Source organism: Kitasatospora sp. NPDC040550 (assembly GCF_055594965.1).
Map to the genome: position 1 here is coordinate 111696 of NZ_JBVIWC010000021.1, position 56959 is coordinate 168654.

The 56959-nt window shown below is 73.0% G+C and carries 48 protein-coding genes (1 of these 48 running past the window's edge); 29 read left to right on the top strand and 19 right to left on the bottom strand.

The genetic code is table 11. The features are described from left to right. Together ACZ58X_RS28035 and ACZ58X_RS28040 are read left to right on the top strand one after the other, a co-directional pair. A partial coding sequence (locus ACZ58X_RS28035; RefSeq protein ID WP_470336363.1) for an HD domain-containing protein occupies positions 1-3710 on the top strand: 3710 nt, incomplete at its 5' end. Positions 3711-4258: 548 nt separating this feature from the next. Next, a complete protein-coding gene (locus ACZ58X_RS28040; protein ID WP_470336364.1) occupies positions 4259-6247 on the top strand; it encodes an Ig domain-containing protein in 1989 nt (662 codons plus the stop codon). A gap of 95 nt (positions 6248-6342) precedes the next feature. On the opposite strand, the gene ACZ58X_RS28045 is transcribed toward ACZ58X_RS28040, so the two are convergent. Continuing rightward, a complete protein-coding gene (locus tag ACZ58X_RS28045; RefSeq protein WP_470336365.1) occupies positions 6343-6816 on the bottom strand; it encodes a hypothetical protein in 474 nt (157 codons plus the stop codon). Positions 6817-7387: 571 nt separating this feature from the next. Here ACZ58X_RS28045 and ACZ58X_RS28050 point away from each other — a divergent pair. After that, a complete protein-coding gene (locus tag ACZ58X_RS28050) occupies positions 7388-8209 on the top strand; it encodes an FAD binding domain-containing protein (RefSeq protein WP_470336366.1) in 822 nt (273 codons plus the stop codon). 122 nt (positions 8210-8331) lie between these two features. Further along, on the top strand, positions 8332-11130 hold the full coding sequence (locus ACZ58X_RS28055; RefSeq protein ID WP_470336367.1) for a molybdopterin-dependent oxidoreductase: 2799 nt from the start codon (positions 8332-8334) through the stop codon (positions 11128-11130). Between the two features lie 131 nt (positions 11131-11261). Here ACZ58X_RS28055 and ACZ58X_RS28060 read toward each other — a convergent pair whose 3' ends face one another. Beyond that, positions 11262-11795: a universal stress protein gene (locus ACZ58X_RS28060; protein WP_470336368.1), complete on the bottom strand. Its 534-nt coding sequence runs from the start codon at positions 11793-11795 to the stop codon at positions 11262-11264. Between the two features lie 172 nt (positions 11796-11967). Beyond that, positions 11968-14184: a potassium-transporting ATPase subunit KdpB gene (gene kdpB, locus ACZ58X_RS28065; RefSeq protein WP_470336369.1), complete on the bottom strand. Its 2217-nt coding sequence runs from the start codon at positions 14182-14184 to the stop codon at positions 11968-11970. A gap of 352 nt (positions 14185-14536) precedes the next feature. Here kdpB and ACZ58X_RS28070 point away from each other — a divergent pair, with 352 nt between their 5' ends. The 3 genes from ACZ58X_RS28070 (at position 14537) to ACZ58X_RS28080 (ending at position 16729) form a co-directional block, all read left to right on the top strand. Then, on the top strand, positions 14537-14713 hold the full coding sequence (locus ACZ58X_RS28070; protein ID WP_470336370.1) for a hypothetical protein: 177 nt from the start codon (positions 14537-14539) through the stop codon (positions 14711-14713). Positions 14714-14752: 39 nt separating this feature from the next. Further along, the gene (gene lysA, locus ACZ58X_RS28075) at positions 14753-16099 is read left to right on the top strand and encodes a diaminopimelate decarboxylase (protein WP_470336371.1); all 1347 of its coding nucleotides are present in this window, start codon (positions 14753-14755) and stop codon (positions 16097-16099) included. Positions 16100-16222: 123 nt separating this feature from the next. Further along, positions 16223-16729 (top strand): hypothetical protein, encoded by a 507-nt coding sequence (locus ACZ58X_RS28080; RefSeq protein ID WP_470336372.1) that lies wholly within the window; start codon positions 16223-16225, stop codon positions 16727-16729. Between the two features lie 50 nt (positions 16730-16779). On the opposite strand, the gene ACZ58X_RS28085 is transcribed toward ACZ58X_RS28080, so the two are convergent. Further along, the gene (locus ACZ58X_RS28085; RefSeq protein WP_470336373.1) at positions 16780-17733 is read right to left on the bottom strand and encodes an ArsR/SmtB family transcription factor; all 954 of its coding nucleotides are present in this window, start codon (positions 17731-17733) and stop codon (positions 16780-16782) included. Between the two features lie 139 nt (positions 17734-17872). On the opposite strand from ACZ58X_RS28085, the gene ACZ58X_RS28090 reads away from it, so the two are divergent. The 3 genes from ACZ58X_RS28090 to ACZ58X_RS28100 all read left to right on the top strand — a co-directional run bounded on the left by ACZ58X_RS28090 (position 17873) and on the right by ACZ58X_RS28100 (position 19543). Next, a complete protein-coding gene (locus ACZ58X_RS28090; RefSeq protein ID WP_470336374.1) occupies positions 17873-18340 on the top strand; it encodes a hypothetical protein in 468 nt (155 codons plus the stop codon). A 136-nt stretch (positions 18341-18476) separates the two neighbouring features. Then, complete coding sequence (locus ACZ58X_RS28095; protein WP_360238548.1) at positions 18477-18809, top strand: metalloregulator ArsR/SmtB family transcription factor; 333 nt, start codon at positions 18477-18479, stop codon at positions 18807-18809. Further along, positions 18806-19543 (top strand): DUF2071 domain-containing protein, encoded by a 738-nt coding sequence (locus ACZ58X_RS28100; RefSeq protein WP_470336375.1) that lies wholly within the window; start codon positions 18806-18808, stop codon positions 19541-19543. The genes ACZ58X_RS28095 and ACZ58X_RS28100 overlap by 4 nt, the downstream gene beginning before the upstream one ends. A 5-nt stretch (positions 19544-19548) precedes the next feature. Here ACZ58X_RS28100 and ACZ58X_RS28105 read toward each other — a convergent pair whose 3' ends face one another. Next, positions 19549-19920 (bottom strand): winged helix-turn-helix transcriptional regulator, encoded by a 372-nt coding sequence (locus tag ACZ58X_RS28105; RefSeq protein ID WP_470336376.1) that lies wholly within the window; start codon positions 19918-19920, stop codon positions 19549-19551. 84 nt (positions 19921-20004) lie between these two features. Between ACZ58X_RS28105 and ACZ58X_RS28110 the strand changes: the two genes are divergently transcribed. Further along, positions 20005-20913 carry an NAD(P)-dependent oxidoreductase gene (locus ACZ58X_RS28110; RefSeq protein ID WP_470336377.1) on the top strand — a complete coding sequence of 303 codons (909 nt, stop codon included), beginning with the start codon at positions 20005-20007 and terminating at the stop codon, positions 20911-20913. A gap of 80 nt (positions 20914-20993) precedes the next feature. On the opposite strand, the gene ACZ58X_RS28115 is transcribed toward ACZ58X_RS28110, so the two are convergent. After that, positions 20994-21347 (bottom strand): VOC family protein, encoded by a 354-nt coding sequence (locus ACZ58X_RS28115; protein ID WP_470336378.1) that lies wholly within the window; start codon positions 21345-21347, stop codon positions 20994-20996. Positions 21348-21447: 100 nt separating this feature from the next. Further along, positions 21448-22974 carry a S53 family peptidase gene (locus ACZ58X_RS28120; RefSeq protein ID WP_470336379.1) on the bottom strand — a complete coding sequence of 509 codons (1527 nt, stop codon included), beginning with the start codon at positions 22972-22974 and terminating at the stop codon, positions 21448-21450. A gap of 348 nt (positions 22975-23322) precedes the next feature. Between ACZ58X_RS28120 and ACZ58X_RS28125 the strand changes: the two genes are divergently transcribed. The 6 genes from ACZ58X_RS28125 (at position 23323) to ACZ58X_RS28150 (ending at position 30136) form a co-directional block, all read left to right on the top strand. Beyond that, a complete protein-coding gene (locus ACZ58X_RS28125) occupies positions 23323-23916 on the top strand; it encodes an isochorismatase family protein (RefSeq protein WP_470336380.1) in 594 nt (197 codons plus the stop codon). Between the two features lie 214 nt (positions 23917-24130). Further along, the gene (locus ACZ58X_RS28130; protein ID WP_470336381.1) at positions 24131-25474 is read left to right on the top strand and encodes an ABC transporter substrate-binding protein; all 1344 of its coding nucleotides are present in this window, start codon (positions 24131-24133) and stop codon (positions 25472-25474) included. Next, positions 25471-26448 (top strand): carbohydrate ABC transporter permease, encoded by a 978-nt coding sequence (locus ACZ58X_RS28135; protein ID WP_470336382.1) that lies wholly within the window; start codon positions 25471-25473, stop codon positions 26446-26448. Before ACZ58X_RS28130 ends, ACZ58X_RS28135 begins: the two co-directional genes overlap by 4 nt. Continuing rightward, positions 26445-27272 (top strand): carbohydrate ABC transporter permease, encoded by an 828-nt coding sequence (locus tag ACZ58X_RS28140; protein ID WP_470336383.1) that lies wholly within the window; start codon positions 26445-26447, stop codon positions 27270-27272. The genes ACZ58X_RS28135 and ACZ58X_RS28140 overlap by 4 nt, the downstream gene beginning before the upstream one ends. A gap of 5 nt (positions 27273-27277) precedes the next feature. Next, positions 27278-29062 (top strand): glycoside hydrolase family 36 protein, encoded by a 1785-nt coding sequence (locus ACZ58X_RS28145; protein WP_470336384.1) that lies wholly within the window; start codon positions 27278-27280, stop codon positions 29060-29062. Between the two features lie 21 nt (positions 29063-29083). Then, positions 29084-30136, top strand: coding sequence for a LacI family DNA-binding transcriptional regulator (locus tag ACZ58X_RS28150; protein WP_470336385.1), 1053 nt, complete (start codon positions 29084-29086; stop codon positions 30134-30136). 22 nt (positions 30137-30158) lie between these two features. Here the strand turns inward: ACZ58X_RS28150 and ACZ58X_RS28155 are convergent, their stop codons facing one another. Further along, positions 30159-30821, bottom strand: a complete 663-nt coding sequence (locus ACZ58X_RS28155; protein ID WP_470336386.1) for an NADPH-dependent F420 reductase — start codon at positions 30819-30821, stop codon at positions 30159-30161. 153 nt (positions 30822-30974) lie between these two features. Between ACZ58X_RS28155 and ACZ58X_RS28160 the strand changes: the two genes are divergently transcribed. The 4 genes from ACZ58X_RS28160 to ACZ58X_RS28175 all read left to right on the top strand — a co-directional run bounded on the left by ACZ58X_RS28160 (position 30975) and on the right by ACZ58X_RS28175 (position 33638). Further along, positions 30975-31733 carry an SDR family NAD(P)-dependent oxidoreductase gene (locus ACZ58X_RS28160; protein ID WP_470336387.1) on the top strand — a complete coding sequence of 253 codons (759 nt, stop codon included), beginning with the start codon at positions 30975-30977 and terminating at the stop codon, positions 31731-31733. A 65-nt stretch (positions 31734-31798) separates the two neighbouring features. Beyond that, positions 31799-32686 carry a helix-turn-helix domain-containing protein gene (locus ACZ58X_RS28165; RefSeq protein WP_470336388.1) on the top strand — a complete coding sequence of 296 codons (888 nt, stop codon included), beginning with the start codon at positions 31799-31801 and terminating at the stop codon, positions 32684-32686. Beyond that, positions 32683-33384, top strand: coding sequence for a hypothetical protein (locus ACZ58X_RS28170; protein WP_470336389.1), 702 nt, complete (start codon positions 32683-32685; stop codon positions 33382-33384). Before ACZ58X_RS28165 ends, ACZ58X_RS28170 begins: the two co-directional genes overlap by 4 nt. Next, positions 33381-33638: a hypothetical protein gene (locus tag ACZ58X_RS28175; RefSeq protein WP_470336390.1), complete on the top strand. Its 258-nt coding sequence runs from the start codon at positions 33381-33383 to the stop codon at positions 33636-33638. Before ACZ58X_RS28170 ends, ACZ58X_RS28175 begins: the two co-directional genes overlap by 4 nt. Positions 33639-33702: 64 nt before the next feature. Here ACZ58X_RS28175 and ACZ58X_RS28180 read toward each other — a convergent pair whose 3' ends face one another. Beyond that, positions 33703-34323, bottom strand: a complete 621-nt coding sequence (locus tag ACZ58X_RS28180) for an L-threonylcarbamoyladenylate synthase (protein WP_470336391.1) — start codon at positions 34321-34323, stop codon at positions 33703-33705. Between the two features lie 129 nt (positions 34324-34452). Between ACZ58X_RS28180 and ACZ58X_RS28185 the strand changes: the two genes are divergently transcribed. Then, entirely contained in the window at positions 34453-35763 is a 1311-nt protein-coding gene (locus ACZ58X_RS28185) for a cytochrome P450 (RefSeq protein WP_470336392.1), read from the top strand. Positions 35764-35790: 27 nt separating this feature from the next. On the opposite strand, the gene ACZ58X_RS28190 is transcribed toward ACZ58X_RS28185, so the two are convergent. Continuing rightward, positions 35791-36204 (bottom strand): Fur family transcriptional regulator, encoded by a 414-nt coding sequence (locus ACZ58X_RS28190; protein ID WP_360238584.1) that lies wholly within the window; start codon positions 36202-36204, stop codon positions 35791-35793. A gap of 229 nt (positions 36205-36433) precedes the next feature. On the opposite strand from ACZ58X_RS28190, the gene katG reads away from it, so the two are divergent. After that, positions 36434-38650, top strand: coding sequence for a catalase/peroxidase HPI (gene katG / locus ACZ58X_RS28195; protein WP_470336393.1), 2217 nt, complete (start codon positions 36434-36436; stop codon positions 38648-38650). A gap of 133 nt (positions 38651-38783) precedes the next feature. Here the strand turns inward: katG and ACZ58X_RS28200 are convergent, their stop codons facing one another. Then, positions 38784-39482, bottom strand: a complete 699-nt coding sequence (locus tag ACZ58X_RS28200; RefSeq protein WP_470336394.1) for a response regulator transcription factor — start codon at positions 39480-39482, stop codon at positions 38784-38786. A gap of 3 nt (positions 39483-39485) precedes the next feature. Beyond that, positions 39486-40736, bottom strand: a complete 1251-nt coding sequence (locus ACZ58X_RS28205) for a sensor histidine kinase (protein WP_470336395.1) — start codon at positions 40734-40736, stop codon at positions 39486-39488. A 206-nt stretch (positions 40737-40942) separates the two neighbouring features. Between ACZ58X_RS28205 and ACZ58X_RS28210 the strand changes: the two genes are divergently transcribed. Then, positions 40943-41701 (top strand): ABC transporter ATP-binding protein, encoded by a 759-nt coding sequence (locus tag ACZ58X_RS28210; RefSeq protein WP_470336396.1) that lies wholly within the window; start codon positions 40943-40945, stop codon positions 41699-41701. Then, positions 41698-44001 carry an ABC transporter permease gene (locus tag ACZ58X_RS28215; protein ID WP_470336397.1) on the top strand — a complete coding sequence of 768 codons (2304 nt, stop codon included), beginning with the start codon at positions 41698-41700 and terminating at the stop codon, positions 43999-44001. Before ACZ58X_RS28210 ends, ACZ58X_RS28215 begins: the two co-directional genes overlap by 4 nt. 48 nt (positions 44002-44049) lie before the next feature. Here the strand turns inward: ACZ58X_RS28215 and ACZ58X_RS28220 are convergent, their stop codons facing one another. Then, positions 44050-44559 (bottom strand): histidine kinase, encoded by a 510-nt coding sequence (locus ACZ58X_RS28220; protein WP_470336398.1) that lies wholly within the window; start codon positions 44557-44559, stop codon positions 44050-44052. 1850 nt (positions 44560-46409) lie between these two features. Here ACZ58X_RS28220 and ACZ58X_RS28225 point away from each other — a divergent pair. Beyond that, positions 46410-47156 carry a hypothetical protein gene (locus ACZ58X_RS28225; RefSeq protein WP_470336399.1) on the top strand — a complete coding sequence of 249 codons (747 nt, stop codon included), beginning with the start codon at positions 46410-46412 and terminating at the stop codon, positions 47154-47156. Positions 47157-47292: 136 nt separating this feature from the next. Here ACZ58X_RS28225 and ACZ58X_RS28230 read toward each other — a convergent pair whose 3' ends face one another. The 4 genes from ACZ58X_RS28230 to tsaD form a co-directional block, all read right to left on the bottom strand. After that, positions 47293-48282 (bottom strand): JmjC domain-containing protein, encoded by a 990-nt coding sequence (locus ACZ58X_RS28230; RefSeq protein ID WP_470336400.1) that lies wholly within the window; start codon positions 48280-48282, stop codon positions 47293-47295. 94 nt (positions 48283-48376) lie between these two features. Beyond that, on the bottom strand, positions 48377-49462 hold the full coding sequence (locus ACZ58X_RS28235) for a cytochrome P450 (RefSeq protein WP_470336401.1): 1086 nt from the start codon (positions 49460-49462) through the stop codon (positions 48377-48379). Between the two features lie 550 nt (positions 49463-50012). Continuing rightward, on the bottom strand, positions 50013-52280 hold the full coding sequence (locus tag ACZ58X_RS28240) for a M9 family metallopeptidase (protein ID WP_470336402.1): 2268 nt from the start codon (positions 52278-52280) through the stop codon (positions 50013-50015). A 278-nt stretch (positions 52281-52558) separates the two neighbouring features. Continuing rightward, positions 52559-53632 carry a tRNA (adenosine(37)-N6)-threonylcarbamoyltransferase complex transferase subunit TsaD gene (tsaD, locus tag ACZ58X_RS28245; protein WP_470336403.1) on the bottom strand — a complete coding sequence of 358 codons (1074 nt, stop codon included), beginning with the start codon at positions 53630-53632 and terminating at the stop codon, positions 52559-52561. Between the two features lie 157 nt (positions 53633-53789). Between tsaD and ACZ58X_RS28250 the strand changes: the two genes are divergently transcribed. Beyond that, entirely contained in the window at positions 53790-54392 is a 603-nt protein-coding gene (locus tag ACZ58X_RS28250; RefSeq protein ID WP_470336404.1) for a superoxide dismutase, read from the top strand. Positions 54393-54640: 248 nt separating this feature from the next. Continuing rightward, on the top strand, positions 54641-55684 hold the full coding sequence (locus ACZ58X_RS28255) for a glycosyltransferase family 2 protein (protein WP_470336405.1): 1044 nt from the start codon (positions 54641-54643) through the stop codon (positions 55682-55684). 90 nt (positions 55685-55774) lie between these two features. On the opposite strand, the gene ACZ58X_RS28260 is transcribed toward ACZ58X_RS28255, so the two are convergent. After that, positions 55775-56383 carry a TetR/AcrR family transcriptional regulator gene (locus tag ACZ58X_RS28260; RefSeq protein WP_470336406.1) on the bottom strand — a complete coding sequence of 203 codons (609 nt, stop codon included), beginning with the start codon at positions 56381-56383 and terminating at the stop codon, positions 55775-55777. Positions 56384-56505: 122 nt separating this feature from the next. Here ACZ58X_RS28260 and ACZ58X_RS28265 point away from each other — a divergent pair, with 122 nt between their 5' ends. Next, positions 56506-56778 carry a hypothetical protein gene (locus ACZ58X_RS28265; protein ID WP_470336407.1) on the top strand — a complete coding sequence of 91 codons (273 nt, stop codon included), beginning with the start codon at positions 56506-56508 and terminating at the stop codon, positions 56776-56778. Between the two features lie 66 nt (positions 56779-56844). Here ACZ58X_RS28265 and ACZ58X_RS28270 read toward each other — a convergent pair whose 3' ends face one another. After that, positions 56845-56959, bottom strand: the 3' end of a protein-coding gene (locus ACZ58X_RS28270) for a 5-oxoprolinase subunit C family protein (protein ID WP_470336408.1). 749 nt of this gene lie beyond the right edge of the window; the window shows 115 of its 864 coding nt (coding positions 750-864); the start codon falls outside the window, past its right edge; it ends in the stop codon at positions 56845-56847.

Consider the following 56959-nt stretch of genomic DNA (forward strand, 5'->3'; position numbering starts at 1 on the left):
GCCCTCCCCCCCCCCCCCCCCCCCCCCCCCCCCCCCCCCCCCCCCCCCCCCCCCCTCCCCCCCCCCCCCCCCCCCACTCCCGGGCCTGGCACCACGTCAGGACCGACCGGGAGGCGGAACCGTACCGGCGCGTCGCCCTGGACGCGGTACGGGAGCTGGCCCGACTGCGCGACGGGACGGTGCCCGCCGAGGACCCCTGGCAGGATCCGGGCATCGCCCTCCGCTTCGCCGACCGGGTCGGCTGGCTGCTCGGCGACGAGCCGCTGGAGCTGTACCCGGCGGAGGCCGCGCTGCTGGCGGTGCTGCCGTTCCTCTACCGGGTCCGCTCCCTGCAGCTCGCCGCCGCGCGGGCCGCCGTCCGCCCGACGGACCTCCAGCCGTGCGCCGAACCCGACGCGGACCGGGCGGCCTACGAGCAGTTCATCGAATCCCACGAGCTGCTCGTCCACCGCGCCCGCCGCGGCTCCGCGTCCGCTCTCAGCTGGTGGCTCTTCCACCGCTGGCTCGACCAACACGAGGACCTCGCCGACCCGGACGGCGTCCGTACGCTCCTCGACGAGCTGCCGATGTTCGCCGAGCAGCTCGGTGAGACCTTCTCCTTGAAGCGCGTCTGCGCCCTCCTGCACGGCCTCCGCCGAGGCCCCGACGTCGGCAACCGCGACTACCTCGCCGGCCTGCGCGAGGACGACCACCTGCGGGCTCCGGGCGAACAGCACGTCCGTGAGCCCCGGTTGGCGCTGTTGCTGGCCCTGGCGTACGGCACCGCCATCGAGATGACGGCGCTGCCCGAGATCGTCGCCGAACACCTGGGCATCCCGCACGAGGTCGACCTCGGGGAAGTGCGCCGCACTCTCGACCAGGCCGTCTGGGGCGGCTCCTACGACCTGCCCGTCCTACGGGCCGAGTGCCACCACGAGGCCGTGGTCGAGGGGCTGCGCGAATACACCGCCCGGGCCGACGAGTTGCTCCACACCGTCCGCCGGGTGCTGACCGACCACCCACTCCCCACCCGCCTCACCTCCGACGAAGCCGCCCCGGCGAGCGGCGCCTTCACCGGCTGGGCGAGGTTCCGGCTCGACGAACGCCGCGTCCGCAGCCTGCTGATGGGCGTCGAGCTCTACCGCGACCGGGACTTGGCGGTCAGGGAGCTCTACCAGAACGCCCTCGACGCCTGCCGCTACCGGCGGGCGCGGACGCAGTACCTGGACCGCACCAACTCCCTGGCGACCTACACCTACGAGGGCCGCATCGAGTTCCGCCAGGGCGTCGACGAGAACGGCCGGGCGTACCTGGAATGCCAGGACAACGGGGTGGGAATGGGGGAGGCGGAGCTGCGGGGCGTCTTCTCCAATGCCGGAGCGAGGTTCGCCGAACAACTCGACTTCAAACTCGAACGGGCGGAGTGGCGGAAGGCCGACCCACCCGTCGAGCTGTACCCCAACAGCCGGTTCGGCATCGGCGTGTTGAGCTACTTCATGCTCGCCGACGAAATCCAGGTCACCACCTGCCGCATGGACGCCACCGGCCGACTCGGACCGTTGCTGGACGTCTCCATCTACGGTCCCACCCACCTCTTCCGCATCGCCGAACGGTCGGTGCAGGGACGCACACCCGGCACCACCGTCCGCATGTACTTGAGGGACGACATCGAACTAGCCGAGTCGTGGTCCGTCCTGGATGTCCTGGAACGCCTCCTGGGCATCGCGGAGTTCCCCACGACCGTCGCCCACGGAGAGCGGGAGGCCGCTTGGGAAGCGGGCGTGCTCGGGCCCCGGGTGCGTCCGGAGCGGGAGGCTTTCGGGCTTGATGCGGCCGGACCCCTGGTTCCGTGGCAGGATGCCCCGGACGGTGCGCAGGTGGTCTGGTGCGGGCGGGGCGGGGCCGTGCTGGTGGACGGGCTGGTCGTCGAGCCGGAGGTGTCCTGCGGGGTTCTGACGGCCAAGGGCCGCGGTCTCTTCGGCGCGGTGGTGAACCTGTCCGGCCGCTTCGCGCCGAGGAAGCTCTCGGTGGATCGACGCCGAGTCATCGACGACGTGTCCGGGACGGCTGCCGAACTGCTGGCCGGAGCCGCAGGGGTTCTCGTGTGCTCCGATTCGGGGCTGTTCGAGATTGACTGGATCGGCCGGGTCACGGACGAGTGCGCCCAGGTGGCCGATCTGGTGGTCATGGAGGCCGTACGGCAGGGATGTGTCCTGCGGTGGAACGAGTTGACGTTCGATCTCAGGCGGACCGGATGCTTTCCGGCTGACCTTGACTTCCTCATGCAGGTGGGTGTGGGCGGTCGCTTGAGCGAGCGGAGGGACATCCCGGACTACGTGCTGCTCTGGAGGCTACTGGCCCACGGCTGGCCGGAGCTGCGGACACACTTCGGAGATCTCTGCGAGGAGTTTCCGGCCGCCGTTGACGTGCGGGTGGCGATGCCCAGCGATCTGGTCGTCCTTGCCCCGTTCGAGTCCCACGGTGCGCGGGTCAACTGGAGTTCCCACCTGACCGACGCGTTGCTGTCGCGGGCGGCGGCCAAGCTCGGTACGACGGTCGAGGAAGCAGAGCTACGAGCCCGCCGGCTCGGATTGGCAGGTCGGGACGAGTGTCAGCACGCGCCCGGTAGCGTCACGTGGGAGAGCGCCGCTGCCGCCGACCGGTTCCGGACGGCAGCCTCGGCATCGAAAGTGATTCCTGAGGAGTTGCAGGCCGATCCGGTGTTCCGCGCCGGGATCAGCTTGCCCTGGCCGAGTTATACCCCGTTCGAGGACGTGGACTTTCCGGAATGGGTCAGGCTGTCCCGGTTGAGCGACGTGGCGTTCGAGCCCGACGGGTCGATTCCACCTGGCCACTTGGCGCGGGCGAGCCGAGCGCTGGGGATGCCCGTCCCTGAGGTTTGCGCAGCTTTCGCACGACACAGGATCGGTACCGATCCGACGGGGCTCCCGGACTTTCCCTCAGAGGAGGATGTCAGGTTCCTCAGCTGCCGCCTGGACGGTTCCGGCGACTGGCTCAAGCGCTCGGACGCGGTGCCGGTCGGGTGGGTCCTGCGAGCGGCGGGGCAGGGAGCGTGCACGGTCGGAGCGGTGGTGTCGCGGCTGACGGACCTGGGTTTCACCGTCGATGAGTTGCCCGGGGACGCCCGGGCCGAGGACGCGGCCCTGTTCGAACGATGCAGTTCCGACCGGATTCAGCCCGAGGACGGTGTGCCGTATCGGCACATCTTCGACCTGGTGGAACACGATGCGTTCACCTTTCGGGAGGTGGTCGATCGGTACCGGGTGTACGGCTTCGAGTGCACCCTGTCGGTGCCGGACGTGCTCGCGCCGATGGACCTCCGGCTGTTCACGAACTACGGAGCGATCGATTGGGCGGAGATCACCACAGCGCAGGTGGTGCCGTTCACCAGCCTGATTCGAGCGGCACCCGTGCTCGGTCGGGATCCCTCGGAACTCGCTCGCCATCTCAGGTCCCGCGGCATTCCGGTGTCCTGTGAGGCCCTTCCGGCGGGGCTCGCCCCGACTTATGCGGAGGAACTGGTCCGTGTTTTCGCGAGGACGGGCGATTCCGACACGTCGCTGGATGCGCTGATCCGAGCGGCGCAGCAGCTGCGAACGCCCGCCTGGCAGATCCATGCCTGGCTGCGCGAGTGGGGCGTCGACATCCCCGATCTCGCCGAGACCGTCCGTGCTGCTCTGGCCCGGGTGCCGATGGCGGAGTCCTCGTAGCGGCCGAATCCACCGCTGAGCAGGGCTGCTCCTCCGCACCTCCATGTTCTACAGTTCTGTAGAACTACGAGGAACGGGGGCGCGGCATGGAGAGGCCGCTTCGGTTGCCGCAGCAGGATCGGGCCGACTTCGAGACGGAGTTGGGCAGGGCGCTGGCCGCGCCTCAGGTGCGGGCGGCGTTGCAGGGGGTGGGGGGTGAGGTGGACCGGTTGCGGCGGGTGGCGCGGGAGAACGCGGGGCATCGGGTCTGAGGAATGCCAAGGCCCTGGCGGGGCCTGGTAAGGGGGAGTTAAAATCCCGGTCCGCCGCGGGAGTTGTCGGCGGGGCCGGCGCGGGGTGATCGGCCCTGGTGGGCGGCGGTGCGGGCCTGTTCCGGGCCGGGGTGTGACGCTGCGGGCCGTCGCGTGTGGGCCTTGTGTGCGAGAGTCAGTGAAATATCATATGGCGCATTGCACAGTGGTCAGCCCGGGGTGAGCCCGGTTCCCCGTCCACCCGGACCGCGTGTGCGTCCCGCCCTCCCCCACGTCACGAGAGACGGAACCCGACCCGTGTTCAGATTCCGATCCCGCACGCCCCGAGGCGCCCAACGCGCCCCGCGGACCGCCCTGGTGGCCCTCGCCGCCGCCATGGCCGGTGCCGCGCTCAGCAGTCCGCTGTCCGCGATGGCCGACTCCCACGCGCCGCAGACCGCCACCGTCATGGCCCGGCCCGGCACCCCGAAGGCGGACCAGGCCGCCGCCCCGAAGAAGTCCGGCCCGCGCCGGGTCGGGGCCGCGAAGGCCGGCCCGGTGGGCACCACGACCAAGGCGCCGCAGCTGGTGGACGGTGCCGACCCGGGCACCGGCGGCAAGGACGGCGACGGCAACGTCGCCAACGAGTACGACCTCCAGGTCACCTACAAGGGCGGCCAGGAGTCGACCGGTGTGGTGATCGGCGCGCCCAAGGTGTACCTGGTGCTGTGGGGTTCCCAGTGGGGCACCCCGTCGACGAACGCGACCGGCGACACCGTGGCGACCGGCGACCCGGACCAGGCCGCGCCCTACCAGCAGGACTTCTTCAAGGGCCTGGGCAGCCAGGGCGACGGCTGGAGCGCCGTACTGACCCAGTACTGCGAGGGGATCGCCGCCGGCTCCGTGCAGTGCCCGGCCGGGTCCGCGCACATCCCGTACCCGCAGCAGGGCAGCGTGCTGGCGGGCGTCTGGGTGGACAACGCCGCGCCGGCGCCGCAGGCGGCGACCGAGCCGCAGCTCGGGGCGGAGGCGCTGGCCGCGGCCAAGCACTTCGGCAACCTGACCGAGGCCCAGAACCGCAACGTCCAGTACGTCATCGACTCGCCGCAGGGCACCGACCCGGACAAGTGGAAGGAGCTGGGCTACTGCGCCTGGCACGACTTCCAGCGCTCGCCGTACGGCCAGCTCGCCTACACCAACATGCCGTACCTGACGGACGTGGCCGGCTGCGGCACCAACTGGTTCGGCGAGAACACCCCGCGGGGCCGGCTGGACGGCTACGGGATCATCGGCGGCCACGAGTACGCGGAGACGGTGAGCGACCCGAACACCCCGGGCGGCTGGACCGACGCGACCGGTCAGGAGATCGGTGACAAGTGCGCCTGGATCCCGAAGGGCGCCAACGGCGGGCTGTTCTTCGAGGACCTGGCGACGGGCAGCTTCCCGTTGCAGACGCTGTGGTCCAACACCGACCACCTGTGTGCGGCCTCGGACCCGATCGTGGCCTCCCCGCCGGTCTCGGTGAGCACCATGTGCGACCGTACGGACAAGGCCGGTCAGCCGCTGTCCATCCCGGCGGTGGGCGTCTCCGGCACCGGCTCGGCCCTCACCTACAGTGCCACCGGGCTGCCGCAGGGGCTGGCCATCGACCCGCGCAGCGGGGTGATCTCCGGCACCGCCGCCGCGACCAACGGCTACCAGCGGATCAACGTGACGGCGACGGACACGGCGGGCAAGGCGGCTTCCACCGGCTTCTGGGAGAACGTCAGCGCCGCCGGCGGCCCGGGCTGCGGCTCGATCGAGCAGCTCACCGACGCCGGGTTCGAGAACGGCTCGGCGGACGTCAACCACACCGTGATGACGGACGCGTGGAGCCCGTCGGGGTACAACATCATCACCCCGTCCAGCCTGCACGCGCCGCACTCCGGCTCCTGGTACGCCTGGCTGGGCCAGAACACCGGGACGGACGACTCGATCACCACCTACCTGAACACCTACCCGGGCTACCGGCAGGCGAGCTTCTCCTTCTGGCTGGACGTGGAGTCGAGCAACGCCTCCGCCGCCGCGCCCGACACCCTGTCGCTGGTGGCGGTCGACCAGTACACCGGCCAGCCGCTCGGCACGGTGAAGACCTGGAGCAGCCAGAACCCGACCAACGGCTACCAGTACCAGTCGGTGGACCTCTCCTCGGTGATCGGCCAGGTCGGCTGGGGGACCACCATCGGTCTCAAGCTGGTCTCGCACGAGTCCGGGACGAATCCGACCACGGCGTTCCTGATCGACGACGCCTCGGGCCGGGAGAGCTGATCCGGCACCGGAGCTGAGCCCGCACCCCGAACGTCCGCCCCGGTACCGCGTGTTGCGGTGCCGGGGCTTCGCCGGTGCCACGCCGCCGTTGCCGTTCACGCCCCCGGCAGCGGCGGCGGTCCGCTGGGGGTGCGGGCGGCGTCGACCAGCAACTGGACGGCCTCGACCGGCAGGCCCAGTCGGCGGGCGATCCAGGGGGCGGTGCGGCCGGCCCGGGCGAGTATCCAGGCGGAGTACAACTGGCCGAGCTGCGGGGCGTGTTCGGCGAGCAGCAGAGGGCGCACGGCCTCCATCGGGAAGCCTTCGAGCGCCCAGGCGCTGTACTCGCGCCCGTTGGGGCCGGGCGGGGGGAGCGGGAGCGGGCGGCGGGCTTCGAGCCAGCGGCTGAACAGGACCGCGCCGACGACCAGCAGGCCGGAACAGGAGGCGCCGATCAGGATGCCGCCGATGACGGGGCGGTCCTCCTCCTCGGCGAGCCCGAGGGCGATCTCCTCCAGGACGAGCAGTCCGAGGACGGCGGCCAGGACGGCCGCCTCGCGGGGGTGCGGGAGGAGCCTGGGCGTCGTCATGGGGTACCTCTTCCTCGGCGGGGGGTGCGGAGGGCGGGGGCGGGCGCGGCGGATCACCTTCCGTACAACGGTGGTGAGCGGTCCGGGGCACGCCCGGACGGCCAGGTGGTGAAGGACGGCGCACGGAGTTGACGATGCGTCAGTCGTTCATCCCCGGAAGGGAGTTCTGCCGGAGACGGACCCTCGGGTGCTGGGCCGGGGGTGGGCCCGGAGGTGGGCCCGGGCGCGGGTTTCGCGCGGGCGGGGGCCCATCGGGGTGCGGTCCGTGTGTCTCGCCTCCTTCCGGTCGGGCGCGCCAGGGCGGTGCGGACATCGACGGGTACAGGAGTCCACCTTCGGACCTGCCGACAGCATAGCCCGGCCATGCCAACTTCGACAGGCTTGTCGAAGTTGGCATGCGGAGCGGCCGACTCCCCTCCGGGTCCGGGCCGGACGGGCCGCGCCCGGCCTGGAGGATCGACCAGCGGCGGACCGGTCCGAATGGTGCCCGGGACCACTCGTGACGCCCGCCCGCCGACCGCTTCAATCGCCCTACCGAACGAACGGAACCGGCCGAGGACGGAGGGGCGACATGGACCTGAACACGGTGGCCGAACTGCGGGACGCCCGCCTCGGCGGCCCCTGGCGGACCGGCGACGCCTGGCTCGGCGGCGGGACGTACCTGTTCTCCGAGCCGCAGCCGCACATCCGCCGCCTGATCGACCTCGGCCGGATGGGCTGGGAGCCGCTCACCCGCACCCCGGACGGCGGCCTGGAGATCGCCGCGACCTGCACCGTCGCCGAGCTCTCCCGGTACGGCCGCCAGGAGGCGGACTGGACGGCCGCGCCACTGGTCGAGCAGTGCTGCCGGGCCTTCCTGGCCTCGTGGAAGATCTGGAACACGGCCACCGTCGGCGGCAACCTCTGCAACGGCCTGCCCGCCGGCCCGATGATCTCGCTCACCGCCGCGCTGGACGGCGTCTGCCTGCTGCGCGCCCCCTCCGGCGAGTACCGGAAGGTCCCGGTGGCTGAGTTCGTCACCGGCGCGGGCCGCAAGGACCTGCGGACCGGCGAGCTGCTGCGCTCGATCACCCTGCCGGCCCGCGCGCTGGCCGGCCGCACGGCCTTCCGCCAGGCCTCGCTGTACGGGCTGGGCCGCTCCGCCGCGCTGCTGGTCGGCACCCTGGACCCGGTGGACGCCTCGCTGACCCTCACCGTCACCGCTTCCACCGTCCGCCCGTTCCGGTTCTGGTTCCCGCCCGCCCCCAACGCGGCGGCCGTCGAGGAGGCGATCCGGGACGGCATCCGGCCGGAGGACTACTTCGACGACATCCACGGGTTGCCCGCCTGGCGTCGGCACCTGACCTTCCGCTTCGCCGAGCAGATCCGGCGCGAGCTGGGCTCCCCGAGCTGAGCCCCCCGGCCCCCGCACCAGGCCCGGCCCCCGCCCCCGCCCCGGCCCCCGCCCCCGTCCCGGGCTTCCGTGTGCCGGGCTTCCGTACCGAGCTTCCAGACCCCCACCCAGGAGGCAGCGCGATGAGCTTCGCGATGCACGTCAACGGCCGCCCCACCGGGGCCGAGCCGCGCCCCGGCCAGTGCCTGCGCACCTACCTGCGCGAGCGCGGCTGGTTCGGCGTGAAGAAGGGCTGCGACGCGGGCGACTGCGGCGCCTGCACCGTGCAGGTCGACGGCGACCCCGTGCACAGCTGCCTCTACCCGGCGGCCCGGGCCGAGGGCCGGTCCGTCACCACGGTGGAGGGCCTGGCCGGACCGGACGGCGAACTGCACCCGATGCAGCAGCGCTTCCTGGACGCCCAGGGCTTCCAGTGCGGCTTCTGCACGGCCGGTTTCCTGATGACCACCAGCGCCCTGGACGAGGAACAACTCACCGACCTGCCGCGCTCGTTGAAGGGCAACCTGTGTCGCTGCACGGGCTACCGGGCGATCGAGGACGCGATCAACGGCGTCCGCCACACCGAGGAGCCCGACCCCGGCCACGCCGTCGGCCGCAACCTCGGCGCCCCGGCCGGCCCGCAGGTGGTCACCGGCACCGCCCGCTACACCTTCGACGTCGACGTGCCCGGCCTGCTGCACATGAAGCTGCTGCGCTCCCCGCACCCGCACGCCCGGATCCTCTCCATCGACACCGCGGCCGCCCTGCGTGTCCCCGGCGTGCACCTCGTGCTCACCCACCACGACGCGCCCGAGCGGCTCTACTCCTCGGCCCGGCACGAGCACCCGACCGAGGACCCGGACGACACCCGGCTGCTGGACGACGTGGTGCGCTTCGTCGGCCAGCGGGTCGCCGCCGTGGTCGCGGACAGCGAGGCGGCCGCCGAGGAGGGCTGCCGCCGGATCGTCGTCGAGTACCAGCGACTCCCGTACGTGCTCGACCCGGAGGAGGCGATGGCGCCCGGCGCGCCGGTGCTGCACCCCAAAGGGGCGGAGTCCAGGATCGCCCGCCCGGAGAACAACGTCTGCGGCGAGGCCCACGGTGAACTCGGCAGTGTGGAACAGGGGTTCGCCGAGGCGGACGTGGTGTACGAGGAGACCTTCCGGACCCAGCGGGTCCAGCACGCCAGCCTGGAGACCCACGGCTGCGTCGTGACCTTCGAGCCGGCCGGGGAATCCGGGCAGGCAGGACGGGCCGGGGAAACGGGCGGGGCCGGGGGTGCGGTGGAGGAGCGGATCGTGGTCCGTTCCTCCACCCAGGTGCCCTTCCTCACCCGGCGCGCCCTGTGCGCCCTGTTCGACCTGCCGATGGAGAAGGTCCGGGTGGTGGCCGGCCGGGTCGGCGGGGGCTTCGGGGGCAAGCAGGAGATGCTCACCGAGGACATCGCGGTGCTCGCGGCGCTGCGGCTGCACCGGCCGGTGAAGCTGGAGTTCACCCGCGCCGAGCAGTTCCACGGCGCCACCACCCGGCACCCGTTCCTGGTCACCGTCAAGCTCGGCGCCAAGCGGGACGGCACCCTGACGGCGATCCGGTTCCGGGTGGTGTCCAACACCGGCGCGTACGGCAACCACGGTCCGGCGGTGATGTTCCACAGCGTCGGTGAGTCGATGGGCGTCTACCGGGCGCCGAACAAGAAGGTGGAGGCGTACTCCGTCTACACCAACGGCGTGCCGGCCGGGGCCTTCCGGGGGTACGGCCTCGGGCAGGTCACCTTCGCCGTGGAGTCCGCGATGGACGAGCTCGCCCGGCGCCTCGACCTCGACCCGCTCGTCCTGCGGGAGAGGAACATCATCGGCCCCGGCGAGCACATGGAGGGCCCGCTCGGTGAGGAGGAGGACCTCCACATCGCCAGCTACGGCCTCGACCAGTGCCTCGGCGTCGTCCGGGAGGCCCTCGCGAACGACACCAGCGCCGAACTCGCCCCCGAGGGCTGGCTGGTGGGCCAGGGCTTCGCGATGGCGGCCATCGCCTGCGGCCCGCCCGGCGGGCACATCGCCGACGCCACGGTGCGGCTGCTGGAGGACGGCGGGTACGACATCGCCGTGGGCACCGCCGAGTTCGGCAACGGCACCACCACCGTCCACCGGCAGATCGCCGCCGGGGCCCTGGGCACCACCGTGGACCGGATCACCGTCCGGCAGTCCGACACCGACGTGGTCCGGCACGACACCGGCGCCTTCGGCTCGGCCGGCACGGTGGTCGCGGGCAAGGCGGTGATGAAGGCGGCCAACGCGCTCGCCGAACTCCTCCTCACCTTCACCGCCGAGTACGCCCGCACCCCGCGCGGCCTGCTGCGGCTCGGTGCCGACGCGGTCGAGTGCGACGGGCGGACGGTCACCCTCAAGGAGGTCTTCGAGGCCGCCCGCGGCAAGGGCGTCGAGCTCGCCGCCGACGGCCACTTCGGCGGCTCGCCGCGCTCCATCGCCTTCAACTCGCAGTGGTTCCGGATCGCCGTCGACCCGGACACCGGGGAGATCCGGATCCTGCGCAGTGTGCACGGCGCCGATGCCGGGCGGGTGATGAACCCGATGCAGTGCCGTGGGCAGGTTGAGGGCGGGGTCGCCCAGGCACTCGGCGCGACCCTGTTCGAACGGGTGCTGCTGGACGAGCACGGTGAGGTCACCACCGCGGCCTTCCGCCGCTACCGGCTCCCGGCGTACGCCGACGTGCCGCGCACCGAGGTGCATTTCAGCACCACTTCGGACGCGATCGGTCCGCTCGGCGCCAAGTCGATGAGCGAGAGCCCGTTCAACCCGGTCGCCCCGGCCTTCGCCAACGCGCTGCGCGACGCCACCGGCATCCGCTTCACCGACCCACCGTTCCTGCGCGACCAGGTCTGGCAGGCGCTGGCCGAGCGGCGGGGGAGCCACTACGCCGAGTGATGGGGCCGAGCGACGGGGGCGGGGAGGACGCCTGGCACCCGCCGTCCCGGCGGGGTGCGCCGGGGCGGCGGGGCGTTCTTGAAGGCCCCCTCAGGGGCACGGGCAGGGGCAGGGGTAGGGGCAGGGGCCCGCTACCGCGCCAGCAGCGGCAGCGGCGCCCCGGTGCGGGCGGTCAGCTCCAGCCGGGTCAGCAGCGCCGACGGGGAGACCTCGATCACCCGGCAGCCCGCCCGGTGCCGGCAGTACCGGGCGACGGAGGTGCCGCGCAGCAGGTCGAAGCGGCGCCGGGTGGCGGCACCGAGGACGAGCAGGTCGTCCGGTCCGGTGACGGCGGCGGCCAGGGCGGGCCCCGGCTCGGCGTTCACCACCATCGGGTGGATCACCAGGCCGGACGGGTAGCCGCCGTAGGCCTGCTCGAAGGCGACGTCCAGCCGCCGGCGGGCGGCGTGCTCCAGTTCGGACAGCGGGCGCAGCCCGTCCCGGTCGCCGGCCGTCCAGGTGGCGACGGGCACCAGTACGGCCTGGTGCCGGGCCGCCTCGCCGACGGCGTGGTAGAGGGCGGCCAGACTGCTCAGCGACCCGCTCAGGCCGACGATCACTCGGGTGGTGCCGGTCGTGCTGCCGGTCGTGGTGCCGGTCGTGGTGTCGGTCGTGGTCCCGGTCATGGCGGTTCGCCTCCGTCTCTCCGGTAGCGCACTCCGGTCGGGTTGTGCCGGTGAGGTGCTCCTTGTTTCGGATGTCTCCAGTGAATCCCGGAACCGGGCCGTCCGTACCGGCGCTGACACCGTCATGACGCCGGTCGTACGCATCTTGACGGCCTCCTGACAGCCGTGGGGTTCAGCCCAGGCCCGGGACGAACTCGATCAGCAGGTCGATCGCCTTGATGCCGACGAACGGCAGTACGAGCCCGCCCAGTCCGTACACCCGCAGGTTGCGCCGGAGCAGGTCGGTCGCGGAGGCGGGCTGGTAGCGCACGCCGCGCAGGGCGAGCGGGATCAGGGCGACGATGATCAGCGCGTTGAAGATGATCGCGGAGGCGATCGCGGACTGCGGGCTGTGCAGGCCCATGATGTTGAGGTGGTGCAGTCCGGGGTAGGCGTGGGCGAACATCGCGGGGATGATCGCGAAGAACTTGGCCACGTCGTTGGTGATCGAGAAGGTGGTCAACGCGCCCCGGGTGATGAGGAGTTGCTTGCCGACCCGGACGATGTCGATGAGCTTCGCCGGGTTGGAGTCGAGGTCGACCATGTTGCCGGCCTCCTTGGCGGCCGGGGTGCCGGAGTTCATCGCGACGCCGACGTCGGCCTGGGCGAGGGCGGGGGCGTCGTTGGTGCCGTCGCCGGTCATCGCGACCATGTTCCCGGCGGCCTGTTCGCGCCTGAGGTGGGCGAGCTTGTCCTCGGGGGTGGCCTCGGCGAGGAAGTCGTCCACCCCGGCCTCCTCGGCGATCGCCCGGGCGGTCAGCGGGTTGTCGCCGGTGACCATGACGGTGCGGATGCCCATCCGGCGCAGTTCGGCGAAGCGCTCGGCGATGCCCTCCTTGATCACGTCCTTGAGCTCGACCACGCCGAGCGCCCGGGCGCCGTGCCGGTCGTGCACGGCGACCAGCAGCGGGGTGCCGCCGGCCGCGGCGATCCGGTCGACCAGTGGCTTGGCCTCCATCGGCATCCGCCCGCCGGAGTCCACCACCCAGCGGGCGACGGCCGCGGCCGCGCCCTTGCGGATCAGGCAGCCGGTGCCGTCCGGCCAGCTGAGGTCGACGCCGCTCATCCGGCTGTGCGCGGTGAACGGGACGGGCCGCTGCTCGCCCAGTTCGCCGGGCGTGCGCGGCGGCACCCAGTACTGACGGTTCGTCAGTTCGACCAGGGATCGGCCCTCCGGGGTCTCGTCCGCGACGGACGCCAACTGGGCGGCCTCGGCGAGCTGTTCGGTGGTCGCTCCGGGCAGCGGGTGCAGGGCGACGGCCCGGCGGTTGCCGTGGGTGATGGTGCCGGTCTTGTCGAGCAGCAGCACGTCCACGTCGCCCGCGGCCTCGACGGCGCGGCCGGACAGGGCGATCACGTTGCGCTGGACGAGCCGGTCCATCCCGGCGATGCCGATCGCGGACAGCAGGGCGCCGATGGTGGTCGGGATCAGCGCGACCATCAGTGCCACCAGCACGACGGTGGTCTGCGGGGCGTGGGCGTAGATGGCCATCGGCTGGAGCGAGACCACGGACAGCACGAAGACGATGGTGAGCGAGGCCAGCAGGATGTTGAGGGCGATCTCGTTCGGCGTCTTCTGCCGGTTCGCGCCCTCGACCAGGGCGATCATCCGGTCCACGAAGCTCTGCCCGGGGCGCGAGGTGACCCGGACGACCAGGTGGTCGGAGAGCACCTTCGTGCCGCCGGTGACGGCGGTGCGGTCGCCGCCGGACTCCCGGATGACGGGCGCGGACTCGCCGGTGATGGCGGACTCGTCCACTGTGGCGACGCCCTCGACCACCTCGCCGTCCTGCGGGATCACCTCCCCGGCCGGCACCAGCACGATGTCGTGCAGCATCAACTCCTCGGCGGGGAGCACCTCGTGGCGGTGATCGCGGGTGCCGACCCGCCAGCGCAGCAGCCGCCGGGCGGTGGTGGCCGCCTGGGCGCGGCGCAGGTAGGCGGCCTGCGCCTTGCCCCGGCTCTCGGCCACGGCCTCGGCGAGGTTGGCGAACAGGACGGTCAGCCAGAGCCAGAAGGAGATCGCCCAGGCGAAGACGCTCGGGTGGATGACCGCGCTGATGGTGGTGAGGGCCGAGCCGGTCTCGACCACGAGCATCACCGGGTTGCGCAGCATGGTGCGCGGATGGAGCTTGCGCACGGCGGCGGGCAGTGCCTCGGCCAGCTGGCGGCGGGTGATCAGCTGCCGGCGGCCCTGGGCGGTCGACGGGCGGTGGCTCGGGTGCGGGGGCTGCGGCGCGGCGGGTTCCGGGCGGCGGAACCAGTTCTGCTGGTCGCGGCCGGGGGCCGGGCTGGTGCCCGGGGCGGTGTCCGGTGTGGTGTCCGGTGGGGTGAGGGCCGAACGGCGCATCGTCTCGGGGGACCTTCCGGGGCGCCCCGAAGCTGCGGGGCGGCGTGCTCGGGGGCGACGGGGACGGGCCACAGCCCACCATCGGAGTCCGCCGCGCCATGCGGGCCTTGACGCAGGCTTGGCGGGGAAGCGGCCGTCCTTGACGCTTCCCTGACATCCCGGGCGCCCGCCCCCTGACCTGCGCGAACAGTCGTTCGTAAGGCTGGAATCCCGGGCATGTCAGGAAGTCGTCAAGGGACGCCCCCGATGCGTAGGCCGTGCGTCAAGGCCGGGTGCGAACGGTGCCCGGAGGGTCTCCACTGGATGCGGGCCGCCGGACGACGGCCCCTGCCGCAGATCCGAGGAGCCCGCCGTGACCACCGCCACCGCCGTCATCGACGTCGACCAGCCGCTGGGGCGCACCATCCGCCTGGTGCCCGCCGCCGACCGCCAGGACCGGCCCGAGCCGCCCTCACCCGCGCCGAGCGCCGTCGACCAGGCGCGCACCCGCCCGGCGCACTGCCGCTTCGCCATGCACTACGAGGACTGACCGAGCCGCCCTTCCCGACCACCCGTAGGAGTAGCCGCCATGACCCAGCTGATCGCCCCGCCGGTTCCGACCCCCGCCCCCGCCGACGCGCTCGGCGGCCCCTGGCCCGCCTCGGCACGGCCCGGCCCGGGCGGTGAGGTGCTGGTCGGCGGCGTCGGACTGGCGGAGGCGGCCGAACGGTTCGGCACCCCGCTGTACGTCCTGGACGAGGGCGAGGTGCGCAGCCGCGCCCGGGCCTACCGGCGGGCGCTGCCGCACGCCGAGGTGCTGTACGCGGCCAAGGCCTTCCTGTGCAGCGCGATGGCCGACTGGGCCGCCGAGGAGGGCCTCGGCCTGGACGTCTGCTCCTCCGGCGAACTGTGGCTGGCCGTCTCGGCCGGCTTCCCGGCCCAGCGCATCCTGCTCCACGGCAACGCCAAGTCCCCGGAGGAACTGCGGCTGGCCCGGCGGCTGCGGGTCGGGCGGATCGTCATCGACGGCCCGGCGGAGATCGCCCGGCTGGCCGCGCTGGTCGCCGCCGACACCCCGCAGAAGGTGCTGGTCCGGGTCGTCCCCGGGATCGCGGCCGGCCACCACGCGGCCGTGCGGACCGGCGTCGGCGGCCAGAAGTTCGGCTTCCCGATCGAGGGCGGCGACGCGGCCGACGCCATCGCCCGGGTGCTCGACCAGCCCGGCCTCGAACTGGCCGGACTGCACTGCCACCTGGGCTCGCAGATCACCGAGCTCGAACCCTTCCTCCAGGCCGTGGACGCCCTGGTGCGGCTGCTCGCCGAGGTGCGGGACCGGCACGGCGTCGAACTGGCCGAACTGGACCTCGGCGGCGGCCACGGCATCAAGTACCTGCCGGGGGACGCGGAGTTCGACCTCGCCGAGTTCGCCGTCCGGGTCACCGACCGGCTCGCGGTCCGCTGCGCCGAGGCCCGGCTGGAGGTGCCCCGGCTGATCGTCGAGCCGGGCCGCGCCATCGCCGGACCGGCGGCGGTGGCCGTCTACCGGGTGCTCTCCGTCAAGCACACGGCGGACGGCCGCACCTTCGTGGCCGTCGACGGCGGGATGAGCGACAACCCGCGCCCGGCCCTGTACGGATCCCCCTACAGCGTCCGCCTGGTGGGCCGCCGTTCCGACGCCGGCGCGGCCCGGGTGGACGTCGTCGGCCGCCACTGCGAGGCCGGGGACGTCCTGGTCCGCGATGCCGTCCTGCCCGCCGACCTGCGGCCCGGAGACCTGCTCGCCGTCCCCGCCGCCGGCGCCTACCAACTGTCGATGGCCTCCGGCTACAACCTGGTCGGCCGCCCCGCCGTGGCGGCCGTCAAGGACGGCCGCGCCCGGCTGCTCATCCGCCGCGAGACGGTCGAGGACTTCCGGCTGCGCGAGGTCGGGCGCTGACCCGGTGCCCGGTGCCCGGTGCCCGGTGTCGCGGCGTGGCGGACCGCGACGAAGCCGTTGGAAATCCGATGACGCATCGTCATGCGGGGGCGTTACCTTCTGACCATGATTCGAACGACTCGTGTGCAATCCGTGATGGCCGCCGGCGTCTCCGCGCTCCTGCTCACGGCCTGCGGCCCCGCGGACCCGTCGCCGTCCACGCAGCCGTCCACGCAGGCCGCCGCGTCCGACGGCGCCGGCCCGAGCGCCGCCGGCCCGGGGCCGACCAACACCGTCGTCATCAGCGGCAGCAGCGGCGGTACGTACCGGTTCACGGGGGGTGCCTGCCTCGGCAAAGAGTCCCCGTCCGGGAACCTCCTGGCGATGGCGACGGGCGGGCCCGACGGGAAGGCCATGCTGACGGCCGTCTTCGACGGCAAGGGGGAGATGCTCCTGACGGTGGCCATGGACAAGGTCCTCGCCCCGTCCACGGTCACCTGGACGGGAAAGGTCGACGTCGGTGAGAAGGCGAGCCGGACCAGGGACGTCGTGACGTTCGCCGACCTGCCGGTCTCCAGGACGCCGGACGGTGCCGAGGCGAAGGCCAGCGGCAGCCTCAAGTGCGACACTCTGGGCCCCGCGATGCTCTGAACACCGTGCCGGCTCCGGTCGCCACGAGGCCGTGGACCGACGGCCGGTGCTCAGCCGAGGAGGTCGCGGCCGAGGGCGGTGAGGCTGTGCCGGACTTCGCGGCCCCGGCGTTCGGTGGTGATGGCCCCGGCGTCGCGCAGGACGGTGGCGTGGGCCGAGGCGGTCGGTGCGGAGACGCCGAGCCGCTCGGCCAACTGGCCCGTGGTGCAGCCGCCCTGGGCGATCGCCCGGAGGGCCCTGGTACGGGCGGCGCCGATCAGGCGGTCCAGGCCGTCCGCGCGGCGGGCCGGGTGATCGCGGCCGGGGTACAGCAGGGCCGACGACCGGTGGTCGCCCAGGGGTGCGGTGAGGCCGGAGAGGAAGAGGTTCGGGCGCAGCTCCAGCCCGCGCCCGCCGAGGTCGTACGCGAGCCGCCAATCCGGACTGGCGTACCGGAGGACGCCCTCGTCGTGCCAGGACAGGTCCGGATGGAGCTGCGCCAGCATCGGGCCGAGCCCCGTCTCGGCGACGGCGCGCGAGCGCTGTTCGATGTCGGCCCGTAGGGCGCGCTGGATGTCCGGCCAGTCCGGGGCGAGGCAGGCGCGGAACAGTGCCCAGGCGGCGTCGGTGATCCGGCGCAACTGGCGGGTGCCGTCGTCGCGCAACTCGGCGATGACGCGGGGGAGGTGCGGCCCGCTGCCGTAGCCCTGCATCTCCTGGTGGACCTCGGCCTCGGGGAGGGCGAGCAGGGCGTCGAGTTCGTCGCCGATGGTCGCCCGCGCGGCCGTGCGGTCGGGGGTCAGGAACATCGGCACGCCGAGCGGGCTCGCGTTGACCAGCTCGATGAAGGCCGCGGCCTGCTGCGGGACACGGCCCTTCACCCGGCGCCACCACCGGTCGCGGTTCACCGAGTCGCGGGCGCAGTGGTGCTGCGGGCCGGCCACGCCGCCCAGCACGTGATCCAGCGGAGAGACCGCGAACCGGACGCGAGCCAGGTCGGCCGGCCGGAAGCCGATTTCGAGCACAGCCGATGGTGCCACGCGGCCGGGCCGCCGTGGGTGAGTTCTCAACTATGAGGCCCAGCGGCGAAAAGCTGTCGCCGGAGGAGCCCCGACGGCGAGGGTGGCGGCGCACGGCCAATCCGACAGCGGAGGAAACACACCCATGCGCAAGCTCGCCAGTCTCGCCCTCGCGGCGGCGGCCACCCTCGGCCTGGTCATCGGCTCCACCAGCAGCGCCTCGGCGCAGGCGATCGTGGGCGGCGGCTGCCGCGGGGGCAGCGACGTCGTCACGAACTCGGTGTACGTGGGCCACGGCGTCTCGCTGCTGCCGTGCGCGCGGCCCGACAACTACCAGAACAGCGTGGCCTCGTCGGTGACCGTCTACGGGACGCCGGACACCCAGCTGCGCGTCTGGCAGGCGGTCGCCCGCGTCAACCCGGACGGTTCCGTCACCGACCTCTACCCGAGCGTGCTCTACACCGTCGACAGCGATCTGACCGTGAACGTCTCGCACCAGTGGATCGGGCACGACCTCTACTGCGCGGTCGGCGGGACCCTGGTGATCGACAGCTGGATCACCGACAACGACGTCCGCCAGGGCTCGGTGCAGTCGCGGAGGTTCACCTGCTGACGCAGGATCCCGACGGCCCCGAGCCGGAACACGCCCGCGTGGGTCGGGTGAGTCTCCCCCACGACTCACCCGGCCCGCGCGGCCGTTTCCCGCCACCCCCTTGTTAGACATTTAGCCAAGGTGCTAAATATCAGGGATGACCGATGCCCAGGCCGAGGCCGGCGCCTTCCGCGCCCTCGCCGATCCGACGCGGCGCCAGATCCTCGAGGACCTCAGGGGCGGTGAGCTCGCGGCCGGCGAGATCGCCGCCAGGTTCGCGATCAGCGCGCCCTCCATCTCACGACACCTCGGCGTGCTCAAGGGAGCCGGGCTCGTCACCGAGCGGCGGGAGGGCAACCGGATCATCTACGCGCTGGCCGAGGAGCGCCTGGCCACCTGCGTCGGCCGGTTCCTCAGCGCGGTCTGCCCCGAGCAGATCGTGCTCCGCCACACCAAATGGCGCCCGGGGGCGCAGAGCGAGGGGTCATGAGGCAGCCACGACTGTCCAGCGTCGTCGAACGACGGCTACTGGTGAACTACCGGGTCGCGCCGGAGATCGCGGCGCGTCTGCTCCCCGGGCCGCTGCGCCCGCACCTGGTGCACGGCCACGCGGTGGCGGGCATCTGCCTGCTGCGCCTGGGGAGTGTGCGGCCCGCCTGGGCGCCCAAGGCGCTCGGGCTGCGGAGCGAGAACGCGGCCCACCGCTTCGCCGTCGAGTGGGACGGGCCGGACGGCGTCGAGACCGGCGTCTACATCCCCCGCCGCGACACCGCCTCGCGGCTCAACGCCTGGGCCGGCGGGCGGCTCTTCCCCGGTGAGCACGGCCGGGCCGACTTCGCGGTGGACGAGACGCCCGACCGGCTGCGCGTCGCACTGGCGGCCAGGGACGGCGGTACCCGGGTGGACGTCACCGTCGAGCTGTCCGACGAACTGCGGGGCAGCGAGCTCTTCGCCGACCTCGCCGAGGCCTCCCGGTTCTTCCGGGACGGGTCGAGGGGCTACTCGGCCACCGGCTCCGGCCGGCGCCTGGACGGCATGGAACTGCGGCCCGACGCCTGGCCGGTGGAGGCCTGCCGGGTCCGCACCGCCGCGTCGTCCTACTTCGACGACCCGGACCGCTTCCCGCCGGGGAGCGCCGCCGTGGACTGCGCCCTGGTGCTGCGCGACGCCCCGGCGAGCTGGTGGCCGATCCCGGCCATGGCCGCCGAACCGCAGCCGGCCTGACGGGCCTACCCGCGGGCGGCCTCGGCCACGGCGACCAGGTCGAGGCCCTCGCGGTGGACCCGCCCGGCTCCCCAGGCACCGAGCGGCCGGAGCGCCTCGTTGAGGCTGCGCCCGTCCTCGGTCAGCGAGTACTCCACCCGCGGCGGCACCTCCGCGAAGACCTCCCGGTGGACGAGGCCGTCCTGCTCCATCTCCCGCAGGTGCTGCGTCAGCATCTTCTCGCTCACCCCCGGCAGGGCGCGCCGGAGTTCCGCGAAGCGGCGGACGCCGTGGGTGGCGAGTTCCCACAGGATCAGCCCCTTCCACTTGCCGCTCACCACGTCGAGCGCGGCGTCGATCCCGCAGATGTAGGGCCCGTTCCTCGGTGCCTTGGCCATCACCGATCCCCCTTACGAAAAGGTAAGTACCGCAGAAAACAGTGGGTACTTCCGAGAATAGTGGCCCTCTCCGAGCATGGAGGGGTGAACGAACGACAGAACCACACCACCAGTCAGCACCGCGCCGTCACCGTGATCGGGCTCGGCCCGATGGGGCAGGCGATGACCCGCGCACTCCTCGCCGCCGGCCACCCGGTCACCGTCTGGAACCGTACCGCCGGTCGGGCCGACGGCGTCGTCGCCGCCGGCGCGAGGCTCGCGGCGACGCCCGGCGAGGCGGTCGGGGCGAGCGACCTCGTGATCCTCAGCCTCACCGACTACCGGGCCATGTACGGCATCCTCGACGGCGCCACCGCGGCGCTCGCCGGGCGGACCCTGGTCAACCTGAGCTCCGACACCCCCGACCGCTCGCGCGAGGCGGCCGCCTGGGCGGCGGGCCACGGCGCCGACTTCCTCACCGGGGGCGTCATGGTCCCCGCGCCGATGGTCGGCACGGCGGCGGCCCACGTCTACTACAGCGGCCCCGCGCAGGTGATGGAGCGCCACCGGCCGGCGCTGGCCCTGCTCGGCACGCCGAAGTACCTGGGCGAGGAACCGGGCCTCGCCCAGATGATGTACCAGGCCCAACTCGCCGTCTTCCTCACCACCCTGTCCGCCCTGATGCAGGCCACCGCGATGCTGGGCACCGCCGGGATGAAGGCCGGGGAGGCACTGCCGGAGCTGCTCTCCTCCGCCGACACGATCGGGGCCATCCTGCGGGCCGGCGAGGCCAACCCCGGCACCGCGCTCGACGCCGGGGAGCACCCCGGCCACCTCAGCACGGTCACCATGATGGGCGCGACCTCCGACCACATCGTCGAGACCAACACCTCGCTCGGCCTCGACCTCGCCCTCCCGCTGGCCGTCCAGGCCCACTACCGGCGTGCCGTCGAGGACGGACACGGCACGGACAACTGGACCCGCATCATCGACGGCATCCGGTCGCCCCGCTGACCAACCGCCGTGCGGGGACGTCGGCCCGGCCGACCTCCCGTGTGCCCCGCATCGTCTCCCGGGGCGGCGGCCGGCCGAGCTCAGGCGGGCTGCCAGAGCTCGATGCGGTTCCCCTCCGGATCCGTGACCCAGCCGAACCGGCCGACGCCCGCCATGGACTGGGTCTCCCCGGCGACGTCCGCCCCCTTGGCGCGCAGCTGCGCCAGCATCGCGTCCAGGTCGCGGACCCGGAAGTTGAGCATGGTCCGCTGGGCACGGGAGCCGAAGTATTCGGTGTCGGAGTCGAAGGTCGCGAACACCGTGGGCCCGGGGCCCTGCTGCCAGAGGCCGTGCTCGTCGGCGTCCAGCCCGAGGCAGTCGCGGTACCACGTGTTCAGCGCCGCCGGATCGGCGGCCCGCAGGAAGTACCCGCCGATTCCCAGTACACGTTCCATGCGGCCATCCTGCCAGGCGGCCGTCCGGACGGGCCGTTGCCGCACACGGCTCCGCCCCGCCGAGCCGCACAGCTCGACGGGGCGGAGCACCGTGCCGCGGTCAGCCCGCCCGGACGGCGCTGACCAGGTCCGGCAGCAGGTTCGCCGCGTCGGGCGTGCCCAGGCCGGTGACCGGGTCCCAGCCCGTACCGGCCGGGTAGCCCGGGACGGTCGGGTCGGTGGTGTTGTTGCCGAGCGTCACGTCGTTGAAGTCGGCCGCGTACTTCGCCGGGTCGGTGCCCAGCCTGTACAGGGCCGGGTTGATCCGGCCCAGCCCGCCGCCGTTGATCTGGTCGGCGATCGAGACCAGGCCGGCCCACTGCGGGCAGGACAGCGAGGTGCCGCCGATGTCGTACCAGCCCGTGCTGCACGGGGTGGCACCGCACTTGAGGCCCGAGGAGCCGTCCGGCGGCAGCGACAGGTAGACCAGCGCGCCGGTGCTGGAGGCGGCCTGGAGGGAGACGTCCGGCACGCCGCGCTTGGCGCCGATCGCGGTGGAGCCGGCCGGCAGCGCCGACTGGTAGTCGGGCCGGTCGAAGACCCGGCTGAACCCGCCGCCGGAGTCGGTCCAACCCACCTCGGCGGAGCCGGAGTCGCTCTGGCAGACAGCGGGACTGTCGGTGCTGTCCACCGTCCGGGCGCCGGTCGCCCCGGGGTCGGTGCACAGGTAGGTTCCGCCCACGCCGGTCACCAGCGGGTCCGAGGCCGGCCACTCCACCGACGGGTACGGCAGGGTCGAGCCGCCCGGCTTCACCGGGGTCTTCTCCGAGCCGGCCGTGCCGTTGTCGCCGGAGGAGCCGAGCACCGTGACCCCGTTCAGGGCCGCCGACTTGAAGGCGTGCCGCAGCGGTTCGATGGACTGGGCGCTGCCGAAGGCGCCCTCGGCGGAGGCGAAGGACTGCGAGATGACGTTCGCCAGGTGATGGTCGACCACGTACTGCTCGGCGTTCATCAGCGCGGGCAGGCCCTGGACGCCGAGCGTCTCCGCGGTCGGCGTGCTGACCAGCAGGATGTTCGCACCGGGTGCCATCGCGTGCGCGGTCTCCACGTCGAGCGCGACCTCCAGCGCCCACGCGGCCTTGCTCTCCTGGCCGGTGCCGTGGCTGGTGGGCGGCGGTGCGGTGGTGCCCGGATCGCCCTGGACGTGCAGCTCGCCGAAGGTCGGCATCCCGGGTTGGCAGGTCACCGCCTCCTCGCCGCACATCGCGGTGACGCCGAAGGCCTGGTCGAAGACGTGCAGGTCGTGCGCCATGGTGTCGCTGCCGTACGAGTCGAGGATCGCGATCGTCTGGCCGCGGCCGTCGAAGCCGCCCGCGTACAGCGGGCCCAGGTGGTAGGCGGCCCTGATCGCCTGCGGGTCGAAGCAGCGGCGGCCCGCACCGGCGCACTGCGTCGGGGTGGGGGGAGTGGTGCCCGCCGACACCTGGGCGTAGTCGGCCACCGTGGGGTGCACCGCCGGGTAGTCGGCGGCCGCGGTGCTGCCGGCCGCGGTGCTGCCGACCACCGGTGCGGTGAGCGCGCCGGAGGCCGCGAGGGCCAGGCTGCTCACCCCGGCCAGGAGCATGCGGCGGATCGTTCGTGCCTTCACGTAGTCCTCCACGAGGGTGGGTTGGGGGACGTGGGCGATCGGCCCGGGGCGGATCGAGCGCCCTGGGCACGGGGGGAATGCGGAGCGGAACACGGAGCGGAATCCGGGACGCGGGGTCACGGACGGCCGCGAGTGTAGGCGCGGCTTCGGCGGGCTCTCAATGGCCCGTTCGACGCGGGTTCGACGCCCTTTCGACGGCGGCGGCCGCCCGCCGCGCCCCGCCGTGCCTCCGCCCGGAACCGGTGGAACCCGTTCGAGTGAACGGCCGCCCGGTTGCTTCGTCCACGGCCGTCGACCCGCCAAGCTGGGCCGCGTCTGCGTAAGAACCGGGTGAGGAAAGGCCGTTCGATGACGCGCGCGCTGATCGTGGTGGATGTACAGAAGGACTTCTGCGAGGGCGGAAGCGTCCCGGTCGGCGGCGGTGCCGACCGGGCCCGGGCGATCGCCGCGCTGATCCAGGGCCCGGAGCGGGAGGGTTGGTCCCGGGTGGTCGCGACCCGGGACCACCACGTCGACCCGGGCGGCCACTTCTCCGAGCACCCCGACTACCGGGACTCCTTCCCGGTGCACTGCGTGGTCGGCACCGAGGGCGGCGAGTTCCACCCCGACTTCCTGCCCGCGGTCGAGGCCGGCGCGGTCGACGAGGTGTTCTACAAGGGCGCCCGCTCCGCCTCCAAGAGCGGCTTCGAGGGCTTCACCGCCGACGGCACCCCGCTCGCCGACTGGCTGCACGACCGCGGCGTGGACGCCGTCGACGTCGTCGGCATCGCGACCGACCACTGCGTCAAGGCCACCGCCCTGGACGCCCGCCGGGCCGGCTTCGACGCCCGCGTCCTGCTCGACTACACGGCCGGCGTCGCCCCCGACACCACCGACGCCGCGCTCACCGAGCTCCGCCACGCCGGCGTCGACCTCACCGGCGCCCCGGTGGTCCGCCCCTGACCCGCCGGTGCTCATAACGGAACGGTTGCGGAGCCCGTCCTTCGGTACGCAGGGGTTGACGGCGCGGGGAGGGCGGGCGTTTGCTGTGTCCCGCTCGTGCGAATCTGTTGAGTTGTGGTCTGTTTTGTTGTTTTGAACGTTCAAACTCAGCCGTCGAGCGTACACCACCCCCATGCCCCGCCTCCGTCCAGAGCCACCCATCGGGAGGAATGCAATGTCACACCTTTCCCGCCGCGATCTGCTCCGCGCCTCCGGCGCCGGCCTGCTGGCCCTCGCGGCCGGCGGCGCCCTCGCGGCCTGCGGCGACCCGGGCTCGGGGAGCGCCTCCGGCGGGGACGCCGACACCGGCAAGGTCACCGTCTGGTCGTGGGCCACCGCGGCCGTCGCGCTGCGCGCCGTCGTCCCGGCCTTCGAGAAGGACAACCCGGGCATCACGGTGGACGTCCAGGACATCGGCAACCCCGCCATCTGGGACAAGATCACCGTCGGCCTGGCGGCCGGCGGCCAGGGCCTCGGCGACGTCCTGCACATCGGCTGCGACTACCTGCCCGGCTACCTGGAGAAGTTCCCCGGCGGCCTCGCCGACCTCTCGGCCTTCGGCGCCGACGCGCACAAGGAGAAGTTCGCCAAGGGCCTGTGGCCGGTCGTCACCGGCAAGGACGGCCACGCCTACGCCCTGCCCTGGGAGGCCAACCCGCTCGGCTTCTTCTACCGCAAGGACTACTTCGACAAGGCCGGCCTCGACCCCACCACCTTCGCCACCTGGGACGACCTCGCGGCGGCCGCCGACCGCTTCAAGGCCGCCAACCCCGGCATCTCGCTGATCGGCATCAACAAGGCCGCCAACCCCAGCCCCGACCTGGACTTCGTCCAGTCCCTGATGCAACTCCAGGGCGCCTTCTACTTCGACCTCCAGGGCCGGATCACCCTCGGCTCCGAGCCGGACGTCCGCGCCCTGACCACCCTCAAGCACCTGGACGACGCCGGGCTGGTCGCCGACGCCCCCGGCGACCAGGGGTGGGCCACCCTGATGAAGGCCGGCAAGCTCGCCGTCGCCCCGATGCCCGCCTGGGCCGCGCACTACCTGGAGGCCAAGTTCGCCGACCAGCGCGGCAACTGGCGCCTCGCCAAGCCCCCGGCCGTCACCGCCGGCGGCAAGCGCACCGCCCTGGTGAACTCCACCCACCTCACCGTCGCCGCCTCCAGCCCGCGCCGCCGCGCCGCCTGGAAGTTCGTCGAGTACGCGCTCACCCGCCCCGCCTCGGTGAACGCCATGTTCGAGGCCGGCGGAGTCTTCCCCGCGCTCCTGGACGCCTACGGCGACCCGATGTACGCCAGGCCCAGCGACTACTACGGCGGCCAGTCCCCGCTGCGGACCTTCGCCGACCTGGCCACCGACGGCGGCGACCCCACCAACTACTCCGGCGACTACGCCCGCGCCCTCAAGCTCGCCAGCGACGCCCAGACCAAGGTCCTCCTCAAGGGCGGCGACCCCGCCACCGTCCTCCGGGACGCCGCCGACCAGCTCGCCCGGCAGACCGGACGCACCGTCGGATGACCGCCACCAGCGCCACCGGCGCCACCACCACCGCGCGCCCCGCCACCCGGCAGCCCGGGCCCGGCCGCCCCGGCCGCCCCGCCGGCCCGGCCGCGCGCGCCCACCGCCGGGCCCGGCTGCGCCGCACCGCCCTGCCGTACCTGCTGCTCGCCCCCGCCCTGATCACTTTCGGCGTGTTCAAGGCCTACCCGATCGTCGACTCGCTGCTGCTCTCCTTCACCACCGGCTCCGGCCCCGCCGCCCGCCCCGCCGGCCTCGCCAACTACCGGCGCCTGCTGGACGATCCACTGTTCTGGACGGCCCTGCGCAACACCGGCGAGATCCTCGTCGTGCAGGTCCCGCTGATGCTCGGGCTGGCCCTGCTGCTCGCCGTCGGCATCAACTCCACCCTGGTGCGCTGGCGGGCCGTCTGGCGGCTCGGCGTCTTCATGCCCGCCGTCACCGGCCTGGTCGCCACCGGCGTGATGTTCGCCTTCCTGCTCAAGCGCGACGACGGCGCGGTCAACTGGCTGCTGCACGCCGTCGGCCTGCCCTCCGTCGACTGGCTGGGGCAGCCGTTCTGGGCCCGGATGTCCGTCGTCCTGGTGCTGACCTGGCACTACACCGGCTACAACGCCGTCATCTACCTGGCCGGCCTGCAGTCCGTCCCGAAGGAGCTGTACGAGGCCGCGATGGTCGACGGCGCCGGTGCCGTCCGCCGCTTCACCGCGATCACCGTCCCGGCGCTGCGCCCGGTGCTGCTGTTCACCGTCGTGCTCTCCACCATCGGCACCCTCCAGCTCTTCGACGAGCCGTACGTGCTGACCGGCGGCGGCCCCGACAACGCGAGCCTGACCGTCTCCATGTACCTGTACCAGAACGGCTTCCGCTACTTCGACTTCGGCTACGCCTCCGCCATCGCCTACGCGCTCACCCTGCTGGTGGCCGTGCTCGGCGCGGTCCAGATGCGCCTGATGGGGGAGAAGGACGGATGAACCCCAAGAACCTCCGCGGCTGGCCGCTGACCTTCCTCCTGGCGGGCCTCACCGGCTTCTCGGTCGCCCCCTTCTACTGGCTGCTGGTCTCCGTTACCCGCAAGGACACCGAGATCTTCGACTGGCCGCCGCACCTGCTGCCCGGCGGGGGCCTCGGCGACAACCTCCACCGGCTGGACCAGCGGATCGGCCTGCTCCGGGTGCTCGGCAACTCCCTGCTGGTGGCCGGGATCCAGACCCTCGGCGCCCTGGTCGTCGCCCTGCTGGCCGGCTACGCCTTCGCCAAGTTCCGCTTCCGCGGCCGCACCCTGCTGTTCGCGCTGCTGCTCTCCACCCTGGTGGTGCCCGAACAGGTCATGCTGGTACCGCTGTTCAAGATGATGACGAACTTCGGCCTGCTCGACTCCTACCAGGCGATCATCCTGCCCGGGCTGTGCGTGCCCTTCGCGGTCTTCCTGATGCGCCAGTCGCTGAGCAGCCTGCCGGACGAACTCCTGGACGCCGCCAGGGTCGACGGCGCGGGCGAGTTCCGGGTGCTGTGGAACGTCGTCGTCCCGGTGATGCGGCCGGTGCTCGCCGCGCTCTCGATCTTCCTCTTCCTGGGCTCCTGGAACCAGTTCGTCTGGCCGCTGATCGCGCTGCGCAGCCCGGACATGCACACCCTGCCGGTCGCCCTGGCGACCCTGTACGGCAACCAGAGCACCACCGACTACGGCGCGATCCTCTCCGGGACGGCGCTCTCCACCCTGCCGATGATGGCCCTCTTCCTGGTCCTCCAACGGCAGTTCATCTCCGGCCTGCTGGCCGGCGCGACGAAGGGCTGAGCAGCATGACCGACACCGACACCGACACCGACACCGACACCGAGACCGGCACGGTGGCCGAGGCCGCGACCGAGGTCTGGGAACCGCACGCCCCCGCCCCCGGAACGCTCCACCCGCTGCTCCGCACCGGGACCCTGGACCTGCGGGCGAGCGGCACCGCCACCGTCCGGGAGGTCGCCGACGGCGTGGTCGAGGTGACCGCCGAGGGCCCGGCCGAGGTCCGGATCGAGTGGCGGGTGCCCTGCGTGGACGTCACCTCCTTCTGGACCCCGGAGCCGCGCGGCACCGGCTGGCTGCCCGCCGCCTGGAGCGCCCCGCGCCGCACCGGCCTCGCCGCCGGCGCCCCGATCGCCGCGCTGGTCGGCACCGGGGACACCGGGGTCTGCGCCTTCGCGGCCGAGCAGACCGAGGTGCTGGCCGGGGCCGGAGTGGTCGAGGAGACCGGTGACTTCCGCTGCTGGGCCCAGGCCGCCGGCCGGATCACCGTCCGGATCGACACCTCGGGCCGGCACTTCGCCCGCTGCCTGGCCGACCTGACCGCCTGGTGGGGCGAGGGCCGCACCGTCGTCGTCCCGGAGGACGCCCGCCGCCCCGCCTACTCCACCTGGTACTCGATGCACCAGGACGTCTCGCCCGAGCGCATCGAGGCCCAGGCCGCGCTCGGCAAGGCCCTCGGGCTGGACGTGATCATCGTCGACGACGGCTGGATGACCGCCGACCGCACCCGCGGCTACGCCCACTGCGGCGACTGGGAGCCCGTCTCGCTGCCCGACACCGCCGAGCACGTCCGGCGCGTCCACGAGCTCGGCGTCCGCTACCTGCTCTGGTACGCGCTGCCGTTCATCGGCAAGGACAGCGCCGCCTACCGGAAGATCGGCCGGCACGCCCTCGCCGACGTCCCCCACCTGGGCGCGGTGGTCGCCGACCCGCGCTACCCCGAGGTCCGCGAGTTCCTCACCGACCGGCTGGCCCGGGCCGTCGAGGAGTGGGGCATGGACGGGCTCAAGGTCGACTTCGTCGACTCCTTCGCCCGCGCCGCCGAGCGCCCCGACGCCCCCGGGCCCGGCCCCGAGGCGGACTGCGCCGAGGTGGCCGAGGGCGTGGAGAAACTGCTCGCCGCGATCCGGGCCCGGACCACCGCCGTCCACCCGGACGCGATGATCGAGCACCGGCAGCCGTACGTCAGCCCCGCCCTGTGGCCGTACGTCACCATGATCCGGGCCACCGACTGCCCGCTCAGCCCGCAGGAGAACCGGCAGCGCACCGTGGACGTGCGGCTGGCCGCCGGGCCGGTGCCGGTGCACGCGGACATGCTGATGTGGCACCCGGCCGAGCCGCCCGAGCAGATCGCCTGCCACCTGGTCAACGTGCTCTTCTCGGTGCCCCAGATCTCCGTCGACCTCGCCGCGCAGGGCCCCGGGCAGCGGGAGGCGATCGCCTTCTGGCTGGGGGTGTTCCGCGAGCACCTCGACACCCTGCAGCGCGGTGAACTGCTCCCCAGCCGGCCCGACCTCGGATACCCGCTGGTCACCGCCCGCGGCGAGGGGACGGTCGTGGTCGCCCGGTACGCGGCGCTGCCGGTGGACGTCTCGGCGGACGACTGGCACACCCTGCTGGTGGCCAACGCCGACGCCGACCCGGACGTCCGGCTGGTCGGCGGCAGCGGGAGGGCCACCGCCACCGTCCAGGACGCCCGGGGGCGTATCGTCCGGCAGGACGAGATCGACCTCGACCGGACGGACACCCTCGCGGTGCCGCGCGGCGGGCTGCTGTCGCTGCGCCGCCCCTGACCCACGACCGGAGGACCCCGCATGCCCGAGGGAGCGCACCGACCGCGCCGCGGCGCCACCACCATCGAGGAGGTCGCCCGCGCGGCCGGGGTCTCCCGGCAGACCGTCTCCAACGCGCTCAACGCCCCGCACCGGGTCCGCGCCGAGACGCTGGCCCGGGTCAGTACGGCGATCCGCGAACTCGGCTACCAGCCCGACCAGTCGGCCCGGTCACTGCGCAGCGGCGCCCGGCGCACCCTCGGCTACCTCGCACCCGTGGACGACCCGCTCGACCCCAACCCGCTGATGGCCGGCTTCCTGGAGGCCCTGGTCGACGCGGCCGGGGAGCGCGGGCAGCGGGTGCTGCTGTTCCGGCCCGCCCCGCCCGCGGCGGACCCGGTGGCGGCCATCGACGAACTGGTGGCCGCCCGGCAGGTCGACGGGCTGGTGCTGGCGGACGTGCTGACCGAGGACCGGCGGATCGCCCACGTCGCCGGGCTGGGCGTCCCCTTCGTCAGCTTCGGCCGGACCGGCCCGGGCGAGCCGCAGCACTGGGCGGACATCGCCAACGACGCGGCGATGGCCGCGGTGGTGCGGCACCTCGCGGCGCGGGGCCACCGCCGGATCGGCTACCTCGGCGCCGCCGAGGAACTGCCCTGGATGGCGGCCCGGCGGGCGGGCTTCCTCGCCGAGACGCGCCGGCTGGGCCTGCCGGCGGTGACGACGACCGCTCCTTCGACCGCTCCTTCGGCCGTGCCGGCGGCCGGCCCGGTGGCGGCGGTGCGGGAGCTGCTGCGCGGGCCCGACCGGCCGACGGCCGTCGCCGCGGGCAGCGACCTGCTGGCGCTGGACGCGTACGAGGCGATCCGGGCCGAGGGGTCGGCGGTCGGGCCCGCCGGGGTGGCGGTCACCGGGTTCTACGACTCGCCGCTGTGCCGGCACCTGCACCCGCCGCTGACCTCGGTCCGGCTGCCGCTGCGGGCCCTGGCGGCCGGGCTGGTCGTCCGGCTGCTGGACCAGGTGCACGGCGAGGCGGCGCCGACGGGCGGCCTGGAACTGCCCACCGAGCTGGTGGTGCGGGCGAGTTCGGCCTGACCGGCGGCCCCTCCGCGACGACTCAGGCCCGGTGTGCCTCCGGGCGCTCCGGGGACGCCTCCGCGAGCGCCCGGGTGACCGCCGCCACCCCGGCGCGCAGCCCGTACACCGGCGTGGCCGGCTGCTGGCGCCAGGAGTCGTCGATGCCGCCCGCGTCCACGGTGTCGAAGCCCAACTCGTCGACCAGCGCCCGCACCACGGCCTTCGCCGCCTCGTCGTCCGACGCGACCGGCACGGCGAGGCGCTCCGGGTCGCCCGCCGGGAGCGGGCGATCCAGCAGGTCCTGCGCGTAGGTGCCGTTGAACACCTTCACCACCCGGTGGCCCAGGTGCTGCTCCGTCCAGCGGCTCTCCGTCAGCCCGCCGTCCTCGATCGCGTCGATCCGGCCGTCGCGCTCCTTCGGGTAGTAGTTGCCGGTGTCGATCACCGCCACCCCCTCGGCGGCGCCGTCGAACAGGCCCGCGGGGAGGTCCGGCACGTTCTTCAACGGCACCGTCACCACCACGACCTGGGCGCCGTTCGCCGCCTCCGTGGCCGTCACCGCCTTCGCGCCCGTCTCCTCGACCAGCGCCTTCAACGACTCCGGCCCGCGCGAGTTCGCCACCGAGACCTCGTGCCCGAGTGCCGTCAGACGCCGCGTCAGGTTGCCGCCGATGTTGCCCGCGCCGATGATGCCGATCTTCATGGGTACGCCCCTTCGTGAGTGCCGTCCTTGGCCGTCGTCCTGCCCCAACCAGGCGGTGATCGGATCTGTTCCCCCACACCGGGGTGGTCCTGCGGAACCCCGGGTTGACGCGGGCCTGGTCCCGCCCGGCCGCACGCCGTGAAGGTGGAGCCCATGAACGCCTCCACCGTCCTCGTCACCGGCGGCACCAGCGGCATGGGCCTCGCCACCGCCCGCCACCTCCTCGGCACCGGCGCCCGCGTCGTCATCACCGGCCGCGACGACGGCCGCCTCGCCCGCGCCGCCGAACGGCTCGACGGCGGCGACCGCCTGCTCACCGTCCGCGCCGACGTCTCCGTCCCGGCCGACCTGGCCCGCCTCGCCGACACCGTCCGGGCCCGGCACGGCAAACTCGACGGCGTCTTCGCCAACGCGGGCGTCGCCCTCTTCCGGCCCGCCGCCGAACTCACCGAGGCCGACGTCGACCAGGTCATCGGCACCAACCTCAAGGGCGTGCTGTTCACCGTCCAGCACGCCCTGCCGCTGCTGGACGCGGCCGGCGGCGGCTCCGTCGTCCTCAACGCCTCCTGGACACCGCACCGCGGCCTCCCCGGCGCCGCCGTCTACGCCGCCGCCAAGGCGGGCGTCCTCAGCCTCGCCCGCACCCTCGGCGCGGAACTCGCCGGGCGCGGCATCCGGGTCAACTCCGTCAGCCCCGGCTACATCGTCACCGAGATGTTCCACGCCGCCGTCCCCGACCCGGCCGACCACGACCCGATCCGCGCCCACGTCCCGCTCGGCCGCCTGGGCCGCGCCGAGGACGTCGCCGAGACCGTGGCCTTCCTGCTCTCCGACCGCTCCTCCTACATCACCGGCCAGGACCTCGTCATCGACGGCGGCCTCGTCCCCGCCTTCCCCTCCCTCACCGGCTGACCGGGCGCGTGCCTGGTCCTGCCGGGGCCAGGCACGCCACCGCCCGCCCGGGCCACAATCACCCCGTGAACCCGACCACCGCCCTCAGCGAATTCCTCCGCACCCGACGCGCCCGCCTCCGCCCCGAGGACGTCGACCTCCCCGACTACGGCGGCCTGCGCCGGGTCGCCGGCCTGCGCCGCGAGGAGCTCGCCCACCTGGCCGGCGTCAGCGTCGACTACTACACCCGCCTCGAACAGGGCCGCGTCGGCAACCCCTCCACCACCGTCCTCGACGCCGTCGCCCGGGCCCTGCGCCTCGCCCCCGACGAGACCGGCCACCTCCACCGCCTCGCCCGCCCCGCCGACCGCACCCACCGCGGCCGCCCGGCCCGCCAGCAGCCCCGCCCCTCCCTGCTGCGCCTCCTCGACCGCCTCGACCACACCCCCGCCGTGGTCATGGGCCACCGGATGGACGTCCTGGCCTGGAACCGGGCCGCCACCGCCCTCTTCGGCGACTACGGGGCCCTCCCGCCCGAACACCGCAACATCGCCCGGATCACCTTCCTCGACCCGGCCTCCCGCGACCTCTACGCCGACTGGACCACCTGCGCCCGGGAGAACACCGCCTTCCTCCACCTCGAAGCCGGCCGCCGCCCCGACGACCCCCAGCTCGCCGAACTCATCGGCCAACTCTGCCTCGGCAGCCCCGAGTTCCACCGCATGTGGGCCGACCACCCGGTCGCCGACAAGACCTCCGGCCACAAGCGCTTCCACCACCCCGTCGTCGGCCCGCTGGAACTGGCCTACGACACCCTCCGCCCCGCCGACGACCCCGACCAGGCCCTCATCACCTACACCGCCGACCCGGACACCCCCTCCGACGACGCCCTCCGCCTCCTGCTCTCCTGGGAGGTCACTCGCCAGGGCCCGCCCCCTGCCCCCACCGACCGGCCGGTTGAGCGGCGTCCATGACGGACGGCACCGCACTGCGGCACCTCATCGCCGGTCTCCCCGAGGCGTTCTCGACCGCCCCGCGGCCGGGCCGGATCGACGCCTGCCCGTGCTGCGCCTCCCGGACCGGGCTGGACCGCCTCCTGCGCACGCCCCGCGAGCAGCTGACGCCCGAGGAACTCGGGCCCTACGCCGCCTCGGTGCTGAACACCGCCGGCGCGCCCGCCGACCTGCGCTACTTCCTGCCGCGCATCCTCCGGCTCGTCCTGACCGGCGAACTCGCCTGGCCCGACCTGCCGTTGGTCGGCCGCAAGCTGGCACAGGCCGGCTGGCGGGACTGGCCGGAGGCGCCGTACCTGCGCCGGCTCCTCGACGCCCTGTGGCTGGACGTCCTGCACGACGCCGGGCAGTGGTGGGACGCCGACGCCGTGCTCTGCGCCCTGGCGGCCGCCGATCCGGACGGAACCGGCGGCCGGCTAGCAGAATGGGCCCGGCTCGCGAGCCCCGTGGCCGTGGAGCGCCTGTACGAGTTCGCCCTCGGCGGTGTGCTCGAACCGCGGGACGCCTTTTGGGACGAACAGGGAGCCGCGTACCGGACCTTCGCGGCCTGGCTGCGCGGGCCCGAGCTCCGACTGGCCGTCGAGGCGGCCTTCCTGCGGATCGATGACCCCACCCAACTCGATCAACTCATCACCGTCCATGACATCCTGGCGGCATGACCCACGACATGGTGCCGCCGCTGCTCGCAGCAGCACTGCTCCTGCTCGTCATCAAACTGGCCCGCCGGCGGCGAAACGGCAAGCCCTCGCCGCTGATTCCGCAGTCGCTCCCAGGCCTGGCGACAGCGCTGGCGGTCGCCGCCCTGGTGGTGGCCGCCGGCCTGGCGGACGGTCAGCCGTGGGACGCGTCGGTGGTCCCGGCGATCGCCCTCGGCGGGCTGGTGGGCTCGTTCGTGGACCTCCGCCACCGCTGAGCGCGGGGCCGCCGGGCCCCCGAGTGCCCGGCCCCCGACTGCCGGGCCCCCGACTGCCGGGCCCTCACTCGAAGCGCGAGGTGTCCCCGGCCCCCCGGCGGGTGATCTCGGCCTCGCCGCTGGAGAAGTCGATGACCGTGGTCGGCTCGGTGCCGCAGTCGCCGGAGTCCACCACGGCGTCCAGCACGTGGTCGAGGCGTTCCTTGATCTCCCAGCCCTGGGTCATCGGCTCGTCCTCGCCGGGGAGGATCAGGGTGCTGGAGAGGAGGGGCTCGCCGAGTTCGGCGAGCAGCGCCCGGGTGACGGCGTGGTCGGGGATCCGGACCCCGACGGTCTTCTTCTTGGGGTGCATGAGCCGGCGCGGCACCTCCTTGGTGGCGGGGAGGATGAAGGTGTAGCTGCCCGGCGTCGCGGCCTTGACGGCCCGGAAGACGTTGTTGTCGAGCTGGACGAACTGCCCCAGCTGAGCGAAGTCCTCGCACACCAGGGTGAAGTGGTGGCGCTCGTCGAGGCGCCGGATGGACCGGATCCGCTCGAGCCCGTCGCGGTTGTCCAGGCGGCAGCCGAGCGCGAAGCAGGAGTCGGTCGGGTACGCGATGAGGGCCCCGGAGCGGAGGCTGTCGGCCACGGTGCTGATGGTGCGCGGCTGGGGGGACTCGGGGTGCACGTCGAAGTACTTGGCCATTGGCCGACCTTACGGGATCCCGCCCGGTGATCGCCGCAACCGCGACGCATCGATCGCCGCAACCACGACGCTTCGCGCCACCCGCCAACTGCTGGCGGAGCGCCGGGCCGCGGCGTACGGTCGGTCGCCATGGGCGCGGACCAGGCGAGGGTGAACCGGATCTTCCTGCCCGGCACGTACGCCGAGGGCGTGCCGTACGGGCTGTTCCGCGAGCTGCGCGCGGCGGCGCCGGTCTGCTGGGTGGAGGAGCCGGCGGTGGGGGACTGGCCGCCCGGGGCGGGCTACTGGGCGGTGCTGCGGCACGCGGACGTGAAGCACGTGCTGCGCAGCCCGGAGCTGTTCTCCTCGCACCTCGGGGCGACCCAGATCCGCGACCCGGACACCCCCGCCGACCTGGCCTTCGTCCGCACCATGATGCTCAACCAGGACCCGCCCGGCCACGCCCGGCTGCGCCGGATCGTCGCCGCCGCGTTCAGCCCGCGCGCCCTGGCCGAGCTGGCGGCGGCGGTGGACGGCCGGGCGCGCGAGCTGGTGGAGGCCGTACGGCCCGCCGGGGCGGCCGACTTCACGGCGCTGGCGGCGGACCTGCCGGTGTGGACGCTGGCCCGGGTGATGGGCGTGCCGGAGCAGGACCGCGGCCTGCTGCTGGACTGGGCGAACCGGGTGATCGGCTACCAGGACGCCGACCACGCCCACGCGAGCACGGTCGACCCGGCCGCGCTGACCGACCTCGGCCGGGCCGCCCTCGCCCACCGCCCGACGGCCCGGACCACCCCGGACGGCCGTCCGGTCAACCCGCGTTCGAGGGCCGCGCTGGCCGACATGTTCGCCTACGCGCACGCCCTGGCCCGCCGGCCCGACCCGGACGGCGTGCTGGCCCGGATGCTCGGGGCGGGGCTGACGGCCGAGGAGTTCGAGACGATGTTCTTCCTCTTCGCCGTCGCCGGGAACGAGACCGTGCGCAACGGCCTGCCGGGCGGCCTGCACACCCTGCTCGGCCATCCGGACCAGTACCGACTCCTGTGCGAGCGGCCGGAGTTGATCCCGTCCGCGGTGGAGGAGATGCTGCGCTGCTGGCCGCCCGTGGTGCACTTCCGCCGCACCGCGACCCGGGACACCCGGATCGCGGGGCAGCCGGTCCGCCGGGGCGACAAGGTGGTGGTGTACCACGCCTCGGCGAACCGGGACGCGGCCGTGTTCCCGGAACCGGACCGCTTCGACGTCTCCCGCACCCCGAACGACCACGTGAGCTTCGGGTACGGCCCGCACTTCTGTGTCGGCGCCCAGCTCGCCCGGCTGCAGCTGCGGTCGGCGCTGCGCCACCTGCTCGACCGCCTGCCGGGGCTGGAGCTCGACCCGGAGCGGCCGCCGCGGCGTCTGGTGTCCAACTTCCAGAACGGCCTCAAGAGCCTGCCGGTGCGCTGGACGGTCCCGGGGTGACGCGCGCGCTCCACCGGGTGGGCCGGCTCAGCCCGCGCAGGCCGGGCAGAGGCCGCGGTAGGTGACCTCGGCGCCCGAGACGGCGAAGCCGAACCGCTGCTCCGCCGGGAGGTCGGCGAGCGGGTCGCCCAGCGGGTGGACGTCCCGGATGGCACCGCAGCCGGTGCAGACCAGGTGCTGGTGCGGGTGGTGGGCGTTGGGGTCGTAGCGCTTGGCGCGCCCGTCCGTGGACACCTCGATGACCTCACCGAGGGTGACCAGCTCGCCGAGGGTGTTGTAGACCGTCGCGCGGGAGATCTCCGGGAGGCGCTCGGCCGCGCGGGCGTGCACCTCGTCGGCGGTCAGGTGCACGTGCTCGCCGTCCAGGACCTCGGCCACGACACGCCGCTGGGAGGTGAGGCGCCAGCCGCGCTCGCGCAGCCGCTCCAGCAGGTCACTCATCACGGTTCACCTATTCAGGTCATGGGGGAAGACCGGAGTTTACCAACGCGCCGATCCTGAGGCCTGCGACCTCGGCCGGATACGGGTTTGGTGTCATTCTTGACTTGGATTACGTCCATCGTAGGATCGGCTCCGGCGCTAGCCTGGGTAACGGCAGTGCCGAATAGCAGCAGTAGGTGCCGTAGGTAGCAGATAGACACCGTGATCCGCCTTGTACGGAAGGATTCCCATGTCTGAGAACCACGATGCAACCGGTGTAGAGGCGAGCGCGGGCGGCTGCCCGGTCAACCACGGGCGCGCGCTCCACCCGACCCAGGGCGGCGGGAACCGCCAGTGGTGGCCGGAGCGGCTGAACCTCAAGATCCTCGCCAAGAACCCCGCCGTCGCCAACCCGTTCGGCGCGGACTTCGACTACGCCGCGGCGTTCAGCGCCCTGGACCTCGCGGCCGTCAAGCGGGACATCCAGGAGGTGCTCACCACCTCGCAGGACTGGTGGCCGGCCGACTTCGGCTACTACGGTCCGTTCATGATCCGGATGGCCTGGCACAGCGCCGGCACCTACCGGATCAGTGACGGCCGCGGCGGCGCCGGCGGCGGCCAGCAGCGCTTCGCCCCGCTGAACAGCTGGCCGGACAACGCCAGCCTGGACAAGGCCCGCCGGCTGCTGTGGCCGGTGAAGAAGAAGTACGGGCGCAGCCTGTCCTGGGCCGACCTGATCGTCCTGACCGGCAACGTCGCGTTGGAGGGCATGGGCTTCGAGACCTTCGGCTTCGGCGGTGGCCGGGTCGACGAGTGGGAGCCCGACGAGGACGTCTACTGGGGCCCGGAGACCACCTGGCTCGGCGACCAGCGCTACAGCGGCGACCGCGAGCTGGAGAGCCCGCTGGCCGCCGTCCAGATGGGCCTGATCTACGTCAACCCCGAGGGCCCCAACGGCAACCCGGACCCGGTCGCCGCCGCCCGCGACATCCGCGAGACCTTCTACCGGATGGCGATGAACGACGAGGAGACCGTCGCGCTGATCGCCGGCGGCCACACCTTCGGCAAGACCCACGGCGCCGGCCCGGCGGACAACGTCGGCCCGGACCCGGAGGACGCGCCGATGGAGCAGCAGGGTCTCGGCTGGAAGAGCCGCTACGGCACCGGCGTCGGCGGCGACGCCATCACCAGCGGCCTCGAGGGCATCTGGACGGCCACCCCGATCACCTGGGACAACAGCTTCTTCGAGACGCTGTTCGGCTACGAGTGGGAGCTCACCAAGAGCCCGGCCGGGGCCCACCAGTGGAAGCCGAAGGACGGCGCCGGCGAGGGCACCGTGCCGGACGCCCACGACCCGGCCAAGCGGCACACCCCGATCATGCTCACCACCGACCTGTCGCTGCGCTTCGACCCGGTGTACGAGCCGATCTCCCGCCGCTTCCTGGAGAACCCGGCGGAGTTCGCGGACGCCTTCGCCCGCGCCTGGTACAAGCTGACCCACCGCGACATGGGCCCGGTCGTGCGCTACCTCGGCCCGGAGGTCCCGAGCGAGCACCTGCTCTGGCAGGACCCGCTGCCGGCCGTCTCGTACCAGCAGATCGGTGCCGCGGACGTCGCCGACCTCAAGCGGCGGATCGCGGAGACCGGCCTGTCGGTCTCCGAGCTGGTCTCCGCCGCCTGGGCCGCGGCCTCCTCCTTCCGCAGCAGCGACAAGCGCGGCGGTGCCAACGGCGGCCGGATCCGGCTGCAGCCGCAGGCCGGCTGGGAGGTCAACGAGCCGGACCGGCTGGCCGGTGTGCTGCGGGCGCTGGAGGGCGTGCAGCGCGACTTCAACGCACAGGCCGGCGACAAGCAGGTCTCGCTGGCCGACCTGGTGGTGCTGGCCGGCGGCGTCGGCGTCGAGCAGGCGGCCAAGGCGGCCGGGCTGGCCGTCGAGGTGCCGTTCGCGGCCGGCCGGGTGGACGCCCCGCAGGAGCTCACCGACGTCGAGTCCTTCGCCGCGCTGGAGCCCAAGGCGGACGGCTTCCGCAACTGGGTCGGCAAGGGCAACCGGCTGCCGGCCGAGTTCCTGCTGCTCGACAAGGCGAACCTGCTGGGCCTGAGCGCGCCGGAACTGACCGTGCTGGTCGGCGGTCTGCGCGTGCTGGGCGCCAACCACCAGCAGTCCGCGCACGGTGTGCTCACCGAGACCCCGGGCGTGCTGACGAACGACTTCTTCGTCAACCTGCTGGACCTGGGCACCACTTGGTCCTCCACCTCGGAGGACGCCCACACCTTCGAGGGCCGGGACGCCTCCGGTGCGGTCAAGTGGACCGGCACCCGCGCCGACCTGGTCTTCGGCTCGAACTCCGAACTGCGCGCCGTCGCCGAGGTGTACGCGGCCGACGACGCCAAGGAGAAGTTCGTGGAGGACTTCGTCGCGGCCTGGGTCAAGGTCATGAACGCGGACCGCTTCGACCTGGTGTGACGCGGTAGTGCGTGAGGGCGGGAGCCCGGGGCTTCGTCGATCCCCCGGGCTCCCGCGCGTCGTCACGGGGCTCCGGGCTCCGGGCTCCGGGCTGCCGTCCGCCGTCACGGCGGCCCCGAACTCCCGTCCGCCGTCACGGCGTTCCCGGTGCGCCCACGCTGACCAGCCCGGTCTCGTACGCCGCGACCACCACCTGGGCCCGGTCCCGCAGCCCCAACTTGCCCAGGATCCGGGCCACATGGGTCTTCACCGTCGCCTCGGAGAGCTGCAGCCGGCCGGCCAGCTCGGCGTTGCTGAGGCCGCGGGCCAGCAGCCCCATCACCTCCAGCTCACGCGGGGTGAGGGTGGCCAGTTCGCGGTGCGGGGCGGCCGCCTCGGGGGCGGCCGGGCGGGCGAAGCGCTCGACCAGCCGACGGGTGATCGCCGGGGCGAGCAGCGCGTCCCCGGTGCGGACCAGCCGGACGGCGGCGGCCAGGTGTTCCGGGGTGACGTCCTTGAGCAGGAAGCCGCTGGCCCCGGCGGCCATCGCGGCGTAGACGTAGTGGTCCAGGTCGAAGGTGGTCAGCATGATGATCCGGGGCGCGTCGGCGGCGCGGTCCGCGAGGATCCGCCGGGTGGCCTCCAGGCCGTCCAGCCCGGGCATCCGGATGTCCATCAGCACCACGTCCGGCCGGGTGCGGCGGACGGCGGCGACGGCCTGCTCACCGTCCTCGGCCTCGGCGACCACCTCGATCCCCTCGGACTCCAGGATCAGCCGGAAGCCGATCCGGACCAGGGCCTGGTCGTCGGCGACCACCACCCGGACCGGTTGCTGCTCCACGATCTCCGTCAACTCTCAACTCTCCAGCGGTATCGAGGCCTTGACGCGGTAGCCGCCGCGTGGCCGGGGGCCGGTGTGCAGGGTGCCGCCGTAGACGGCGAGGCGTTCGCGCAGGCCGAGCAGGCCGCGTCCGTTGCCGGTGGCGGCGGCGCCGGTGGGGCGGCCGCCGGTGTCGGTGACCTCCACCGTGAGGTGGTCGGCGGCGTAGTCGACGGTCACCGCGGCGTCGGCGCCGCCCGCGTGCTTGACGGTGTTGGTGAGCGCCTCCTGGACGACCCGGTAGGCGGCCAGTTCGACGCCGGGCGGGACGGGCCGGCGTTCCCCGCGCACCGTCAGCTGCACCGGCAGGCCGGCCCGGCGCACGCCCTCCACCAGGGCGTCGAGCCGGCCGAGGCCGGGCTGCGGGCTGAGATCGGCGGCGGCCGCGGGATCGCCTGCGGTCTCCGAGTCGATGGTCAGCAGGCCCATCACCTGGCGCAGTTCGGTCATCGCCGCGCGCCCGCCGGCCTCCACCGCGGCCATCGCCTCGCGGGCCCGGTCCGGAGCGGTGTCCAGGATCTTGCGGGCGGCCCCGGCCTGGATCGTCATCATGCTCACGTTGTGGGTCACCACGTCGTGCAACTCCCGGGCGATGCGCGCCCGTTCCAGCTCCACCGCGCGGTCCAGCGCGGCCAGCTGCTCGCGCTCCAGGGCGGACAGCCGCTCCCGGCCCTCCTCCACCCGGCGCCGCCACATCCGCAGTTCGTAGGCGACCGCGAGCACCGGCACCAGGACGAGGACGGCGATCACCCAGTTCTGGAAGTGCGGCAACAGGGCGCCCTCGAAGAGCACCACCAGTGCCGCGGTGGCGGCCACCAGGCCGAGCAGCACGGCCTTCGGGCGGCGCCCGTACGCGGCCGCGCTGTAGGCGGCGACGATCACCACCACGCCCGCCCAGAACGCGATGTCCGCGTGCTGCGACCGCACCAGCAGGGCGGCCGTCAGCACCGTCCACAGCACCGCCAGCGGGTGGCGCCGGCGCAGCACCAGCGGCAGCGGGACGAAGGGGACCAGCAGCAGCATCCCGTTCCAGGGCGATCCGTGCCAGTGCGGACCGTACTCGCCGTGGGTGCGGGCCGCGACGGTGGCGTAGCGGCCGCAGACGGAGACGAGGAACAGGGCCAGGGCCAGGTCGAAGGCCTGGCCGCGCCGGGTGGGCCGGGGCGGGGGCGGCGCCTCGTCGGCGCCGCCGTCCAGCAGCCGTCGCACGGTGGGGTGGTTGATCACCGGGTCATTGTGGCGGTCGGCCGCCGCCGGGGACAGCCCCGCGAGCGGCGGCAGCCGCTGCACCCGGCGACTACCTCGCAAGGATGACACCGGCGGCCGTACGCCCGGCGCGGTACGGAAGTTGCGGCGGGCGGCGGACGCGGCCGGCCACCCGCCGTCCCTAGCTTCGTCCTCGTCACCAGCGGAGCAACGGCGAGGAGCGGGGAATGAACGGCGATCCGGTGATCGAACTGAGCGGTGTCAGCCGCCACTACGAGGGGGCGCGGGCCGCGCTGGACGGGGTGACGCTGAGCGTGCGCGAGGGCGAGTCGGTGGCGGTGCTCGGCCCGTCCGGCAGCGGCAAGTCCACCCTGCTGAACCTGATCGCCGGGCTCGACCGGCCGAGCGCCGGGACGGTCACGGTGGCCGGGGTCCGGGTGGACCGGCTGAACGAGACGGGCTCGGCCCGGTACCGGCGCGGCGCCATCGGCATGGTGTTCCAGTTCTTCAACCTGCTGGACGACCTCACCGTTGCCGACAACGTGGTGCTGGCCGGCGAACTGGCCGGCGTCCCGCGCCCCGAGGCCCGGCGGCGGGCCGGCGAACTGCTGGAGTCGCTCGGCATCGACCGGCACGCCCGCGCCCACCCGGGCCGGCTCTCCGGCGGCGAACGCCAACGTGTCGCGGTGGCAAGGGCGTTGATGAACGATCCGGCCCTGCTGCTGGCCGACGAGCCGACCGGCGCGCTGGACTCGGCCTCCGGCGAGGACGTCAAGGAGCTGTTCCGGGAGCTGCACCAGGACGGCCAGACCATCCTGCTGGTCACCCACGACCTGACCCTCGCCGCGGACTGCGCCACCCGCACCGTCCGGATGCGGGACGGCCGGATCGAGTCGGACACGGCCGACACGGCGGGCCCGGCGGAGACGGCGGGCCCGGCGGAGACGGCGGGTACGGCGTCCTCGGCTCCGGAGGTCGTGGCATGAGCGCGCTCGGAAGGGTGGTCCGCGCCGGGGTGCGCCGCCGCCGGACCCAGTCGATCGCCGTCGGGCTGTCCGCCCTGGTGGCCACCACCTGCTCCGTCCTCGGCGGTTCGCTGCTGGTCGCCTCCCAGGCCCCCTTCGACCAGGCCTTCGACGGCCAGCATGGGGCCCACCTCACCGTCGGCTTCGACGGCACGAGGACCGGCGCCGACCAGCTCGCCGCCACCGCGCACGCCACCGGGGTGACGGCCGCCGCCGGCCCCTTCCGCACCGTCACCGTCGACCCCGAGCCGGGCCCCGGCTCGACCGGACCGGCGGGCCTGACGATGGCGCCGATGACCGTCGCCGGCCGCCCGTCGGCCGCCACCGGTGTCGACGACGTCACCATGATGGAAGGGAGTTGGCCCGCCAGGCCCGGTGAGGTGGTGCTCGCCGCCGACTACGGGAACCCGGGCGTGCCGATCGGCGGGACGCTCCGCCTGCCCGGCCTGCCAGGCACCCCCTCGCTGACCGTCGTCGGCCTCGCCCGCTCCGTCAGCCGCACCGCCGACGCCTGGGTGCTGCCCGACACCGTCCCGTCCCTCACCGCGCCCGGCAGCACACCCGGGTACGAGATGCTCTACCGCTTCGCCGACGCCGCCACCACCGACGCGGTCGCCGCCGACCGGGCCGCCGTCACCGCCGCGGCCCCCGCCAGGGCGGTCACCGGCGCCCGGTCCTGGCTCACCGCCAAGCAGGGCTCGGACCGCAACACCGCCCTCTTCCTGCCGTTCATGGTCGCCTTCGGCCTGCTCGGCATGGCGATGTCGGTGCTGGTCGCGGGCAACGTGGTGGCCGGTGCGGTCGGCAGCGCCACCCGGCGGATCGGCGTGCTCAAGGCGATCGGCTGCACCCCCGCCCAGGTGGTGCGCGCCTACGTCGCCCAGGCGATGGTCCCGGCCGCCGTCGGCACCCTGCTGGGCGTGGTGGTCGGCAACCTGCTGACCGTCCCGGTGCTCGCCACCGCCGGGAACCTGTACGGCACCGACGCCTCCGGGGTCGCCCCCTGGGTGGACGTCGCGGTGGCCGGCGGCACCCTGGCCGCCGTCGCCCTGGTCGCCTGGGCGGCCGCCGCCCGGGCCGGCCGGCTGCGCACCGTCGACGCGCTGGCCGTCGGCCGCACGGCGGGCACCACCCGGCGCGACGCCCTCGCCCGCCGGGCCGCCGGGATGCTCGCCGCCGTGCTGTTCGGCACCACGGCGGCGGTCTTCGCGGTCGGCATGGGCGGAACGATGCACTGGGTGCAGGAGGCGAAGAACCACGACACGTCGGACGTCTTCGTGCACCCCCAGCGGATCCCCGGCCCGGTCGGCCGGGCGGCTCCCGCGGCCGGGCCCGACCAGGCCGACCCGACCGCCGTCACCGCCGCCCTGGCCGCCCAGCCCGGTACCGCGGGCTACTACGGTGTCGGCGCGGCGGACGTCACCGTCCCCGGGGTCGCCGGGACCACCCTGGTGACCGCCTTCACCGGCGACTCCTCCCGGGCCGGTTACCGGATGGTCTCCGGCCGCTGGTTCCAGGACCCGGGCGAGGCCGTCGCCCCCGTCACCTTCCTCACCGAGGCCTCGGTGAAGCTCGGCGACCAGGTCACCTTCACCACCCACGGCCGGGCCGTCACCGTCCGGATCGTCGGTGAGGTCTTCGACCCGCACGTGCAGGCCGACGAACTGCTCACCGACGCCGCCACCTTCCCGTCCGGCACGGCCCCGAAGCCGGACGTCTGGTTCGTCAAGGTCAGGCCCGGCACCGACCACGCCGGCTACGCCGCCGCCCTCGGCGGCGCGCTGGCCCCGCTGCACCTGGCCGCCCAGGCCGACCCGGAGCACAGCTCCAGCGATTCGATCCTCGCCCTGAACTCGCTCACCGCCACCCTGACCGCGCTGCTGGTGGTGGTCGCCGGGCTCGGGGTGTTCAACACCGTCGTCCTGGAGATCCGCGAACGCACCCGGGACATGGGCGTCACCAAGGCCCTCGGCATGACCCCGGCGCAGACCGTCGGCGTGGTGCTGGCCTCGGTGCTGCTGGTCGGGGCGGTCGGCGGTGCGATCGGCCTACCGGCCGGACTGCTGCTGCACCGCCTGACGGTGCCCGCGATGGGCCACAGCGCCGGCCTGAACTTCCCGGCCTCCGCCCTGGACGTCTTCGGCACGCCCACGCTGGTCCTGCTCGGCCTCGGCGGCGTGCTGATCGCCCTGCTCGGTGCCCTGCTGCCCGCCGTCCGGGCGGCGCGGGCGCGGACGGTGGACGCGCTGCGGGCGGAGTGAGGCCCCGGGCGGGCCGGGGGCCGGCCTGATCCACCGGCCACGCCCCAGCTAGGACCCCTCGTCCGCCCGGTCCTCCTCGGCCTTCCGCTCCGCCGCCCGGACCTGCTCGGTGAAGGCGTGCTCGTCGAGCCGCTCGACGCCCGCCCCGTGCTTCGCGGCCAACCGGTCCACCGGGCCGGGCGAGGCCTCCCGCACCTCCACGGCGACCAGCGCCCCGCCGTCCGGCACCCGGGGCGACAGCACGATCAGCGCGGCGCCGCCCTCCGACGCCGCGTGCTCCTCGGCCGCGCTGCCGAGCGCCGCGCCCGCCGCGAAGCCCAGCAGTACCCCCACGGGCCCGCCGAGCAGCCCCACCAGGCCGCCCAGCACCCCCGAGCCGACGGTGGCCACCCCGGCGCCCCGGGTGAAGGTGTCCTTGATCTCCAGCAGGCCGTCGGCACTGCGCTCCATCGCCGCCGCGTACCGCAACCCCGGCAGGTGCTGCACCTCGTCGAACGCGGGACGCCAGGCCCCGCCGTCGGGAAAGGTCAGCAGGACGACGTTGTGCTGCTCGCTCATCGCACTCCGATCGGACTGGGCTCGGCTCGGTCCTCCATCGTGACCGCCGCCGCGCGACCCGGCCACAGGAACCGGCTCGTCGACCCGGCTCGATGGGGTGGTCATCCGATGAGCGGATGACGCGCGGGTGGTCTGCCCTGGCCCGCGCCGAATCGAACATCGCGGACCTCTCCGGTGATCGACATCCACCAACTCGCCGTCGCCGACACGGAATCGCCCGGATCGGGTGAGAGCGGACGGGACACGCCGAGCGGGCCCGTCGACCGCTGCCAGGATCGGGGTCCGCACCGGCAGCCGTACGCAACCTCGCCGACCAGATCGACGCCTTCAACGAGGTCAGCGACACCATGCGTCAACGGCTGGACGACATGCCCACCGACCGTCGTGCCGAGGTCGAGGAGGCGTCCGCGAGCACACCGAGCAGGATCGCAGCCGGCAAGCCGCACGGAGCCACCGCGACGACCACGCCGGACTGGCACCCAGCCAGACAAGCCTGGCCACCGACCTGGAGATCGCGAAGGCCGACAACCAGCGGCTGCGGACCGAAGTCGCCACTGCCATCCGAAATATCCGACTACAGGCCAATAATGCGCACTTGCGATCCCATTGTGGAAATATCTGCATGAGACTTCCGGAAGATCACTTGCCGTATTTATACGATGGACGGATAGTTGCTAGTGCTGATACGTTTCATTGCGCGGGGAGTGGAAAGCTCCGTCGAGGCGATAACCACTCTGGGGGGAATGGATATGCGTCCGCTCAGCTGGAGGCGGGCAGCTACGTAGTGCTCATCGACGGCGAGATGTGCCACTCCGGTGCACCCTGGGACGACACGTTCTACTACAAGGACTGATTGTCTCCGGTCATGTGTCGGCAGTAGGTTGCGAGACCAAGGCTCAATGGATGCTACCCGCCGGAAGAGATGATGCCCAATAACCCCCTCTCTCGAGAAATCGAGATGCTGGCTCACGAGTTCTGTGGGGCAGTGTTTGGACTGCCACGGCAGGACCCGGTGGGGCTGAGGTCGGTCAAGGCTGAGGATCTCTATGAATCGGCCTCGATCTCCTATCGCGTGGGTGGCAAGCTGATTACTGTCGGTACTCTGCTGGACGATGTTGATCCCAGCTTCGCATACAGGTGGCTGGCGACTCATCGAAAAAATGACGCGCCGGAAGCGCCTAGTCCGAAAGCGGTCGATATTCGAGTCGGACGCGGCGTCATTGATCCATCGGGTCGGATCCCTGGCCATCTCGCAGCATATGGTCTGGGGGGATACTGCGCCCTTACTCCCCAGCTGCGGCCTGTGAACTGGATCATTGTAGGAGACCTTGAAGCAGTGATTCGCTGGTGCGTGGCGGTAGCCCCTGTCGCAGGAGGTTGCTCCACCGAGATCGACTGAATCCGAAATAGCCGAGATGATTTTGCGCGCATGGATGTCGGATCAGAGTCTGATGCGACAGGGAGTTGAGACTCGCAGGTCGTGACAGCCACTCGGTTGAGTGAAGTCATCAAGGTGTGCCCCCGTCGGCGTGTCGACGGGGGCACCGTGCTGTGGCCGGCGCCCTGCGCGTTGTCGGCCTGACCTAGGAAATGCCACGAATTCGAGACTGAACCCGGCTGACACGGCGTGAGACAGTTGGAGGAAGCCTGGCACGTGTCCCCCTCACATGCGCGTGCGACCGCGAGAGATGCATCGATGTCCACCTCGTCGTCCTGCGACTTGATGTCCTCGGTCACGGCGGGAGAGCCTGCCGCATGGCCACCTGAGGCTCAACCAATTTTCTGCTTGCTGGCCGAGATCGTGCCCAACATGCCTGCGGGCAGCCGTGCCGTCCGACGCGGACAGATACTTGACAGCTATAGACAACACTCGACCCGCGCGCCGCATCCTGCACGCCCTGCACGCCCTGCACGCCCTGCGCGGCCTCGCCGCGGGCCGGATCACCCTGCTGGTGACCCGCAACATCGCCAACGCGGCGGTCGCCGACCGGGTGATCGTGATGGACGAGGGCAGCATCGTCCAGACCGGCACCTGGGCCGAACTCGCCGCCCGCCCGGCGGGCCGGAATTCGGGCGACGGACGGGCCCGGATGCACGACGATGACGGCATGCTGAACAACGGGGAACCCGAACCGGACGCGACGGACGAGGACGAGCTGCTGCAACGCCTGGTCGGCGAAGCGTGGGTGAACGTGCACCGGTTCGGCGGCACGGGCGTCGTCGACTTCGGCGGGACGGTCTCGTGGCCGCTGGGCGGGAGCGGGGAGGTGTCGACGGGCAGCCGGTATGCCGTGCACGCCCAGTGCCCGTTCCGGATCGTCCAGTGCGGGGAGGTGTACCTCGGCTCCGACGACCTGGTGCCGGGCGGGGGCGGCGACCGCCTCGCCTACGACACCGGGGCGGACGCGCTGCGGGAGTTCCTGGCGCGGCGGTCGCCCCGGGTGCTGTCGGTGGAGCGGGCGCCGGAGGGCGACCTGCGGATCACCCTGGAGCACGAGCTCAGGATCGACGTCCTGCCGACGAGTTCGAAGGTCGGGGAGTGCTGGCGGTTCGTGGTCCGGGGCGGGGACCACGTGGTGTTCCCGCCCGTCGACTGATCCTGCGGACTGCGGACTGCGGACTGCGGACTGCGGACTGCGGACTGCGAACTGCCGATCGCCGGACTGCCGGACTGCCGGACTGCCGGACTGCCGGACTGCCGACTGCCGCGGCCCGGCGGGATCAGGCGACGGCTCAGCGCCCGCTGCGGGCCACGGCCCGCAGCCGTCGCCAGGTGCGCCCGGCGGGCCCGCCCGCGGGGGCGTCGTTCGCCCAGTCCCGGGCCGTCCCGGCGAAGGTGTCGGTGCCCGGCGCGGCCGGTGGCCGGGCCCGGCCCGTCCGGGCGGCGCGCAGCAGTTGCTCCGAGGTGATGCCGTCGAGCCGGGCCCGGGCGTGGTCGAGCAGGGTGGCGCCGGCGGCGGCGATCGCGGGCTCGCCCAGCGGGCGGGTCGGCAGCGCCAGCCCTTCGGCGAGCAGCTGGTCCAGGGCTGTCCGCAGGTCGGGGACGGAGAGGTCGCGGACCGTCAGCGACAGGTGGCCGGACAGTCCCTCGGCGCCCACCGCGCGGTGGGCGAAGGCGCGCGGGACGTAGAGCACGTCGCCGGGCCCGAGGACGGTGTGCAGGCGTTGCGGCGAGCGTTCGTCGTCGGGGAGTTCGCCGAGCGACCACTCGGCGGCGGCCGGTGCGTCGTGGACGTACCAGGTCTTGCGTCCGGAGACCTGGAGGACGAACACGTCGGCGTCGTCGCGGTGCACCGCCAGGCCCTGGCCGCCGACCGGGGTGAGGAAGAAGAACGCCTCCACCCGCCGGTCCAGCTCCTCGGAGAGCCGGGACACCAGGTCGCCGGTCGGGCCGTGCCACTGGTCGACGCAGCGCAGCAGCAGCGTCGCCCCGGTGCGCAGGAGCGCGAGCACCTTGGCGCGGTCGGCGAAGCCGTGGTGGGCGGTGCCGTTGACGGTGCGGGAGGTGGTGAAGGCCTCGGCCGGGACGACCACCTTGTCGGAGCGGACCATCTCCAGGTACGGGGTGCGCAGCAGCCCGCTGTCGAAGGCGGCGTCCAGCGTGTCGAGGTCGAACGGCGAGGCGGGCCGGGCGGGGGTGAAGACGGCGGGTTCGCGCTGCCACCGGTGGTCGGCGAAGCCTGCGAGGTCGCCGACCCAGTCGGCGAGCGTGGGCGATTCCATGGGGTGTCCAGTGCTGTCGGGAGGGCCGGCCGGTTCAGCTGCCGACGGGTTCACGTACGGGCGGACTCGGCTGTCGGCGGGTTCATCGGCGGGTTCAGGTGCCGACGGAGGCCTCGAACCGTACGGAGAGCAGGGAGCGCAGCGGGACGGGCGCGTCCTGCCGGGGGCTGCGGATGGTGAGGCCGTGGTCGAGGGCGACGGTGAGCAGGCGTTCGGCGAGCGGGACGACCAGGTGCTTGGCCCAGCAGCGGGCGCCGTCGAAGCCGAACGGCATGAACCCGGGGGTCTTCTCCGGGTCGGCGACCCCGTCCCAGCGCTGCGGCCGGAACTCCAGCGGGTCGGCCCAGTAGTCCGGGTGCCGGTGCATCAGCAGGGGGAGCAGCGCGATGTTGTCCTCGGCGCGGATCTCGGGGTGCAGTCCGGCGTAGGCGTCTCCGCCGTTGCGGTAGAGCATCCACGCGGGCGGGAGCAGGCGCAGGGTCTCCCACAGGACGGCGGTGAGGTCCTCGCGGGGTTCGGGTGCCGTCCGCAGCAGCCACAGGGCGTTGCCGGCCAGGGCGGCCACGCCGTCGCAGAGGGTGGCGGAGGCCCGCCGGTACATGGCGACGGCCTGTTTGCGCTCCAGCGGGTCGTCGGCGCCGCGGATCAGTCCGGCCATGGCGGTGGGCGGGTGGCCGGCCCCGGTTCCGTCCCCGCTCCCGTTGCCGTTCCCGCTCCGGGTGCCGCCCGCTCCGCCCGGCCAGGTGGTGACGGCCCGGTCGACGAGCCGGGAGAGGGTGTCGGAGCGGGTGATGCCGCGCTTGGCCAGCAGGGAGACGGGTAGCGGGTCGGATCCGAACAGCCACCGGCGCAGGTAGGCGGTGGGCGCGTACGGCCAGGCGCCGGTCAGCCCGCGGGCCGGGGGCGGTGGCTTGCGGATGCCCGCCATGACGTCCTGCCCCAGGGCGCGGATCGTCCGGGTCGCGCTGTCGTGGGGGATGTCGGCGCCCGCGGCGGGCTTGTAGACGGAGCGCTCGGTCTGGAGCACCGGGCGGGCTGCCACGATGTCGGCCATCAGCCGGGCGTCGGAGACGCCGACCGTGGTGGCGTCGACGCGGAACACCTTGGCGTCCCGGGCCAGGAGGTCCTGAATTCGCGGGGCGTAGACGACGGAATGTTCGCGGACCGTTTCCGGCGCCATTTCTTGCACGAGGATCCCGCCTCCGTGGGAATAGCGATGAAATGCGGCGCCGGGGGGGGGGGGGGGGGGGGGGGGGGAGGGGGGAGAGGGGGGGGGGGGGGTCCCTCCCCCCCCCCCACCGGCCGTGGTGCGTCAGATGACGTGCAGAACCCACGCGTGGTTGGCGAGGTCCTCGTCACGCTTGAACTTCTTCACGATCGCCTTGATCATCTTCATGGCTGTCCCCTTTCCGGGAATACGGGTGCGACGAATAGGTGTAGCCGCACCGGTGGTGAAGTCCGACTTTCCGGTCCGGAAGGCCGAAGTGCTTCAACTGACTCAGGACCTTAACCGAACGACGGCGATCATGACACCCCTTCGACAACCGGAGTTCGATTTCTACGGGGCGTTGACAGCCAATTCGAATGTCGAATCGTTATAACCTTTTCCGGTGGGGGCATTCGCGCCGGCATTCCCGGGGTGCCGGGACAGGCGTCGGCGTAGGCCTGGCCCCGGACGCACGGGGAGGGCCCCGCGTGGACGCGGGACCCTCCGGTGGGTGCGGGGCCGGTCAGTTGTACGTGGTGGTGACGGTCACGCCGCCGAAGCCCTGCTGGGCGTACAGGCTGAAGTACACCCAGCCGGACGGCGGGTTCGCGATGGTCAGGGTCTCGCCGTTCCCGGCGGCGGTGGACTTCGCCTGGTACGCCGAAGTGGTCGCCCAGGAAGGTCCGTTGTAGTACAGGTCGGCGTTGCCGGTGCCACCGGCGGTGGTGATGGTCAGCTGCTTCACCCCGGCCGGCAGGTAGAGGAAGCTGTAGCCGTAGTTGCCGGTGGTGGCGGCCACGCCGTCGCGGCGGCAGTTCTTGTCGTACTGCCGGGTGTCGGCGGCCGCGCACAGCGGGGCCTGGCCGGTGGGCAGGCTGCCGCAGTTGTCGGCGGCGCAGGCCTTGAGCCAGGTCGCGAAGTCGGCGTCGTAGCGGGTGCCGATGGTGGTCTTGAGCAGGGTGCGGGCGCCGGTCCAGTCGCCGGCGCGGTACTTGGCGAGCAGTGCGTCGATGTCCTGCGGGTGCGACTGGAGCATGTAACGCACCGCCAGGTAGCCCCAGTTGTAGATCCGGGTGGAGTCGGCGTTGTCGTAGGTGGTGTCGAAGAGCGTGCTCAGCGGGTAGCTGCCCTTGCCGGCCTGGGTGACGGCGTCGTCGTAGTGGACGCCCCGGTAGCTGTACGAGACGTACTCGGCCAGGCCCTCGACCCACCAGACGGTCGGGGTGGTCATGCCCGCCTCGAAGTCGCCGTACATGTCGTAGCGGCCGTCGAGGTAGTGGGTGTACTCGTGGTTCAGGTTCCAGATCTGGAAGCTCGGGCGCAGCCAGTCGGCCTGGTGGGCGATGAAGCGGGCCTGGTTGCCGGGGGTGGCCGGGTTGCCCTCCTCGTACATGCCGCCGTTGTCGACGGCGATGTGGTACATCTCCCAGGCGTAGAGGCTGTAGTTGTAGTAGTCGTCGAAGACGACGACCTCCAGGCCGGTGTTGCGGTCGTCGGCGACCGGGCCGTTGTCCTTGGCCACCCGGTGGAAGAACGCGTCCTGGTCGACCAGGCTGGTGCAGGTGTCGGTGTTCTGCTGGGCGGTCATGCTCTGCGAGCGGATCCGCAGGTTCGGGTTGCAGGTGTGGTCGCTCGTGAGCACCAGCGGGACGAGCTTCGCGGGGACGTCGCAGGTGCCGTAGTAGGAGCAGTTGCCCGCGTCCTTCTGCTCCGCGAACCAGAGCAGGTTCATGGTGAGCGGGCCGGTGGCGCCGACCAGCGGGTAGCGGTTGACCAGGTCCTTGACGATCGGTCGGCCCTGCGCGCGGAGGCCGTCGACGGCGACCAGGTGGCCGATCTGGATGCCGATCCGGGTCACCGGGTCGGCGCCGGTGAGCTGGGCGCTGTTGCGGGTGACGAAGGAGGCCATGGTGGTGGCGAAGGACGGGTCGGCCTGGAGGGCGGCGGTGAACTCGGGGAGCTCGAAGCCGCGTTCGATGACGGTCTCGGTGTTGCCGACGGCGGCGGCCATCGAGCCGGTCCACCCGCCGGTGTAACCGTCGAGCAGGCGCTTGACCACGCCGGTGTAGCGGGCGTTCTCCCGGGCGCTGTCGATCAGCGTGACGGCCTCGGCCAGGGTGGCGCCGTTGGCCTCGGTGACGTCCTTGCTGTGCGGGGCGGCGAAGAAGGCGTCCAGCGCGGCCTGGATCGCGGTCCGCAGGCCGTCGCCGTACGGGCCGACGGCGTCGGGGTGGTACCACTGCACGTAGTAGCCGGCGCGCAGGAACAGCACCAACTGCCCGGCGGAGGTGGAGTTGTCGCCCGGGTAGCCGGCGGCGGCGGTGTCGCGCAGGGCGTCGGCGACGGTCACCATCTGGGCCTCGGCGAAGGCGCCCTTGGCGTCGTTGCCGGTGAGCGTGAACAGCGTGTTGACGCAGTCGAGGCCCGCCGCCTTGACCCGCTGGACCAGCGCGGCACCGGACGTGCCGGTGAACGCCGCGGTGTCGCAGGCGGTCAGCTGCCGCGCCGTCCGGGCGGTGCCGATGGCGCCGGCCGCGGTCGGGGCGGTGGGCCTGCCCTGGTTCTCGGCGGCGAGCGGACGGGGGTCCTGGGGGGTGTCGGGCGACTTCGGCACCGGGATCGCGCGCGGGGCGACGGGTGCGGCGGCCCGTGGGGCGGCCGGTGCGGTCGGCGTGGGAGCGCGGTCGGCCGCGTGCGCCTGCGGGGCGAACAGGCCGGCTGCGAGGAAGAAGGCGGCGCCGAGCGCGGGCAGTCGGCGCGCGTTCGCCTTCGATATCCGGAAGGGACGCATGGGGTGGGGGCCTCCGGGACCGTGAGGGGGCCGTGCGGTGGGGGCGCACGGACGGAGTCTGATGTGTGACATGTAAAATGGCACACTCATTCAGGTAAAGGGAAGGCCTGGGAACCCGGCTTCCGGCCGACGAGACCGAACCGTGCCCTTCCGTCCCGCCGGGCACGCCCTCGGCGCGTCCCTCGATGCGCCACCCGACGCATCCCTCGATACACCACCCGACGCACCGTTCGGCGCGCTGTCCGACGAGCCGCTCGGGCAGGAGATCTGATGGACCGTCAGGCCACTGACCGCGCCCGGGGGGTGAGCGCCGCGAACTCCAGCGGCGCCGACGGATCCACCGACACGTCCGCCGGAGCGGGCTCGGCCCCGGCCCGGGCGAGGAGGTCGCCGACGGCCGCGACCATCGCGCCGTTGTCCGTGCACAGCCGCAGCGGCGGCACCCGCAGGGCGATCCCGGCCGCGGCGCACCGCTGCTCGGCGAGTGCCCGCACCCGCGAGTTGGCGGCCACCCCGCCGACCACCACCAGGGTGTCGATCCCGTGGTCGGTGCAGGCCCGCACCGCCTTGCGGGTGAGCACGTCCGCGATCGCCTCCTGGAGGGCTGCCGCCGCGTCCGGAACGTGCGGTTCCTCGCCGGCCGTGCGCCGCGCCTCGACCCAGCGGGCGGCGGCGGTCTTGAGGCCGGAGAAGGAGAAGGCGTACGGGTCGTCAAGCGGCCCGGTCAGCGGCCGCGGCAGCCGTACCGCCGCCGGGTCCCCGTCGCGCGCGGCGCGGTCGACGGCCGGTCCGCCGGGGTAGGGCAGGCCCAGGATCCGGGCGACCTTGTCGAAGCACTCGCCGGCCGCGTCGTCCAGGGTGTCGCCGAGGTGGACGATCCGGCCCCGGGCGAGGTCGCGGACCAGCAGCAGCGAGGTGTGCCCGCCGGAGACGATCAGCACGATGCACGGGTCGGGCAGCGGCCCGCCGTCCAGGGTCGCGGCGGCGACGTGCCCGGCGAGGTGGTGCACCCCGTACAGCGGGACGCCGAGCGAGAAGGCGTACCCCTTGGCGGCGGCGACCCCGACCTGGAGGGCGCCGGACAGGCCGGGGCCGGTGGTGACGGCGACGGCCCCGACGTCCCGCAGCGTCAGTCCGGCCCGGTCCAGGGCCTCCTGCACCACGGGGGCCATCGCGTGGACGTGCGCCCGGGCGGCGATCTCCGGGACCACGCCGCCGTAGCGGGCGTGCTCGTCCATCGAGGAGGCCACCGCCTGCCCGAGCAGCACGCCGTCCCGGACCAGACCGGCACCGGTCTCGTCGCAGGAGGACTCGATGCCCAGTACGACCACCGGCGCCCCTGTCACAGTCACTCACCCTCTTCACTCATTACACGTGCGGGTGACCATTGTGCCCGATGTGAACGCTGGAATAAGCAGGAGCCCATGCTTCGTTCCTGCAACTCATACGCAATAGTGTTGTCCCGGCACGATCGTCATCGCTCAACCCGCCGAAAGGGGCCGTGTCCTGATGGGCACCTACTCGCTTCCCGACCTGCCGTACGACTACTCCGCGCTCGAGCGGGCCATGTCCGCCGAGATCCTGGAGCTGCACCACTCCAAGCACCACGCCGCCTACGTGAAGGGAGCGAACGACACCCTGGAGCAGCTCGCCGAGGCGCGCGACAAGGAGCAGTTCGGCGGCCTGATCGGCCTGCAGAAGACCTTCGCCTTCCACCTCTCCGGCCACGTGCTGCACTCGCTGTTCTGGCAGAACCTGTCCCCGGAGGGCGGCGACCGCCCCGAGGGCGAGCTGGCCGACGCCATCACCGAGCACTTCGGCAGCTTCGAGGCCTTCAAGAAGCAGCTCACCACCGCCACCACCGGTGTCCAGGGCTCCGGTTGGGGCATCCTGTCCTGGGAGCCGCTCGGGCAGCGCCTGATCGTCGAGCAGGTCTACGACCACCACGGCAATGTCGGCCAGGGCACCACCCCGCTGCTGGCCTTCGACGCCTGGGAGCACGCCTACTACCTGCAGTACCGCAACGTCCGCCCGGACTACGTCACCCGTCTGTGGGACGTCGTCAACTGGCAGGACGTCTCCTCCCGCTTCGCCGCCGTCAAGGGCGCCTGAGCACCGAGCGAGCAGGAAGGCCCCGGACCGGTCGGGCGGTCCGGGGCCTTCCCCCGCGTCCCCGCCGTGGTTTCCCGCCACGGCCGTCGATCCCCGTCACGTCAGCCACACCGAACCGAACGCCCTCCGCTACCCGTTGTTCGCCCGTGAACGGCGCGCGGTCGCTACGCTCGGGACACCGCCGGTCACCGGCGGTCGGCGGCCGACCGGCCGACCGGCCCGTCCGCTCCTGAGCGAAAGGCCGTCCGATGGCCCCTCGTCTGTCCGTCGTCGTCCCGATCTACAACGTCGAGCGCTACCTCGCGGAGTGCCTGGACTCGATCGCGGCCCAGACCTTCGCGGACTTCGAGTGCGTGCTGGTCGACGACGGCTCGACCGACGACGGCCCGGTGATCGCCAAGGAGTACGCCGCCCGGGACCGACGCTTCCGGCTGGTCCAGCAGGAGAACAAGGGCCTCGGTGCCGCCCGCAACACCGGCTGGCGCCACCTGGCCCCCGGTACCCAGTACCTGACGTTCGTCGACAGTGACGACACCCTGCCGCCGCACGCCTACCAGCTGATGATCAGCACGCTCGACCAGACCGGCTCCGACTTCGCCACCGGCAACGCGATGCGCCTGCGCACCACCGGCCTCACCCCCTCGCACGCGCACCGCCGCCCCTTCCGCGAGACCCGGCTGCGCACCCACGTCAGCGAACTGCCCGCCCTGGTCACCGACCGCACCGCCTGGAACAAGGTCTACCGGCGCACCTTCTTCGACGCCGCGGGCATCCGCTACCCCGAGGGCATCCTGTACGAGGACGCCCCGGTCAGCGTCCCCCACCACTTCCTCGCCGAACGGGTCGACGTGCTCTCCGAGCCGATCTACCACTGGCGGGTCCGCGAGGACGGCAACCTCTCCATCACCCAGAAGAAGACCGACCCGCGCGGCCTGATCGACCGGGTCCGCTCGATGGAACTCGTCCGGGAGTGGCTGCTCTCCCGCCCCGAAGCCCTCTTCACCGAGCAGTACCTGCACGCCTACGACCGGAACTGCCTGGCCGAGGAGATCCCGATGTTCTTCTGGTCCATCCCGGACGGCGACCGCAACTACTGGGAGGTCTACCAGCGGCACGTCAGCCGCCTGCTGCACGCCATCGGCCCCGAGCGGATCGCCGACCTCAACGGCCAGCTGCGGCTCAAGTACCGGCTCACCCAGGCCGACGCGATGAACCGCTTCATCGCCGTCCAGCGCCTCCACCGCACCGTCCGGCGCGCCCGCCAGGCCGCCCAGGCCGTGCGCCGGGGCTGACCGGGACGGCCTCGGATCGTCGGCTGCGCTGCGGCTGCGGTTGACCGGACGGGCCTCGGGCCGTCGGTTGCGGCTGACCGGACGGGCCGCTCAGCCGACCGTGGGCGCCGTGAGCCGGCGGACCAGGGTGACCAGGGCGGCCCGGTCCGTCGCCGGGTCCGCTGTCGGGTCCGCCGTGCTGGCGAGCAGCAGCCGGACCATCTGCGGCAGCGTGAACCACGCGTTCACCAGGCCGATCACCGCGAACATCAGCCGCGCCGGGTCCAGCTCCCCGGCCACCCCGCCGCTGCGCTGTGCGGCGGCGACGGCGGCGACCTTCTCCCCGTAGTGCGCGGTGCGTTCCGGCCCGGCCGCCAACTCCTCGGACTCCGAACCGCGTTGCAGCCCCTCCCAGGCCAGCAGCCGGGAGAAGTGCGGGTGGGCCGAGTGGTAGTCGAAGACCCGCCCGGCGTAGTCGCCGAGGTCCAGCCCGGCCGCCGGGGCGAGCGGCACCGCCTCCGCCAGCTTGCCGAGTTCGGACGTCAGCACGGCGGAGAAGAGCTGCTCCTTGTTGCCGAAGTACTGGTAGATCCGCTCCTTGTTCACCCCGGCGCGGGTCGCCACCCGGGCGATCCGGGCCCCGTCCGGGCCGAACTCGGCGAACTCCTCGACCGCGGCGTCGAGGAGGAGCTGCTGCGTGCGTGCGGTGTCCCAGGCCATGGCCCAAGGGTATCCCAAATTTCCAACCCAATGGTTGGACATCCGCGTCCGCGCGTGCCAAACTCCAACCGAAGGGTTGGAGATGAGGTCTCCGCCCGCTCACCAAGGGGAGGACCCGCGCCATGACCACCGACACCATCACCCCAGCAGCCCCCGCCCGCACCGCTGCCGCGGCCCCCTCGGTCCACCGCCGCGCCCTGCTCACCTGGCTCGCCGTCTACCCGACCATCACCGCCGCCTTCCTCGTCCTCGGCCCCCACCTCGGCAGCCTGCCCGTGCCGCTGCGCACCCTGGTGATGACCGCGCTCGTCGTCCCCGTCGTCGTCTACGCCCTGATGCCCCTCCTGCTCAAGGCGGAGACCCGGCTCGCCCACCGCCACACCGGCCGGAAGTAGGGCGGGCCCTGGCGGGCCCGGGCCGGTTCCGGGCGGTCCTGGCGGGTCCTGGGCGGTTCCGGGCGGTCAGCCCCTCCGCCGCACCGGGGTGAAGCGGACCGGGGTGCCCGGGCCGGCCTGGGCGGCGGCGGCCAGCGCGGCCGCGGGGACGACGCCGATGACGGGGTAGCCGCCGGTGGTG

What these genes read in the sequence shown, in the direction of transcription:
- ACZ58X_RS28045 (WP_470336365.1), bottom strand. Translation starts at nt 6,816, where the DNA reads ATGACGACGCCCAGGCTCCTCCCGCACCCCCGCGAGGCGGCCGTCCTG.
- ACZ58X_RS28050 (WP_470336366.1), top strand. Translation starts at nt 7,388, where the DNA reads ATGGACCTGAACACGGTGGCCGAACTGCGGGACGCCCGCCTCGGCGGC.
- ACZ58X_RS28055 (WP_470336367.1), top strand. Translation starts at nt 8,332, where the DNA reads ATGAGCTTCGCGATGCACGTCAACGGCCGCCCCACCGGGGCCGAGCCG.
- ACZ58X_RS28060 (WP_470336368.1), bottom strand. Translation starts at nt 11,795, where the DNA reads ATGACCGGGACCACGACCGACACCACGACCGGCACCACGACCGGCAGC.
- kdpB (WP_470336369.1), bottom strand. Translation starts at nt 14,184, where the DNA reads ATGCGCCGTTCGGCCCTCACCCCACCGGACACCACACCGGACACCGCC.
- lysA (WP_470336371.1), top strand. Translation starts at nt 14,753, where the DNA reads ATGACCCAGCTGATCGCCCCGCCGGTTCCGACCCCCGCCCCCGCCGAC.
- ACZ58X_RS28090 (WP_470336374.1), top strand. Translation starts at nt 17,873, where the DNA reads ATGCGCAAGCTCGCCAGTCTCGCCCTCGCGGCGGCGGCCACCCTCGGC.
- ACZ58X_RS28095 (WP_360238548.1), top strand. Translation starts at nt 18,477, where the DNA reads ATGACCGATGCCCAGGCCGAGGCCGGCGCCTTCCGCGCCCTCGCCGAT.
- ACZ58X_RS28100 (WP_470336375.1), top strand. Translation starts at nt 18,806, where the DNA reads ATGAGGCAGCCACGACTGTCCAGCGTCGTCGAACGACGGCTACTGGTG.
- ACZ58X_RS28105 (WP_470336376.1), bottom strand. Translation starts at nt 19,920, where the DNA reads ATGGCCAAGGCACCGAGGAACGGGCCCTACATCTGCGGGATCGACGCC.
- ACZ58X_RS28115 (WP_470336378.1), bottom strand. Translation starts at nt 21,347, where the DNA reads ATGGAACGTGTACTGGGAATCGGCGGGTACTTCCTGCGGGCCGCCGAT.
- ACZ58X_RS28125 (WP_470336380.1), top strand. Translation starts at nt 23,323, where the DNA reads ATGACGCGCGCGCTGATCGTGGTGGATGTACAGAAGGACTTCTGCGAG.
- ACZ58X_RS28130 (WP_470336381.1), top strand. Translation starts at nt 24,131, where the DNA reads ATGTCACACCTTTCCCGCCGCGATCTGCTCCGCGCCTCCGGCGCCGGC.
- ACZ58X_RS28135 (WP_470336382.1), top strand. Translation starts at nt 25,471, where the DNA reads ATGACCGCCACCAGCGCCACCGGCGCCACCACCACCGCGCGCCCCGCC.
- ACZ58X_RS28140 (WP_470336383.1), top strand. Translation starts at nt 26,445, where the DNA reads ATGAACCCCAAGAACCTCCGCGGCTGGCCGCTGACCTTCCTCCTGGCG.
- ACZ58X_RS28145 (WP_470336384.1), top strand. Translation starts at nt 27,278, where the DNA reads ATGACCGACACCGACACCGACACCGACACCGACACCGAGACCGGCACG.
- ACZ58X_RS28150 (WP_470336385.1), top strand. Translation starts at nt 29,084, where the DNA reads ATGCCCGAGGGAGCGCACCGACCGCGCCGCGGCGCCACCACCATCGAG.
- ACZ58X_RS28155 (WP_470336386.1), bottom strand. Translation starts at nt 30,821, where the DNA reads ATGAAGATCGGCATCATCGGCGCGGGCAACATCGGCGGCAACCTGACG.
- ACZ58X_RS28160 (WP_470336387.1), top strand. Translation starts at nt 30,975, where the DNA reads ATGAACGCCTCCACCGTCCTCGTCACCGGCGGCACCAGCGGCATGGGC.
- ACZ58X_RS28170 (WP_470336389.1), top strand. Translation starts at nt 32,683, where the DNA reads ATGACGGACGGCACCGCACTGCGGCACCTCATCGCCGGTCTCCCCGAG.
- ACZ58X_RS28175 (WP_470336390.1), top strand. Translation starts at nt 33,381, where the DNA reads ATGACCCACGACATGGTGCCGCCGCTGCTCGCAGCAGCACTGCTCCTG.
- ACZ58X_RS28180 (WP_470336391.1), bottom strand. Translation starts at nt 34,323, where the DNA reads ATGGCCAAGTACTTCGACGTGCACCCCGAGTCCCCCCAGCCGCGCACC.
- ACZ58X_RS28185 (WP_470336392.1), top strand. Translation starts at nt 34,453, where the DNA reads ATGGGCGCGGACCAGGCGAGGGTGAACCGGATCTTCCTGCCCGGCACG.
- ACZ58X_RS28190 (WP_360238584.1), bottom strand. Translation starts at nt 36,204, where the DNA reads ATGAGTGACCTGCTGGAGCGGCTGCGCGAGCGCGGCTGGCGCCTCACC.
- katG (WP_470336393.1), top strand. Translation starts at nt 36,434, where the DNA reads ATGTCTGAGAACCACGATGCAACCGGTGTAGAGGCGAGCGCGGGCGGC.
- ACZ58X_RS28210 (WP_470336396.1), top strand. Translation starts at nt 40,943, where the DNA reads ATGAACGGCGATCCGGTGATCGAACTGAGCGGTGTCAGCCGCCACTAC.
- ACZ58X_RS28215 (WP_470336397.1), top strand. Translation starts at nt 41,698, where the DNA reads ATGAGCGCGCTCGGAAGGGTGGTCCGCGCCGGGGTGCGCCGCCGCCGG.
- ACZ58X_RS28220 (WP_470336398.1), bottom strand. Translation starts at nt 44,559, where the DNA reads ATGAGCGAGCAGCACAACGTCGTCCTGCTGACCTTTCCCGACGGCGGG.
- ACZ58X_RS28230 (WP_470336400.1), bottom strand. Translation starts at nt 48,282, where the DNA reads ATGGAATCGCCCACGCTCGCCGACTGGGTCGGCGACCTCGCAGGCTTC.
- ACZ58X_RS28235 (WP_470336401.1), bottom strand. Translation starts at nt 49,462, where the DNA reads ATGGCGCCGGAAACGGTCCGCGAACATTCCGTCGTCTACGCCCCGCGA.
- ACZ58X_RS28240 (WP_470336402.1), bottom strand. Translation starts at nt 52,280, where the DNA reads ATGCGTCCCTTCCGGATATCGAAGGCGAACGCGCGCCGACTGCCCGCG.
- ACZ58X_RS28250 (WP_470336404.1), top strand. Translation starts at nt 53,790, where the DNA reads ATGGGCACCTACTCGCTTCCCGACCTGCCGTACGACTACTCCGCGCTC.
- ACZ58X_RS28255 (WP_470336405.1), top strand. Translation starts at nt 54,641, where the DNA reads ATGGCCCCTCGTCTGTCCGTCGTCGTCCCGATCTACAACGTCGAGCGC.
- ACZ58X_RS28260 (WP_470336406.1), bottom strand. Translation starts at nt 56,383, where the DNA reads ATGGCCTGGGACACCGCACGCACGCAGCAGCTCCTCCTCGACGCCGCG.
- ACZ58X_RS28265 (WP_470336407.1), top strand. Translation starts at nt 56,506, where the DNA reads ATGACCACCGACACCATCACCCCAGCAGCCCCCGCCCGCACCGCTGCC.